General features: G+C 66.9%; 31 protein-coding genes and 1 pseudogene. 20 read left to right on the top strand and 12 right to left on the bottom strand.

Annotated elements, in window-relative coordinates; translation table 11 throughout:
• Positions 1-1,430 (bottom strand): PE family protein (locus tag BST12_RS19270; RefSeq protein ID WP_139801776.1); only part of this gene is annotated, 1,430 nt, incomplete at its 3' end.
• A gap of 288 nt (positions 1,431-1,718) precedes the next feature.
• Here BST12_RS19270 and argC point away from each other — a divergent pair.
• From argC to BST12_RS19195, 15 genes and pseudogenes are all read left to right on the top strand, one after another.
• Positions 1,719-2,762 (top strand): N-acetyl-gamma-glutamyl-phosphate reductase, encoded by a 1,044-nt coding sequence (argC, locus tag BST12_RS19265; RefSeq protein ID WP_083114735.1) that lies wholly within the window; start codon positions 1,719-1,721, stop codon positions 2,760-2,762.
• Complete coding sequence (gene argJ, locus BST12_RS19260) at positions 2,759-3,973, top strand: bifunctional glutamate N-acetyltransferase/amino-acid acetyltransferase ArgJ (RefSeq protein WP_083114734.1); 1,215 nt, start codon at positions 2,759-2,761, stop codon at positions 3,971-3,973. The genes argC and argJ overlap by 4 nt, the downstream gene beginning before the upstream one ends.
• A complete protein-coding gene (gene argB / locus BST12_RS19255; protein ID WP_083114733.1) occupies positions 3,970-4,920 on the top strand; it encodes an acetylglutamate kinase in 951 nt (316 codons plus the stop codon). The genes argJ and argB overlap by 4 nt, the downstream gene beginning before the upstream one ends.
• The gene (locus BST12_RS19250; RefSeq protein ID WP_372510884.1) at positions 4,914-6,110 is read left to right on the top strand and encodes an acetylornithine transaminase; all 1,197 of its coding nucleotides are present in this window, start codon (positions 4,914-4,916) and stop codon (positions 6,108-6,110) included. Before argB ends, BST12_RS19250 begins: the two co-directional genes overlap by 7 nt.
• Positions 6,107-7,030, top strand: coding sequence for an ornithine carbamoyltransferase (gene argF, locus BST12_RS19245; RefSeq protein ID WP_083114732.1), 924 nt, complete (start codon positions 6,107-6,109; stop codon positions 7,028-7,030). Before BST12_RS19250 ends, argF begins: the two co-directional genes overlap by 4 nt.
• Complete coding sequence (locus BST12_RS19240) at positions 7,027-7,542, top strand: arginine repressor (RefSeq protein ID WP_083114731.1); 516 nt, start codon at positions 7,027-7,029, stop codon at positions 7,540-7,542. The genes argF and BST12_RS19240 overlap by 4 nt, the downstream gene beginning before the upstream one ends.
• 12 nt (positions 7,543-7,554) lie before the next feature.
• Complete coding sequence (locus BST12_RS19235; protein WP_083114730.1) at positions 7,555-8,751, top strand: argininosuccinate synthase; 1,197 nt, start codon at positions 7,555-7,557, stop codon at positions 8,749-8,751.
• A 71-nt stretch (positions 8,752-8,822) separates the two neighbouring features.
• On the top strand, positions 8,823-10,235 hold the full coding sequence (gene argH / locus BST12_RS19230; RefSeq protein WP_083114729.1) for an argininosuccinate lyase: 1,413 nt from the start codon (positions 8,823-8,825) through the stop codon (positions 10,233-10,235).
• 103 nt (positions 10,236-10,338) lie between these two features.
• The gene (locus BST12_RS19225; RefSeq protein WP_083114728.1) at positions 10,339-11,400 is read left to right on the top strand and encodes a type III polyketide synthase; all 1,062 of its coding nucleotides are present in this window, start codon (positions 10,339-10,341) and stop codon (positions 11,398-11,400) included.
• 107 nt (positions 11,401-11,507) lie between these two features.
• The gene (locus tag BST12_RS19220) at positions 11,508-17,906 is read left to right on the top strand and encodes a type I polyketide synthase (RefSeq protein WP_083114727.1); all 6,399 of its coding nucleotides are present in this window, start codon (positions 11,508-11,510) and stop codon (positions 17,904-17,906) included.
• A gap of 23 nt (positions 17,907-17,929) precedes the next feature.
• Positions 17,930-24,109, top strand: a pseudogene (locus BST12_RS19215) (SDR family NAD(P)-dependent oxidoreductase); the annotation flags it as partial.
• 191 nt (positions 24,110-24,300) lie between these two features.
• Positions 24,301-25,596, top strand: a complete 1,296-nt coding sequence (locus BST12_RS19210) for a phytoene desaturase family protein (RefSeq protein WP_245850434.1) — start codon at positions 24,301-24,303, stop codon at positions 25,594-25,596.
• An 81-nt stretch (positions 25,597-25,677) separates the two neighbouring features.
• Complete coding sequence (locus BST12_RS19205) at positions 25,678-28,059, top strand: aminotransferase class I/II-fold pyridoxal phosphate-dependent enzyme (RefSeq protein WP_211281309.1); 2,382 nt, start codon at positions 25,678-25,680, stop codon at positions 28,057-28,059.
• A gap of 78 nt (positions 28,060-28,137) precedes the next feature.
• A complete protein-coding gene (locus BST12_RS19200; protein ID WP_139801779.1) occupies positions 28,138-30,789 on the top strand; it encodes a type I polyketide synthase in 2,652 nt (883 codons plus the stop codon).
• 174 nt (positions 30,790-30,963) lie between these two features.
• Positions 30,964-32,025 carry a type III polyketide synthase gene (locus BST12_RS19195; protein ID WP_083114722.1) on the top strand — a complete coding sequence of 354 codons (1,062 nt, stop codon included), beginning with the start codon at positions 30,964-30,966 and terminating at the stop codon, positions 32,023-32,025.
• Here the strand turns inward: BST12_RS19195 and BST12_RS19190 are convergent.
• The 3 genes from BST12_RS19190 to BST12_RS19180 are packed head-to-tail and all read right to left on the bottom strand — an operon-like array spanning position 32,008 to position 35,917.
• A complete protein-coding gene (locus BST12_RS19190) occupies positions 32,008-33,291 on the bottom strand; it encodes a cytochrome P450 (RefSeq protein WP_139801778.1) in 1,284 nt (427 codons plus the stop codon). The two genes, BST12_RS19195 and BST12_RS19190, sit on opposite strands and share 18 nt — an antisense overlap.
• 14 nt (positions 33,292-33,305) lie before the next feature.
• Positions 33,306-35,093, bottom strand: a complete 1,788-nt coding sequence (locus tag BST12_RS19185) for an ABC-F family ATP-binding cassette domain-containing protein (RefSeq protein ID WP_083114720.1) — start codon at positions 35,091-35,093, stop codon at positions 33,306-33,308.
• A gap of 53 nt (positions 35,094-35,146) precedes the next feature.
• Positions 35,147-35,917, bottom strand: a complete 771-nt coding sequence (locus BST12_RS19180) for a phthiotriol/phenolphthiotriol dimycocerosates methyltransferase (RefSeq protein ID WP_139801777.1) — start codon at positions 35,915-35,917, stop codon at positions 35,147-35,149.
• 341 nt (positions 35,918-36,258) lie between these two features.
• Here BST12_RS19180 and BST12_RS19175 point away from each other — a divergent pair, with 341 nt between their 5' ends.
• Positions 36,259-39,312, top strand: a complete 3,054-nt coding sequence (locus tag BST12_RS19175) for an acyl-CoA synthetase (protein WP_139801775.1) — start codon at positions 36,259-36,261, stop codon at positions 39,310-39,312.
• Positions 39,305-39,529: a Trm112 family protein gene (locus tag BST12_RS19170; RefSeq protein ID WP_083114717.1), complete on the top strand. Its 225-nt coding sequence runs from the start codon at positions 39,305-39,307 to the stop codon at positions 39,527-39,529. The genes BST12_RS19175 and BST12_RS19170 overlap by 8 nt, the downstream gene beginning before the upstream one ends.
• Here BST12_RS19170 and BST12_RS19165 read toward each other — a convergent pair.
• The 3 genes from BST12_RS19165 to BST12_RS19155 all read right to left on the bottom strand — a co-directional run bounded on the left by BST12_RS19165 (position 39,498) and on the right by BST12_RS19155 (position 41,804).
• Entirely contained in the window at positions 39,498-40,118 is a 621-nt protein-coding gene (locus BST12_RS19165) for a TetR/AcrR family transcriptional regulator (protein ID WP_083114716.1), read from the bottom strand. The two genes, BST12_RS19170 and BST12_RS19165, sit on opposite strands and share 32 nt — an antisense overlap.
• A 169-nt stretch (positions 40,119-40,287) precedes the next feature.
• On the bottom strand, positions 40,288-41,106 hold the full coding sequence (locus tag BST12_RS19160) for an ABC transporter permease (protein WP_211281308.1): 819 nt from the start codon (positions 41,104-41,106) through the stop codon (positions 40,288-40,290).
• Entirely contained in the window at positions 41,040-41,804 is a 765-nt protein-coding gene (locus tag BST12_RS19155) for an ABC transporter ATP-binding protein (RefSeq protein ID WP_083114714.1), read from the bottom strand. Before BST12_RS19155 ends, BST12_RS19160 begins: the two co-directional genes overlap by 67 nt.
• 55 nt (positions 41,805-41,859) lie before the next feature.
• Between BST12_RS19155 and BST12_RS19150 the strand changes: the two genes are divergently transcribed.
• Both BST12_RS19150 and tyrS read left to right on the top strand, forming a co-directional pair.
• Positions 41,860-42,471 (top strand): DNA-3-methyladenine glycosylase, encoded by a 612-nt coding sequence (locus BST12_RS19150; protein WP_083114713.1) that lies wholly within the window; start codon positions 41,860-41,862, stop codon positions 42,469-42,471.
• An 11-nt stretch (positions 42,472-42,482) separates the two neighbouring features.
• Positions 42,483-43,775 (top strand): tyrosine--tRNA ligase, encoded by a 1,293-nt coding sequence (tyrS, locus tag BST12_RS19145; protein WP_083114712.1) that lies wholly within the window; start codon positions 42,483-42,485, stop codon positions 43,773-43,775.
• A gap of 142 nt (positions 43,776-43,917) precedes the next feature.
• On the opposite strand, the gene BST12_RS32090 is transcribed toward tyrS, so the two are convergent.
• The 4 genes from BST12_RS32090 to BST12_RS19130 all read right to left on the bottom strand — a co-directional run bounded on the left by BST12_RS32090 (position 43,918) and on the right by BST12_RS19130 (position 48,688).
• Positions 43,918-44,073: a hypothetical protein gene (locus tag BST12_RS32090; protein ID WP_170062157.1), complete on the bottom strand. Its 156-nt coding sequence runs from the start codon at positions 44,071-44,073 to the stop codon at positions 43,918-43,920.
• Positions 44,074-44,285: 212 nt separating this feature from the next.
• Positions 44,286-45,536 (bottom strand): YcaO-like family protein, encoded by a 1,251-nt coding sequence (locus tag BST12_RS19140; protein WP_083114711.1) that lies wholly within the window; start codon positions 45,534-45,536, stop codon positions 44,286-44,288.
• Positions 45,537-45,989: 453 nt separating this feature from the next.
• A complete protein-coding gene (locus BST12_RS19135; protein WP_083114710.1) occupies positions 45,990-47,441 on the bottom strand; it encodes a TfuA-like protein in 1,452 nt (483 codons plus the stop codon).
• Positions 47,438-48,688, bottom strand: a complete 1,251-nt coding sequence (locus BST12_RS19130; RefSeq protein WP_083114709.1) for a YcaO-like family protein — start codon at positions 48,686-48,688, stop codon at positions 47,438-47,440. Before BST12_RS19130 ends, BST12_RS19135 begins: the two co-directional genes overlap by 4 nt.
• A gap of 732 nt (positions 48,689-49,420) precedes the next feature.
• Here BST12_RS19130 and BST12_RS19125 point away from each other — a divergent pair.
• Positions 49,421-49,804 carry a DUF732 domain-containing protein gene (locus tag BST12_RS19125; RefSeq protein WP_083114736.1) on the top strand — a complete coding sequence of 128 codons (384 nt, stop codon included), beginning with the start codon at positions 49,421-49,423 and terminating at the stop codon, positions 49,802-49,804.
• 33 nt (positions 49,805-49,837) lie between these two features.
• On the opposite strand, the gene BST12_RS32890 is transcribed toward BST12_RS19125, so the two are convergent.
• Positions 49,838-51,371: PE family protein (locus tag BST12_RS32890; protein ID WP_211281307.1), on the bottom strand; the 1,534-nt coding region annotated here is incomplete at its 5' end.

The raw sequence follows: 51,371 nt of genomic DNA, 5'->3' as shown, positions 1-51,371 counted from the left end.
AGCGCCGGGAAGACCGCGCTCAAGCCCGCCGCGAAGTTCTGCCCCGCCGTCAGCAGTGCGCTCAACGCGCCCTGCAACGCCGGGGCACCCGACAGCGCAGCGCTCAATGCGGCGTTAAACGCCGCGCTCAACCCCGACAGGCTGGCCTGCAAGGCCGGCAGGCTGCCCGACAGCGCGGCGCTCAGGGTGGCGTTGAAGGCCGCCGACAACGCCGGGAAGGTGGCCGAGAAGCTGGCCGACAGCGCCGGGAAGACCGCGCTCAAGCCCGCCGCGAAGTTCTGCCCCGCCGTCAGCAGCGCACTCAACGCGCCCTGCAACGCCGGCGCACCCGACAGCGCAGCGCTCAACGCCGCGGTAAAGGCAGCATTCAACCCGGTGAGGCTGGCCTGGAACGCCGGCAAGCCGCCGTTAATGGCGGCCGTCAGGCTGGCGCTTAACGCTGCCGACAACGCCGGCAAGCCTGCGCCGAACGTCCCCGACAATTGCGCGGCCAGGCTCTGGCCGGCGGTCAACAGCCCGGTCAAGCCAGCCTGCACTGCCGGCAGGCCCCCGGTGAGGGCAGCGCTGAGTTGAGCGCTCAAACCAGGCAGAGTTGCGCTGAGATTCGCGGCCAGGTTTTGGCCGACGTCGATCAGGCCGGTGAACCCGGTGCCGAAGTTGGCCACCAAGCTGCCACCGGTGCTTACCAGTTGCGACAGCCCGGCCGAGACGTTGCCGATCAGCATGCCGCCGGTCTGCGCCAGCTCGGCAAGGGTCGGAAGCTGGGCATTGAGGCTTGCCGTCAGGGCTGCGCTGAGGTTTGCGCCCAGGCCGGCATTTAGGAACGCCGAAAGCGCAGCGTTTGCCTGGGCAGTAAGCGAGGCACCGGCTCCGGTCATAGCGGCGCCGAAGTTTTCCAGGGCGAGCCCGGCGTGCGTGATTGCTTCGCCCGTCTGCACCAACCCAGAGCCGAATCCCGATGTCAGCGCCCCGCCGGTTTGCAGGGCAAGCCCAGCGCCGAGGCTCGGAAGTGCTTGGAGGGCACGCAAAATGAGCGCAACGTCGATGCCGCCGGACAAGGAGCCACCGAGCTGCCCGGTGATGGCTGCGGCGGCATTTTCGGCCGCGGCCGCGAAGAAAGCACCACCGCCGGTAAGCAGCGCAGCGCCATTTGCTGCCTCGGCGGCGGCGTATGAAGATGCGCCACCACTCAATAACTTGACGAACTCGTCATGAAACGCCGACGCTTGCGCGCTGACGGCTTGATATTCCTCACCGACCGTGCCGAATAGCGCCGCGATTGCGGTCGATACCTCGTCTGCCGCTGCCGGCGCCAAGCCCGTCGTCGCGCCTGCTGCCGATGCAGTGACTTCGGCGAGTGCCGTGCGAATGCCTGCCAAATCCCGGGCTGCTTCCTCGAAGAGCTCCGGTACTGCGACTACAAAAGACATGTCCATCTCCCCGCTGACCCAATGAACAAGCTGTAACCCGACGACCCCCGACGCCATCGAGGCAACACGTGCCCAATAGGACCTGCCCAAACGCGAGCACCCTTAAACCACAAAGAGCAAAAAATTTCCGGAGGAACCTCAGCGCTCGGTCGCGCTACCTGTCACCGGCGTGAAATACGCTGTGCGCTAGAGCAAATGCTCCGTGCGCCGCGCGGGGTTCCGCCAAGAGCCCCGCCCGCCTCCGGAATGAATTTGCAAATGCCTGCATAACCATGCAGAATTCTCAGGATGTCCGACGCGATCAGGGTGGCGGTTGCCGGTGCCAGTGGTTATGCGGGCGGTGAAATCCTTCGGCTGCTGCTGAGCCATCCGGCCTACCTCGATGGTCGGCTGAAGATCGGTGCCGTGACGGCTGCGGCGAGCGCCGGTAGCGCCCTGGGTGAGCATCATCCGCACCTGACGCCCTTAGCCCACCGAATGCTCGAACCCACCGAGTTGGCGGCGCTACGCGAGCACGAGGTTGTGTTTCTCGCTCTGCCGCATGGGCATTCGGCCGTGCTGGCCGAGCAGCTCGACAACCAAACTCTGGTTATCGACTGCGGGGCCGACTTTCGGCTCACCGACCCCGCGGCATGGCAGCGCTTCTACGGTTCTGCGCACGCCGGCAGCTGGCCGTACGGACTGCCCGAAATGCCCGGTGCGCGGGAACGGCTGCAAACCGCCCGGCGCATCGCGGTACCCGGTTGCTACCCGACGGCTGCCCTGCTGGCATTGCTGCCGGCAGTGGCCGAAGATCTCATCGAGCCCGCGGTCACCGTGGTCGCCGTCAGCGGCACCTCCGGCGCGGGTCGCGCGGCTAAGACGGATCTGCTTGGTTCAGAGGTCATCGGATCAGCGCGGGCATACAACATCGCCGGAGCTCATCGGCACACGCCCGAGATCGCTCAGGGCCTACGAACGGTGACCGACCGTGACGTCACCGTTTCGTTCACCCCGGTGCTCATTCCGACGTCCCGCGGAATCCTTGCCACCTGCACCGCGCGTACCCGCTCTTCCGTTTCGGAGCTGCGGGAAGCGTACGAAAAAGCCTACCACGACGAACCTTTCATCTACCTGATGCCTGAGGGGCAGCTGCCGCGCACCGGCGCGGTGATCGGCAGCAACGCGGCACACATTGCGGTGGCCGTCGATGAGGACGCCGCGACGTTCGTGGCCATCGCTGCGATCGACAACTTGGTCAAGGGCACCGGCGGCGCGGCCGTGCAGTCGATGAACCTGGCATTGGGGTGGCCGGAGACCGAGGGCTTGTCCGTAGTCGGAGTGGCGCCATGACCGAAACGGATGCGGTGACAAGGCTATTGCGCGCCCAGGGTGTGACCGCCCCGGCCGGCTTCCGCGCCGCCGGCATTGCGGCCGGTATCAAGGCATCCGGTGCTCCGGATCTGGCGTTGGTGTTCAACGAAGGCCCCGACTACGCCGCCGCCGGTGTGCTGACCCGCAACAAAGTTAAAGCGGCACCGGTGCTTTGGACTCAGCAAGTGCTGACCACCGGGCAACTTCGCGCGGTAATCCTCAACTCCGGCGGCGCCAACGCCTGCACTGGGCCGGCCGGCTTTCAGGACACCCACGCCACCGCCGAGGCGGTTGCTGCCGCGTTGTCGGACTGGGGAACTGAAACCGGCGCCATCGAAGTCGCCGTCTGCTCAACCGGATTGATCGGAGACCGGCTGCCGATGGACAAGGTGCTCAACGGCGTTCGTGACATCGTGCACGAGATGCATGGTGGGCTGACCGGAGGCGACGACGCCGCCCACGCCATCATGACCACCGACACCGTACCCAAACAAGTTGCGCTGCATCATCACAACAACTGGACCGTCGGCGGGATGGCCAAAGGCGCCGGTATGCTCGCGCCCTCATTGGCCACCATGCTCTGCGTACTAACCACCGACGCGGTTGCCGAACCGGCGGCGCTCGAGCAGGCGCTGCGTCGCGCCACTGCCCGCACATTTGATCGCCTCGACATCGACGGCAGTTGTTCAACCAATGACACGGTGTTGTTGCTTGCGTCGGGAGCCAGCGAAATCACGCCGGCCCAAGCAGATCTCGATGACGCGGTGCTCAGAGTCTGCGACGACCTGTGCGCACAGCTGCAGGCCGACGCCGAGGGAGTCACCAAGCGGGTAACCGTCACCGTGACCAGGGCCGCCACCGAAGACGACGCACTGACTGCGGCGCGTGTTATCGCGCGCGACAGCCTGGTCAAGACCGCGGTGTTCGGATCCGACCCCAACTGGGGCCGGGTGCTGGCCGCCGTCGGGATGGCGCCGATAGCCCTCGACCCAGACCGGATCAGCGTGTCGTTCAACGGCTCTGCGGTATGCATCGACGGAGTGGGGGCACCCGGAGCACGCGAGGTTGACTTGTCGGCGGCCGACATCGACATCACCGTTGACCTTGCCCTCGGCGACGGGCGGGCAGCCATCCGGACCACCGACCTGTCGCACGCCTACGTTGAAGAGAACTCGGCGTACAGCTCATGAGCGAGCAGACACTAACCACTCAGGGCAAGGCCGAGGTACTGGCGGAAGCTTTGCCCTGGCTCAAGCAATTACACGGCAAGATCGTCGTCGTCAAGTACGGCGGCAACGCGATGACCGATGATGCGCTGCGACAGGCCTTCGCCGCCGACATGGCCTTCCTGCGCAACTGTGGCATCCATCCCGTCGTCGTGCACGGCGGTGGCCCGCAGATCAGCGCCATGTTGCGGAGGCTGGGTATCGAAGGCGACTTCAAGGGCGGATTTCGCGTCACCACACCCGAAGTGCTCGACATCGCGCGAATGGTGCTATTCGGACAGGTGGGCCGCGAACTGGTCAACCTGATCAACGCCCACGGGCCCTATGCCGTGGGAATCACCGGCGAGGATGCGCAGCTTTTCACGGCGGTACGGCGCAGTGTCACCGTCGACGGTGTGGCTACCGATATCGGGCTGGTCGGTGACGTTGACCGGGTCAATACCGACGCTCTGCTGGATCTCATTGCGACACGCCGCATTCCGGTGGTCTCGACGCTGGCTCCGGATGCCGAAGGCGTGGTGCACAACATCAACGCAGATACCGCCGCGGCAGCGCTCGCCGAAGCACTCAAAGCCGAAAAGCTGCTAATGCTCACCGATGTCGAAGGCCTGTATACCAATTGGCCGGATCGAGGTTCCTTGGTTAGCGAAATCGATACTGCCACACTGTCGCAACTGCTACCTACCCTGGAGTCGGGAATGATTCCCAAGATCGAAGCGTGTCTGCGTGCGGTCTCCGGTGGAGTGCCGAGTGCGCACGTGATCGACGGGCGGGTCAAACACTGTGTGCTGGTTGAGCTGTTCACCAATGCAGGTACCGGCACCAAGGTGGTGCGCGCCGGCGACGATGCAGAGCGCAGCGATGAGGTGGGGGCACCTCCCGCTTGCGGGGGAGAGCGGCGCAGATGGTGAGCCGCATGACCAACACCGCGACCGTGCAACGCCGATGGCAGGCCGTGATGATGAACAACTACGGCACCCCGCCGATGGCGCTGGCCAGCGGCGACGGCGCGGTGGTCACCGATGTGGACGGCAAGAGCTACGTCGATCTGCTCGGCGGCATCGCGGTCAATGTCCTCGGGCATCGTCACCCCGCGGTCATCGAGGCTGTGACACAACAGATGTCGACGCTGGGCCATACCTCCAATCTTTACGCGACCGAACCAGGAATTGCTCTGGCCGAGGAACTGGTCGCTCTGCTGGGCGCTGAAACCCAGGCGCGGGTGTTCTTCTGCAACTCCGGCACCGAGGCCAATGAGGTCGCCTTCAAGCTGACCCGGCTTACCGGTAAGACGAAACTCGTTGCCGCACAAGAGGCTTTCCACGGCCGCACGATGGGCTCGTTGGCGCTGACCGGCCAGCCTGCCAAGCAGGCGCCGTTCGAACCGCTGCCGGGCTATGTCACCCACGTCCCCTACGGCGATGTGGATGCACTGGCGGCCGCGGTCGACAATGACACGGCCGCAGTGTTTCTCGAACCGATCATGGGGGAGAGCGGTGTCGTCGTCCCGCCGGAGGGGTATCTGGCGGCGGCTCGCGAGATCACCACGCGACACGGTGCCCTGCTGGTACTCGACGAGGTGCAAACCGGAATGGGCCGCACCGGAGCCTTTTACGCCCATCAGCACGACGGCATCACGCCCGACGTGGTGACGCTGGCCAAGGGTCTGGGCGGTGGTCTGCCGATCGGGGCGTGTCTGGCCGTCGGTACTGCCGCGGACCTGCTGACGCCCGGATTGCACGGCAGCACCTTTGGCGGTAACCCGGTGTGCACCGCGGCGGCGCTGGCGGTGGTCAGGGTGCTGGCCGGCGAGGATCTGGTCCGCCGCGCCGAGGTACTGGGCAAGTCGCTACGGCACGGCATCGAATCGCTCAACCATCCGCTGATCGACCACGTTCGCGGCAGGGGTCTGCTGCAGGGCATCGTGCTGAAAGCCCAACGGGCCAAGGACGCTGAGGCCGCCGCCCGCGACGCCGGATATCTGGTCAATGCCGCCGCGCCAAACGTCATCCGGTTGGCTCCGCCGCTGATCATCACCGAGCCGCAGCTGGACGGATTTGTCGCAGCGTTGCCGGGCATCCTCGAAAAGGCCGGAGCATGAGGCACTTCCTGCGTGACGACGACCTGTCCCCGGCAGAACAGGCCGAGGTCCTCGAGCTGGCCGCGGAGCTGAAGAAGGCCCCCTTCAGCCGCCGGCCCCTCGAGGGCCCGCGCGGGGTTGCGGTCATCTTCGACAAGAACTCGACGCGCACCCGGTTCTCCTTCGAAATGGGCATCGCCCAATTGGGCGGCCACGCCGTTGTCGTCGACGGCCACACCACCCAACTGGGCCGCGAGGAAACCTTGCAGGACACCGCAAAGGTGTTGTCCCGCTATGTCGATGCCATCGTTTGGCGGACGTTTGGCCAGGATCGGCTGACCGCCATGGCCTCGACCGCCACGGTGCCGGTGGTCAACGCGCTGTCCGACGAGTTTCACCCCTGCCAGGTCTTGGCCGATCTACAGACCATCGCCGAACGCAAGGGGACACTGAAAGGCTTACGTCTGTCGTACTTCGGCGATGGCGCCAACAATATGGCGCACTCGCTGATGCTCGGTGGTGTCACCGCCGGCATGCATGTGACAATCGCTGCGCCGGAAGGCTTTACGCCCGCCGCAACGGTTGTCGCCGCGGCCGAGCGTCTCGCAAAGCAAACCGGCGCCTCGATAACGCTCACCGCCGACCCCGACGCGGCAGCCGTCGGCGCCGACGTGCTGGTGACCGACACCTGGACCTCCATGGGCCAGGAGAGTGACGGGCTGGACCGCGTCAAGCCGTTTCGGCCGTTTCAGATCAACGAACGACTGACCGGCAAGGCCGACGCGGAAGCCATTGTGCTGCACTGCCTTCCGGCCCACCGCGGCGACGAGATCACCGACGAGGTGATGGACGGACCGGCCAGCGCGGTATGGGACGAGGCGGAAAACCGGCTGCACGCCCAGAAAGCGCTGCTGGTGTGGCTGCTGGAGCAACGCTCATGAGCCAAAGTGCCAAGGCACAATCCGTGCAGGGCCCCGAAGTCAGCGCCAACCGCGCCGGCCGTCAAGCCCGCATCGTGGCCATCCTGTCGTCGGTCGAGGTGCGCAGCCAAAGCGAACTCGCCACGTTGTTGGCCGAAGAAGGGATCGAGGTCACCCAGGCCACGCTGTCGCGGGACCTGGAGGAACTCGGCGCGGTGAAACTGCGCGGCGCCGACGGCGGCACCGGCGTCTACATCGTGCCCGAGGACGGCAGCCCGGTCCGCGGTGTCCACGGCGGCACCCACCGGATGCAGCGGCTGCTCGGTGACCTGTTGGTGTCCACCGACGCCAGCGGCAACCTCGCGGTACTGCGCACGCCGCCGGGCGCGGCACACTACTTGGCCAGCGCGATCGACCGCGCCGCCCTGCCCCAGGTGGTGGGCACGGTCGCGGGTGATGACACCATCCTTGTGGTCGCCCGCGAGCCGATGACTGGCGCGGAACTCGCCGGCATGTTCGAGAACATTCAGTAAGGAGATTGGTTCATGTCAGAGCGCGTCATCCTGGCGTATTCCGGCGGCCTGGACACCTCGGTGGCGATCAGCTGGATAGGCAAGGAGACCGGCCGCGAGGTCGTAGCGGTGGCGATTGATCTCGGCCAGGGCGGCGAGGACATGGAGGTCGTGCGGCAACGGGCACTGGACTGCGGCGCCGTGGAGGCCGTCGTCGTCGATGCCCGCGACGAATTCGCCGAGGAATACTGCCTGCCCACCATCCTGAACAACGCCTTGTACATGGACCGCTACCCGCTGGTGTCGGCCATCAGCCGGCCACTGATCGCCAAGCACCTCGTTGCCGCTGCGCGCGAGCACGGCGGCAGCATCGTCGCGCACGGCTGCACCGGAAAGGGCAACGACCAGGTCCGTTTCGAAGTCGGATTCGCCTCGCTGGCACCGGATTTGGAGGTGCTTGCCCCGGTGCGCGACTACGCGTGGACGCGGGAGAAGGCGATCGCCTTCGCCGAAGAGAACGCGATTCCGATCAACGTCACCAAACGCTCACCCTTCTCGATCGACCAGAACGTCTGGGGCCGCGCGGTCGAAACCGGCTTCCTCGAGCACCTGTGGAACGCCCCCACCAAGGACATCTACAGCTACACCGAAGACCCCACCGTCAACTGGAACACCCCCGACGAAGTGATCATCGGGTTCAAAAAGGGCGTCCCGGTCTCCATCGACGGCAAGCCGGTGTCCATGCTGCAGGCCATCGAAGAGCTCAACCGCCGCGGCGGTGCGCAGGGCGTCGGGCGCCTCGACGTCGTCGAGGACCGTCTGGTGGGCATTAAAAGCCGGGAGATCTACGAGGCGCCCGGGGCCATGGTGCTCATCACCGCGCACACCGAGCTCGAACACGTCACGCTCGAACGCGACCTGAGCCGGTTCAAGCGGCAGACCGACCAGCGCTGGGCCGAGCTGGTGTACGACGGGCTGTGGTACTCGCCGCTGAAGATCGCCCTGGAAAGCTTCGTCGCCAAGACCCAGGAGCACGTTTCCGGCGAGGTGCGACTCGTTCTGCACGGTGGCCACATCGCTGTCAACGGCCGGCGCAGCGCCGAATCGCTGTATGACTTCAACCTGGCCACCTACGACGAGGGCGACACGTTCGACCAATCCATGTCGAAGGGCTTCGTCTACGTGCACGGGCTGTCGTCCAAGCTCGCGGCCCGCCGGGACCTGCGGTGAGTGTGAACTGTGCGACGCGACACGCCGGGCAGGCGTCGTGAGGTTCACACTCGCGGTGAAAAGCTGACTCAGTGAGCACCAACGAGGGGTCGCTGTGGGGCGGGCGATTCGCCGGGGGCCCGTCGGACGCGCTGGCCGCGCTGAGCAAATCCACCCACTTTGACTGGGTGTTGGCGCCCTACGACGTCACCGCATCGAGGGCGCACACCATCGTGCTGTTCAAAGCCGGCCTGCTCACCGAAGAGCAGCGCGACGGCCTGCTGGCCGGGCTCGACAGCCTGGCCCAAGATGTCGCCGACGGCTGCTTCACACCGCTGGTCACCGACGAGGATGTACACGCCGCCCTGGAACGCGGGCTGATCGACCGCGTCGGCCCCGAACTGGGCGGGCGGCTACGGGCCGGCCGATCACGCAACGACCAGGTGGCCACGCTGTTCCGGATGTGGCTGCGCGACGCGGTGCGCCGGGTGGCCAACGGCGTACTCGACGTCGTCAGGGCGCTCACCGAGCAGGCCGCCGCGTACCCGACGGCCATCATGCCGGGCAAAACCCACCTGCAATCCGCCCAGCCGATCCTGCTGGCCCACCATTTGCTCGCCCACGCCCATCCGTTGCTGCGCGACGTCGACCGCATCGCCGACTTCGACCGGCGCGCCGCCATCTCCCCATACGGCTCCGGCGCGCTGGCCGGCTCCTCGCTGGGTCTGGACCCGGACGCGATCGCCGCTGACCTGGGATTCACCGCCGCCGCCGACAACTCCGTCGACGCGACCGCAGCCCGTGACTTCGCCGCCGAGGCCGCGTTCGTCTTCGCGATGATCGCCGTCGACCTATCCCGGCTCGCCGAGGACATCATCCTGTGGAGTTCGACGGAGTTCGGCTATGTCACCCTGCACGACTCATGGTCGACGGGCAGCTCGATCATGCCGCAGAAGAAGAACCCCGACATCGCCGAGCTGGCCCGCGGTAAGTCCGGCCGGTTGATCGGAAACCTGGCCGGCCTGCTGGCCACGCTGAAAGCTCAGCCGCTGGCTTACAACCGAGATCTGCAGGAAGACAAGGAGCCGGTGTTCGACTCGGTGGCTCAGCTCGAGCTGCTGTTGCCGGCGATGGCCGGCCTGGTCGGCAGCCTGACGTTTCACGTCGAGCGGATGGCGGCGCTGGCGCCGGCCGGCTACACACTGGCCACCGACATCGCCGAATGGCTTGTGCGGCAAGGGGTTCCGTTCAGGTCCGCGCATGAGGCGGCCGGCGCCGCGGTGCGCGCCGCCGAACAGCGCGGGGTGGGACTGCCAGAGCTTACCGACGACGAGCTGGCCGCGATCAGTCCTGAGCTGACCCCGCGGGTTCGCGACGTGCTGACGATCGAAGGGTCGGTTTCCTCCCGAGACTCCCGCGGTGGGACCGCGCCCGATCAAGTCGCAAAACAGCTGAGTGCGGTGCGCGCGAGCGCCGATCGGTTGCGCCGTCAGCTGGCGCGTTGAGCGCTTTTGCCGGTCAGTTCGGCTCCGACTAAACTCGCAGCTCTAAAGCGATCCGGTTGAACTAACCGGCCTTGACGATTCGTGTCAAAGGGGTGGGGTCAAAATGAGCGTCATCGCGGGAGTGTTCGGCGCGTTGCCGCCATACCGTTATTCCCAACGCGAACTCACCGACGCATTTGTCCGGGAGCCGGAATTCGAGGGTTACGAAGACATCGTCCGGCAGTTGCACACCAGCGCCAAGGTCAACAGCCGGCACATGATCCTGCCGATGGAGGCGTATCCAAAGCTCACCGACTTCGGCGAGGCGAACAAGATCTTCATCGACAAGGCCGTCGATCTCGGTGTCGAGGCGCTGCTCGGCGCGCTGGACGAGGCCGGCCTGCAGCCCCAGGACCTCGACGTCCTGATCACCACGACGGTCACCGGTATCGCGGTGCCGTCGCTGGACGCCCGGATCGCGGGCCGGGTGGGCCTGCGCGCCGACGTGCGCCGGGTGCCGCTCTTCGGCCTGGGTTGTGTCGCCGGGGCAGCCGGGGTGGCCCGCCTGCACGACTACTTGCGCGGTACCCCTGACGGCGTCGCGGCACTGGTCTCCGTCGAGCTCTGCTCGCTCACCTTCCCGGGGTACAAGCCCTCCCTGGCCGGCCTGGTCGGCAGCGCCCTGTTTGCCGATGGTGCCGCCGCGGTGGTCGCCGTCGGTGATCGTCGCGCCCAGGAGCTGAACGCCGGCGGCCCCGACATCCTGGACTCGCGCAGCACGCTTTACCCCGATTCGCTGCGCACCATGGGTTACGACATCGGCTCGGCCGGCTTCGAGCTGGTCCTGTCCAAGGATCTGGCTGAGATCGTGCAGCAGTATCTGGCCGACGATGTCACGGCGTTTCTGGCCGCCCATGACCTGACCACTACCGACATCGGCGCCTGGGTAACCCACCCTGGGGGACCCAAGGTCATCGAGGCGATCACCGAATGCCTGCAGTTGAAGCCCGAAGCCCTGGAGCTGACGTGGCGCTCGCTGGGTGAGATCGGCAACCTGTCGTCGGCGTCGGTTCTGCACGTGCTTCGGGACACCCTTGCCAAACCGCCACCCAGTGGCAGCCCTGGGCTGATGATCGCCATGGGTCCGGGTTTCTGCTCCGAATTGGTGCTCTTGCGCTGGCACTGAATCCGGTTCCCCGCGAGCGTAACGACACTGCGACATTCGGAGCGAAATCTCGCAGTGGCGTTACGCTCGGCGCGCCTCACCTTGAGTAGCACGAAAGGTCGCGATCTATGGACAGCACTCAAGAAGAGCTCATCACCGCGCTTCGCCGATCACTCAAGGAAAACGAGCGGCTCAAGCGGGAGAACCGCGACTACCTGGCGCTGAACACCGAGCCGGTCGCGATCGTGGGGATGGGCTGCCGGTATCCCGGTGGGGTGGATTCGCCGCAGGCGCTCTGGGACATGGTGGCGGCCGGCCGCGACGTGGTCTCGGAGTTTCCCGCGGACCGCGGGTGGGACCTGGCCGGCCTGTTCGATCCCGATCCCGACGCGGTCGGCAAGTCTTACACGCGCTGCGGCGGCTTCCTGACGGATGTGGCCGGTTTCGATGCCGAGTTCTTCGGCATCGCGCCCAGCGAGGTGCTGGCGATGGACCCGCAGCAGCGACTGTTGCTGGAGGTGTCCTGGGAGGCGCTGGAGCGTGCGGGCATCGACCCGATGCGCATTCGGGGTTCGTCGGCAGGCGTGTTCGCCGGTATCTTCCACGGAACCTACGGCGGCCAGGGCCGGGTGCCCGGGGACCTGGAGCGCTACGGGCTGCGCGGGTCGACGCTGAGCGTCGCATCCGGCCGGGTCGCCTACGAACTGGGCTTGGAGGGCCCCGCGGTGTCGGTGGACACGGCGTGTTCGTCGTCGCTGGTGGCGCTGCATTTGGCGGTGCAGTCGCTGCGGTCCGGAGAGTGCGATCTGGCGCTGGTCGGCGGGGTCACCGTAATGGCCACCCCGGCGATGTTCATCGAGTTCAGCAGGCAGCGGGCGCTGTCGCCCGACGGCCGGTCCAAGGCGTACGCGGGGGCCGCGGACGGCACTGCGTTCTCCGAGGGCGCCGGCGCCCTGGTGCTCGAGCGACTCACCGATGCCCAGCGGTTGGGGCATCCGGTGCTGGCGGTGGTGCGAGGATCGGCGGTCAACCAGGACGGGGCCTCCAACGGCCTGGCCACGCCCAACGGACCGGCGCAGCAGCGGGTGATCAAGGCTGCCTTGGCCAGTGCGCGATTGAGCGTGACCGACGTGGATTTGGTGGAAGGACATGGGACCGGCACCACCCTGGGGGATCCCATTGAGGCGCAGGCGATTTTGGCGACCTACGGACAAGGCCGAACCGAGCCGCTCTGGCTGGGTTCGATCAAATCGAACATGGGTCATACCTCCGCGGCGGCCGGCGTGGCCGGGGTGATGAAGCTGGTGTTGGCGATGCGGCACGGGGTCATGCCCCAGACACTGCACGTGGATGTGCCTACGCCGCACGTGGATTGGTCCGCTGGTGCGGTGTCGTTGCTGACCGAGGCGCGGGCCTGGGAGGTGTCGGGCCGGCCGCGGCGCGCCGGGATCTCGTCGTTCGGGATCAGTGGGACCAACGCGCATGTGATCGTCGAGCAGGCGCCTGCGGTGGAACCCGTTGTGCTTGAGGGTGATCACCGCGTCGCTGCGATTCCGTGGCTGCTGTCGGCGCGGTCGGCACACGCGTTGGCCTATCAGGCGCAGCGGCTGCTGGAATGGGTCGCGGCCGATGAAGCCTCGAGTGCACTCGATGTGGGATGGTCGCTGGTTTCGACGCGGTCGATGTTCGAACATCGGGCCGTGGTGGTGGGTGGCGATCGCACCGAGTTGATGGAGCGGCTCGCGACCCTGGCGGCCGGCGAGCCGGGTTCGAGCGTGGTGGCCGGGCGTGCGCGATCGGTGGGCAAGACGGCGTTCGTTTTCCCGGGCCAGGGATCTCAGTGGCTGGGCATGGGTGTCCAATTGCTCGATGCTGCACCGGTATTCGCCGACCATCTGCACCTCTGCGAAAAGGCGCTCAGTGAGTATGTGGACTGGTCGTTGATCGACGTCTTGCGTGGCGCGCCGGACGCGCCGGGGCTGGATCGGGTGGACGTGGTGCAGCCCGCCCTGTGGGCGATCATGGTGTCGCTGGCCGAATTGTGGCGTTCCATTGGAGTGGTTCCCGACGCGGTGATCGGGCATTCGCAGGGGGAGATCGCGGCGGCCTATGTGGCCGGCGCATTGTCGCTGGAGGACGCCGCCAAGGTGGTGGCGCTGCGCAGCCGGCTGTTGCTGCAATTGTCCGGGGCCGGCGGCATGGCGTCATTGGCATGCGGACTGTCCAAAGCCAAGGAGCTGGCCGCGCTCTGGGGTGAAAGACTGAATATCGCTGCGGTGAACGGCGTTTCGGCGGTCGCGGTGGCCGGTGAGGTGGGCGCCATCGAGGACCTGCTGCAACGCTGCGCAGCCGACGGCATTCGCGCCCGCAGGATCGACGTCGATTACGCTTCGCACTCGGCCCAGGTGGACGCGATCCACGCAGACCTGATCGGGGCCCTGGACGGGCTGATGCCCCGCTGCTCTACAACGGCGTTCTTCTCAACGGTCACCGGCCAACTCATGGACACCGCCGGTTTGAACGCCGAGTACTGGTTCCGCAGCATCCGCCAGACCGTGCAATTCGAGCAGGCCGTCCGCAGCGCCTCCGACGACGGCTACCAGGTGTTCGTCGAATGCAGCCCGCATCCGGTGCTGATCGCCGGCATCGAAGAGACCCTGGCCGATGCTGCGCAGACCAGTGTCGGTGAACCGATCATCGTCCCGTCGCTGGGTCGAGACGACGGTGGCCTGGACCGGTTCTGGCTGTCAGCCGGCCAGGCGCATGTCGCCGGTGTGGCGGTGCACTGGTCAGCGGCGTTTGAGGGTCTGGCCGCCCGGCAAGTGGAGTTGCCGACGTACGGGTTTGTCCGGCGGCGATTTTGGTTGGGGCCCTTGGGCGTTGACAGCGGCGATGCGACCGGCCTCGGCCTGGCCGGTGTCAGTCATCCGCTGTTGGGTGCCGTGCTGGAGCGGCCCGATTCCGGTGGCGTGGTGTTGACGGGTCAACTTTCGCTGACCGCCCAGCCGTGGTTGGCCGACCACGCGGTGGGCGGTGTGGTGCTGTATCCCGGAGCGGGCTTTGTGGAGCTGGCCATCCGGGCCGGTGATGCGGTCGGCTGCGGCGTGGTCGAGGAGTTGACGTTGTTGGCTCCGCTGGTGTTGCCGCCGGCCGGTGGGATGCGGATGCAGGTGGTGGTGGGTGCCGCTACGGAATCGGGCGGCCGGGCGGTATCGGTGTATTCCCATGGCATGGGGGCTGATTCGGTGTGGGTGCTGCACGCTCAGGGCACGTTGAGCGCGGCGGCGATGCCGGCTGCCACGGACCTGTCGGTGTGGCCACCGGTGGGAGCCCAGGCCGTGGGTGCCGGCGATGCCTATGACGTGCTGGGCGGGCGGGGCTACGGCTATGGCCCGGCGTTCCAGGGATTGCGTTCGTTGTGGCGAAGGGGCCGTGAGGTTTTCGCCGAGGTGGCGCTGCCGGAGGGAGTGCTGGCCGGCGGGTTCGGGATTCATCCGGTGGTGTTGGATGCCGCCTTGCATGCCTGGGGCGTGGTCGATGATGGCGAACAGCCGATGTTGCCGTTTTCCTGGCAGGGCGTTTGCCTGCACGCGTCCGGGGCGTCACGGGTTCGGGCGAGATTGGCGCCGTTAGGTGTGGGTGCGATGTCGGTGGAGTTGGCCGACACCGACGGCCTCCCGGTGCTGTCGGTGCGGGAATTGGTCGTTCGTCGGGTCTCGACGCAGGTGCTGTCGGCGGCGGTCACCGCCGCTGGCGGTGGTGCCGGGTCTGGTGGCGGACGGCTCCTGGAGGTGGGCTGGTCGCCGATTGCATTGGGACACAGTGGGATTGGTGATCATAAATTCGTGGTGCGCGGGTTGGCTGCCCGCACCGACGCCAACGGTGCCGATGTGCTGGACGCGGTGTATGCGGGCGTGCACGCGGTGCTGGCCGAATTGCAGTCCTGGCTGGCCGGTACTGAGGACGGCATGCTGGCGCTGGTAACTCGTGGTGCCGCGGCCCTGCCGGGCGAGGACGTCACCGATTTGGCGGGTGCGGCGATTTGGGGCTTGGTGCGTTCGGCTCAGGCCGAGCACCCGGGGCGGGTGGTGCTGGTCGATTCGGACGGCTCGCTGGATGTCGCCGACGTAGTCGCTTGCGGTGAACCGGCTTTGGTGGTTCGTTCCGGCGTAGCATACGCGGCGCGGGTGGTACCGGTGGGCGCCGGATCGGTATTGGAGCTGCCGTCCGGGTCCGGGGGCTGGCAGCTGGCCGTCGGCGGCGGGGGGACGCTGGAGGATCTGGTGGTGGCCCCGGCCGGCCGGGCCGAACTGGCCGCCGGGCAGGTGCGAGTCGCGGTGGCCGCCGTCGGGGTGAATTTCCGGGATGTATTGGTGGCGCTGGGAATGTATCCCGGCGGTGGGGAATTGGGGGCCGAGGGTGCCGGCGTGGTGGTGGAGGTGGGTCCCGGCGTGGACGGGCTGCTGGTCGGCGACGCGGTGATGGGATTGCTCGGCGTGGTGGGCGCCGAGGCGGTGGTGGATGCGCGACTGGTGACGGCGGTGCCGGCGGGGCAGTCGCTGATAACGGCGGCCGGTGTCCCGGTGGTGTTCTTGACGGCGTTCTACGGCCTGTCGGTATTGGCCGGCGCAAAGGCCGGGGAGAAGGTGCTGGTGCATGCCGGTACCGGCGGAGTCGGCATGGCCGCTGTGCAACTGGCCCGGCATCTGGGTCTCGAGGTGTTCGCCACCGCCAGCCGGGGCAAGTGGGAAACCTTGCGGGCCATGGGCTTTGACGAAGACCACATCTCGGATTCCCGCAGCCTCGACTTCGAGGAGAAGTTCTCGGCGGTCACCGGCGGTCGTGGGGTGGACGTGGTGCTCAACTCGCTGGCCGGGGAGTTCACCGACGCGTCGCTGCGGCTGCTGACTCCCGGCGGCCGTTTCATCGAGATGGGCAAGACCGACCTGCGCGACCCGCACCTGGTGGCCGAGCGGTACAGGGGTGTGCAATATCGCGCCTTCGATCTGATCGAAGCCGGCCCGGAACGTATCGCGGCCATGCTCTCCGAAGTGGTCAGGTTGCTGGCGGCCGGCGCACTGACACCGTTGCCGGTCAAGGCTTTCGATGTGCGGTGTGCTTCGGCGGCCTATCGCTTTGTCAGTCAGGCCCGTCACGTCGGCAAGGTGGTGCTGACGTTGCCGGACGGGCCCGGCGGTGCGCTACTGAGTAAGGCCGGTGGTGAACTGGCCGGGGGCACGGTGGTGATCACCGGCGGCACCGGGATGGCCGGTTCGGCGGTGGCGGCTCATCTGGTAGAGCGGTATGGGGTGGCCAGCGTCGTGCTGGCCAGCCGCAGCGGGGAACAAGCCGGGGGAACTGCACAGCTGGTGGCACGCCTGCGCGAAGCCGGCGCCGAGGTAGCGGTGGTGGCCTGCGATGTGGCCGATCGCGAGGCGGTTGCCACGTTGCTCGCCGGTCTGGATCCGCGCTATCCCCTCAAAGGGGTGTTCCACGCCGCAGGGGTTCTCGATGACGCGACCATCACGGGGTTGACACCAGAGCAAGTGGATAACGTGTTGCGGGCCAAGGTCGATGGAGCTTGGCATTTGCACGAGCTCACCGCGAAGCTGGATTTGTCTGTCTTCGTGATGTTTTCGTCCATGGCGGGGATCGTCGGAACCGCGGGCCAGGGCAATTACGCGGCGGCGAACGCGTTCCTGGACGGGCTGGCGGCCCACCGTCGCGCCGGCGGGTTGCCGGGTTTGTCGGTGGCCTGGGGGCTGTGGGAACAGGCTTCGGCGATGACCCAGCACCTGGGCGAACGTGACCGGGCCCGGATGAATCGCACTGGGCTGGTGCCGATTTCGACCGAAGCGGCATTGGGATTGCTGGATACCGCGCTGCTGGCCGACCGGCCGGTTCTGCTGGCCGCCCGGCTGGATCCCGCCGCCCTGGCCGGAGCATCGGTGCCGCCGTTGTTGAGCGGGCTGGTGGCCCACCCGATCCGGCGGGTCATCGTCGACAGTGCTATCGCGGTGTCGACGTCGGGATTGGCGTCGCGGCTGAACGCATTGAGCCCCGAGCAGCGCCGCCGCGAACTGAGCGAACTGGTCTGCAGTAACGCCGCAACGGTGCTGGGACGCTCCAGCGTGGCAGACATCAACGCCCAGCGCGCTTTTCAAGATCTCGGCTTCGACTCGTTGACGGCGGTGGAGTTGCGTAACCGGCTCAAGAGCGTGACAGGGCTCACCTTGCCGCCCACCCTGATCTTCGACTATCCGACCCCGGCCGCGCTGTCGGAACACCTTATCGCCCAATTCGATACGGTCCGTCCGGTCAGCGACGAACCCGACCTGTTGGCCCGCTTCGACGAAATCACCCGGGAGCTGCAGACGCTGCTCAACCGGCCCGATTGGAGCCCCGAAGACAAGGCGCAGCTGAACAGTCGTTTGCACGGCATCCTGACCCACCTGATCGACGACGACATCACCGACGCCACGGAAAGCCAGCTCTTCGCCATTCTCGACGAAGAACTCGGCTCCTGAGCCCATTCCGACAAGGAGCAACCATGCCGGAAACCGGCAAACACGTCGATTACCTCAAACGCCTCACGGCGGATCTGCGGCACACCCGAAAGCGGTTGTCGGAGCTGGAAGCCAAGCTGTCCGGGCCCGTGGCGGTGGTGGGGATGAGCTGCCGGTACCCCGGCGGGGTGCACTCGCCGGAGGCGTTGTGGGACATGGTCACCGCCGGCCGCGACGCCATCTCGGATTTCCCCGCTGATCGCGGCTGGGACGTCGAGGGGCTGTTCGACCCGGACCCGGATGCCGCCGGGAAGATGTACACCCGCCGCGGCTCGTTCCTGGACGAGGTGGCCGCATTCGACGCCGGATTCTTCGGCATCGGGCCCAACGAGGCTTTGGCGATGGACCCGCAGCAGCGATTGATGCTGGAGCTGTCGTGGGAAGCGTTGGAGCGCACGGGGATTGACCCGACCACGCTGCGAGGCTCGGCCACCGGTGTGTTCGCCGGGGTCATTCATGACAACTATGGCGGTCACGTACAGGGTGAGTTGGAGGGCTACGGGCTGACGGGTTCCACGTTGAGCGTCGCCTCTGGCCGGGTGGCGTATGTGCTGGGGCTGGAAGGTCCGGCGCTGTCGGTGGATACGGCGTGTTCGTCGTCGCTGGTGGCGTTGCACCTGGCGGCCCAGTCGCTGCGGTCGGGGGAGTGCGACCTGGCGTTGTCCGCCGGTGTCACCGTAATGTCCAGCCCGGCCCCATTTGTCGAGTTCAGCCGGCAGCGGGCGCTGGCACCCGATGGCCGGTGCAAGGCGTACGCCGGCAGCGCCGACGGCACCTCCTGGTCGGAAGGCGCCGGCGTGCTGGTGCTGGAACGGCTGGCCGACGCGCAACGGCTGGGGCATCCGGTGCTCGCGGTGATCCGCGGGTCGGCGGTGAATCAGGACGGTGCCTCCAACGGGCTGACGGCACCGAACGGCCCCGCCCAGCAGCGGGTGATTCGGGCGGCGCTGGCCAGCGCCCGGCTCGACGCCGCCGGCGTCGACCTGGTCGAAGGGCACGGAACGGGCACCCGGCTGGGGGATCCCATCGAGGCCCAGGCGCTGCTGGCCACCTACGGCCAGGGCCGGCCCGACGGGGAGCCGTTGTGGTTGGGGTCGATCAAATCCAACATCGGCCACACCTCCGCCGCCGCGGGGGTGGCCGGGGTGATCAAGATGATCCAGGCCATCCGCCACGGCGTGATGCCGAAGACGTTGCATGTGGATGTGCCGACGCCACACGTGGATTGGTCAGCGGGCGCGGTGTCGGTGCTGACCGAGTCGCGGCCTTGGCCGGCGGGCGACCGGCCACGGCGGGCGGGGGTGTCGTCATTCGGGATCAGCGGGACCAACGCCCACGTCATCGTCGAGCAGGCTCCGGCAGCCGCTCCGATCGAAAGCGCCGACGCTGAACCGGACAACGACCTGTCGGTGGTGCCGTGGATTCTCTCGGCGAGGTCCGCAGCGGCGTTGGCCGGGCAGGCCGAGCGGCTGCTGGCGTTCGTGACGGCCGACGCCGCTTTGGACCCGGTTGACGTGGGCCGGTCGTTGGTGAAAACCCGTGCGGTGTTCGAACATCGCGCGGTGCTGGTGGGCGCCGACCGCCAGACTCTGTTGACGGCGCTCTCGGAGGTGGCGGCCGGCGAGCCGGGCGCCAGCGCGGCGGTGGGCCGCGCGCGATCGGGCGGCAAGACGGCCTTCGTGTTCCCCGGGCAGGGCGCGCAATGGCTCGGCATGGGCGAACAGCTGTATGCGGAATTGTCGTTGTTCGCCCGCGAATTCGACGCGGTGGCCGACGCGCTGGATGCACACCTGCGCCTGCCGCTGCGAAAGGTGCTCTGGGGGGCCGACGAGGCACTGCTGACCAGCACCGAATTCGCTCAGCCGGCGCTTTTCGCGATCGGGGTGGCGCTGGCAAAGGTGTTGCAGGGCTGGGGCATTGTCCCGGATTTGATGATCGGTCATTCGGTGGGCGAGATCGCGGCCGCGCACGTTGCCGGGGTGTTGTCATTGGCCGATGCGGCGAGATTGGTAGCCGCCCGCGGCAGGCTGATGTCGGCGTTGCCGGCCGGCGGCGCGATGGTGGCGGTGGCCGCCGGCGAAGAGGAAGTGGCGCCGCTGCTGGTCGACGGCGCAGACCTGGCTGCCGTGAATGCGCCCGACGCAGTGGTGATTTCGGGTAGCGAGGCGGCGGTGAGCGGCATCGCGGATCGATTCGCCCGGCGCGGCCGCCGCGTGCATCGGTTGAACGTGTCGCACGCGTTTCACTCGTCGCTGATGGAACCGATGCTCGAGGAATTCACTCAGATCGCCGACGGCATTGCCGTGTCGAAGCCGCGGATTCCGTTGATTTCCAATGTGACTGGGCAACTCGCCGACGCGGACTACGGATCGGCGAAGTATTGGGTTGAGCACGTACGGCGTCCGGTGCGGTTCGCCGACGGGGTGCGGTCGCTGGAATCGGCCGGTGCCACAGCGTTTATCGAGATGGGCCCGGCCGGCGGGCTGGCCGCGCTCGTGGAGCAGTCGTTGTCGTTGGTTGATGCGGTGACGGTTCCGGCGTTACGCAAGGATCGTCAGGAGACGGCCTCGGTGCTGGACGCTGTGGGCCGGTTATTTACCGCGGGTGCGCCGGTGGACTGGCCGGCGATCTATGGCAGCCGTGGCCGGCTCGTTGATCTGCCCACCTACGCCTTCCAGTGGCAGACCTACTGGTTGCCGCCGGGGTCGACGGGTTCGGGCGACATCCGCGGCATGGGACTGGCCTGGGCTCAGCATGGTTTGTTGGGTGCGGTGGTCGAACAGCCGGACTCCGGCGGTGTGGTGTTGACGGGCCGACTGTCGGTAGAGGATCAGCGGTGGTTGGCCGACCATGTCGTCGGTGGCGTAGTGCTGTTGCCTGGGGCGGCCTTTGTAGAGCTGGCGTTGCGGGCCGGCGACGAGGTGGGCTATGGGACCGTCGAGGAGCTGACGGTGGTCGCACCGCTGGCCCTGCCGATGGTGGGCGGGTTGCAGGTACAGGTCCTGGTGGGCGGTGCCGACGAGTTGGGCGAGCGGTCGGTGTCGGTGTATTCGCGTGCTGATGCCCAGGATTCGCGCTGGGTGCTGAACGCCCAGGGCCTGTTGACGGCCACACCGGTACCGCCGGCATCGAGTTTTTCGCTGTGGCCACCGGCCAGCGCCACCGCGGTCGACATCGACGGCGCGTATGAGCGGCTGGCCGAACGCGGCTACGAGTACGGCGGTGCGTTTCGCGGTCTCGCAGCGATGTGGCAGCGTGGTTCGGAGATATTCGCCGAGGTCGCCGTCCCCGCCGATGCGGGAGTCACCCTGGCCGGCTTCGGAATCCACCCGCTGATCCTGGACGCGGCGTTGCATGCGATGGGGATGAGCGAGCAGAACCAGGCAACCTTACTGCCGTTTTCGTGGCAGGGCGTCTCGCTGCATGCCGCGGGTGCGTCGCGGGTCCGGGTGCGGATCGCGCCGGCCGGCGACGGTGCGGTATCCGTGGACTTGGCCGACACAACCGGGGCACCGGTGTTGTCGGTGCGGGCCCTGGTCATGCGTCCGGTATCGGCTGAGCAGTTGTCGACGGCTATCGCCGGCGTTGATACGACCAATCGCGGGCTGCTCGAGGTGGTCTGGTCGCCGGTGTCGCCACCCGGCGGCGACACCGGCGCAACCCCGGAGATCTTCGAGCTGGAGTCCACGGCCAACGACATCGAGTCGGTACACGCCGTCACGCATCGGGCGCTGGCGGCCGTGCAGTCCGCGCTCGCCGAGGAGCGAGCCGAGCTGTTCGTGGTGCTGACCCACGGGGCCGTCGCGCTGTCGGGTGAGGACGTCACCGATCTGGCCGGTGCGGCGGCGTGGGGGTTGGTGCGCTCGGCCCAGGCCGAACATCCGGGTCGACTGGTGCTGGTCGACACCGACGGTTCGCTGGATGTCTCCGATGTAATCGCCTGCAATGAACCGCAATTGGTGGTCCGCGGCGGAAAGGTGTATGCGGCTCGACTGACGCCGGTGGGTCCGGCGCCGGTATTGCAGGTGCCCGATGCCGAGGGCGGATGGCGTCTGATTGCCGGCGCCGGCGGCACATTCGAGGAGCTGGCCCTGGTGCCGTGCCCGGCTGCGGACCTGGCCCCCGGCCAGGTGCGAGTCGCGGTGCAGGCACTGGGAGTGAACTTCCGCGACGTGCTGGTGGCGCTGGGTATGTACCCCGGGATGGCGGAGGTGGGCGCCGAAGGGGCCGGTGTGGTCACCGAAATCGGTCCGGAAGTCACCGGCTTGTCCGTCGGCGAACCGGTGCTGGGACTGTTGGGACTGGCCGCATCGGATGCGGTGGTAGACGCACGTTTGGTGACCAAGGTCCCTGCGGGCTGGTCCATGACGGAAGCCGCGGCTACCCCCACCGTGTTCTTGACGGCCTACTACGCGCTGCGCGTGTTGGCGAATGTACAGCCGGGGGAATCGGTACTCATCCACGCCGCCGCGGGCGGGGTGGGGATGGCCGCCGTGCAGCTCGCCCGGCTGTGGGGGCTCGAGGTCTTCGTCACTGCCAGTCGCGGTAAGTGGAACACGTTGCGGGCCATGGGATTTGACGACAACCACATCGCCGATTCGCGCACCCTGGCGTTCGAGGACAAGTTCTTTCTGGTGACCGGTGGAAGCGGGGTGGACGTGGTGCTCAACTCGCTGGCCGGTGAGTTCAACGACGCGTCGCTGCGGCTGATGCCGCGGGGTGGCCGCTTCATCGAGATGGGCAAGACCGACATCCGGGACGCACAGGTCGTTGCCCAGGATCATCCCGGGGTGGCGTATCGGGCGTTCGATTTGATGGAGGCCGGTCCGCAACAGATCGAGCAGATGCTGGCCGACGTGATGCATTTATTCGAAGATGGTGCGCTGCAGCGGCTTCCGGTCAATACCTGGGACGTTCGCCTGGCTCCGGAGGCTTACCGGTTCTTGAGTCAGGCCCGCCATATCGGCAAGGTGGTGCTGACCATGCCGGATGCCTGGGCGGCGGGCACGGTATTGATCACCGGTGGCACCGGGATGGCCGGTGCGGCGGTGGCGCGTCATTTGGCGAGCCGGTACGGGGTGCGGCGACTGGTTCTGGTCAGTCGGGCTGGTGAGCGCGCCGAGGGGGCGGCCGATCTGGTGGCCGAACTGGCCGAGGCGGGTGCGCAGGCGCAGGTAGTGGCCTGCGATGTGGCCGAGCGCGACGAGGTGTCCGCCCTGTTGGCGGCGCATCCGGATCTCACTGCGGTGTTCCACGCGGCGGGAATCATCGACGACGCGCTGATCGATTCGTTGACGCCGCAGCGTGTCGATACCGTGCTGCGGGCCAAAGCCGACGGCGCGTGGAACCTGCACGAATACACCAAAGACCTCAATCTGGCTGTGTTCGTGCTGTTTTCCTCGCTTTCGGGACTGGTGGGTGCTCCGGGGCAGGGCAATTACGCTGCCGCGAACGCGTTTCTGGATGCGCTGGCAGTGCATCGACGCTCGCAGGGTTTGGCGGGGGTGTCGGTGGCCTGGGGGCTGTGGGAGGAAGCCTCAGCGATGACGCAACACCTGGGGGAGCGGGACCGGGCCCGGATGAGCCGGGTCGGGCTGGCGCCGTTGAGCACCGAGCGGGCGATGGGATTCCTCGACAACGCGCTGCTGTCCGATCGGGCCGTGCTCGCGGCCACCCCGCTGAACCGTGCCGCGCTCGCCGCCGCAGGGTCGGCGGTGCCCCCGCTGTTCAGTGGGCTGATTACCAGCCCGGTGGCGCGGCGTTCGATCGCTGCCGGCGAGGCGTCGATGTCGATGTCGGGATTGATCTCCCGGCTGCACGGGCTCACGGCCGAGCAGCGTCAGCGCGAACTCACCGAGTTGGTGTGTACCAACGCGATCGCGGTACTGGGACATGCCAGCAGCCCAGATATCGACGCGAACAAAGCATTTCAGGAGCTCGGCTTCGACTCGCTGACCGCGGTGGAACTGCGCAACCGTCTCAAGTCCGCCACGGGACTCACGCTGCCGCCCACCGTGATCTTCGACTATCCCACGCCGGCGGCACTGGCCGAACACCTCGACACCCAGCTCAGCGCGGCCCCCAACCAGGCAGGCCAAGCGTCCGGCGGCGCCGCCAACGAACCAAACCTGTTGGCGCGCTTCAACGATATCGCCCGCGAGCTCGACTCGCTGGTCAGCCAGCCCGAGTGGACTCCCGAAGACAAGTCGCACCTCGGCAAGCGGCTGCAGGCGATCGTGACCGATCTGACCGCCCCGCGTTCGACACCCGAGCCGACCCCGGACGACGAGGACATCACCGCCGCCACCGAGAGCCAACTGTTCGCCATCCTCGACGAGGAGCTCGGCCCCTAGCTGTGGTATCTGTTTCGACTGTGTTCGACGCGGTCGTCATAGGTAGCGGGATTTCGGGACTCACCGCCGCGCTGCAGCTGCAGCGGCAGGGTGTGCAGACGCTGGTGCTCGAGCGGCGCGCGGTACCCGGCGGGCTTTGCGGGACATTCACTCTCGACGGCTATGAGTTCGTCACCGGATGCAACGACTTCGGCGGCGGGATGGCCCGAATTCTGCGCGAGTTCGGTGTAGACATCGGATTTCTGACGCCCAAGGCGCGCTTTCAGCTGGCAGACCACGTCGTCAACCTGCCGCCGGACCTCCCGACGACACTTAAGCTCGTCCGACGCGTGCCGGGCCTCGTACGAGCGCTGTGGCAGGCCCGCAAGAGCCCCGACCAGAGCATCGGGCAGCTGGTCGACGAGCACATCGGTGACCCACTGCTTGCCGACGCCGTCTGCCTGCCGGTCACCGGGATGATGCGGTCTCCCGACGACGTGACTGTCGCCGAGGTACGCGAGAACTTCGCACGCGAGCACGACTACGGCTACGACAAGAGCTGCACACCCGTCGGCGGGCCGGGCGCCATGATCGATGCGATGGTCCGCCGGTTCGCGCAACTCGGCGGCGAACTGCGCCTCGACTGCGAAGTTCTGGAAGTCGCCGGCGGGGCAAACAACATGCGCGTCATGACCCCCGCCGGGCCCGTCTCGGCCCGAACGGTCCTTTCCAGTGCGGGCCGCTGGGCTCACTATCCCGCCGGAACCAAACCCGGCATCGAGGCGGCCGTGCTGCTGCTGGCCGTCGACAAGTCATGGCGCTACCCCAGCGGCTACCACACCCTGGCGTGGTTTCAGCCCGGCGTGGCAGAGCAACTACGCCGCCTCGACGCGGGGCTTGCCGTGCCGCGGCCCAACTTCCACATTTTTCGATCCGACCTGCCCGAGCAGCCGCAGCACTACACGGTCAACGCGTTTCTCCCATTGCCGCGCGGCGAGCGAAATCCGTTGGCGCAGCAACGAAATGAACTCATCGAGCATGTGTTGCAAACAGTGGACGCCAGCCTGCCCGGATTCCGGTCCGCACTGATCTATCAGCGGTTCTTGTCGCCGGTCGAATACGAGGCCCGACTCGGTCTGTGCTGTTCGCCGAGTCCGTTTGTCCCGCCACCCGGCTTCCAGAAGCCACCCAGCTACGACGCCGAGCGCGACATCCATTTCCTCGGTACCTCGGTGGGCCCACCCGGCGAGCACGCCGGTGCCGCTGCGCGCTCCGGCAAGCTGGCCGCCCGCCGGGCAATGCAACGCCTGGCAACCTGATTCAAGCGAAATTCAACGGTTTCTCAAGGAGCCGGAGCAAAGCTCACTGCGCAACGTATCCAATCCTTCAGGGAGATGCTTGTGCCGACACCAGCAGAGCGGCTGGCGATTCTCGACGAATCGGTGACCGAAGGTGTCAGCGACGGGTTGCTGCATCTCGAGCCGCAGGATGCCTCGTTCGGTGGGCGGGTCATCACCCTCGCCGGACGCGAACACGTGAGCTTCGGATCGTGCAGTTACCTTGGCCTAGAACTGGATCCGCGGTTGCGCGAGGCGACGATCGAGGCCGTCGGGCGCTACGGCACGCAATTCTCCTCGTCGCGTGCCTATCTGCAGTCGCCCCAGTATTCCGAACTCGAGGCCTTACTGGACCGGATGTTCGGCGGTCATGTACTGGTTGTGCCGACGACGACGCTGGGCCACCTCGCCACGCTGCCGGTGCTCGTCGGCGAGCACGACGTGGTGCTGCTAGACCACCAGGTCCACGCCAGCGTTCAGATGGCGGCCAACCAGTTGCGGGTGCTCGGTGCCGAGATCGACGTGATCCGCCACAACGACATGGATCGCCTCGAAGCCCTGATCGAGCGCGGCGGCAAAACGCACGACAAGATCTGGTATTTCGCCGACGGCGTGTACTCGATGTTCGCCGACGTCGCACCGTTCGAGCGGCTGCGTGACCTGCTGGACCGCCACGAGCGTTTGCACCTCTACATCGACGACTCGCACGGTGTTGGCTGGGCCGGCAAGCACGGGCGCGGCCCCGCGCTCGACGTGCTCGGCGGCCATCCCCGAGTGGTCGCGGCATGCTCGCTGAACAAGTCGTTCGCAGCGGCAGGCGGCGCGATGGTGTTCCCCGACGCCGAGCTCTACCGCAGGGTGCGGACGGTGGGCGGTCCGATGATCTTCTCGGGCCCGATTCAGCCGCCCATGCTCGGCGCGGCGATCCAATCGGCCAAGATCCACTTGTCGGGCGAGCTGCCGCGCCTGCAGGCCGACCTGCGCAGACGCATCCACTTGTTCAACACCCTTGCCGATGAGTACGAAATCCCGCTTGCTACAAAAGAATTGACTCCAATCCGGTATATTCCCCTGGGCCTGCCCGCGGTCACCCGCGACGTGATCAAGAATGCGATCGCCGACGGAATGTACCTCAATGCGGGAGTGTTCCCGGCCGTCCCGATGAATCACTCCGGAGTACGCGCGACGCTGACGCGGCACCACACCCTAGACGATGTGCGGGCCCTACTGAAATCGCTGGCACGCCACGTGCCGGCCGCCCTGGATCGCGGCGGAGATGCCGCGCAACTGCGCCATGTCGAGGTCATCACCAATCTGCAGTTGCGGCTTGAACATCGACGCTGGGCCGACGAACTCGACGCGACCGAATGGGACGCGCTGCTGGGTGATCGTGGCACGTTCACCGTGGCCGGATTGCGTTTTCTGGAAAGAGTTTTCGGCCGCCCGGGCGGAGGCCCGGAGGACGTCTGGCAGTTCCACTACTACATCGTCCGGGACGGGTCGGGCCGGGCGATCCTGGCCACGTTCTTCACCGCGGCACTGTGGAAAGACGACATGCTCGCCTCGGCTGAGGTCTCCGAGCGGGTGGAGCGGCGTCGCGCCGAGGATCGCTATTACCTGACTTCGCTGCACTTTGCGATGGGATCGCTGCTGACCGAGGGCGACCACCTGTACCTGGACCGCAGCGCGAACTGGCGGGGTGCTCTGGGGCTGTTGCTTGCCGCTGTTGCCGAGCATGCGGGTGCGGCCGGTGCGGGCACGATCGTGTTGCGTGATCTGGACGCCGCCGACCTCGAGCTGGCAGCGGCGATTCGCGCGGCCGGCTATGTGCGGACCTCCCTGCCGGAATCGCTGGTCTGCGAATCGGTCGCGGACAGCGACGAGGCGTGGCTGGCCGGGCTCAAGCAGAAGCAGCGATGGCACCAGCGTCGCCGGGTTCTCCCGTTCGACGACACCTACGAGGTCGAGTTCTTGCGCCGCGGTTCCCGCGAGGTCAGCGATGCAGAACTCGACCATTTTTATGAGCTTTACCGTGCGGTTCAACGGCGTGGCCTCGCCTTGAACGTGTTCCCGCTGCCCAAACGCATCCTGCGGGAAATGCTGTCTCACGACGCTTGGGAGCTGATGGTGCTCCGGCTACCCGAGACCGGTGAGGTGGTGTCGTTCGGTGCGCTGTTCGTGGGCGTGAGCCACTATGCCCCGATTTTGATCGGGCTGGATTACCGGTACGTGACGTCGCACGGGCTGTACCGCCAAATGCTGCGGCACGCGCTGCGGCGGGCACGCGAGCACGGAGCCGCGCGCGTGCTGTTGGGAATGGGCGCCACAATCGAAAAAGAACGCTTCGGCGCTCGATCGCATGCGCGGGTTGCGTTTGCGCAGGCCTCCGACCACTACGCGGCCGAGGTATTGGCTGCTCTGGCCGCAGACAGCCGCGGCGCCTGATCACGTCGGGCCCGTCGTCAACCTCCCGGGCTCGGGGTTCGTACCATGCGAATCAGTGCCTCACGAGTGGAGGGTGGTTTGCAACCGACGGATATCGCCATCATCGGATTGGCATGCAGGTTTCCCGGGGCCGCCAACCCGCGCGACTTCTGGCAGCTGCTGCGCGACGGGCGCGAAGCCACCGGCTCTATCGACAACCTCGCCGACTTCGACGCCGGCTTCTTCAACCTCTCGCCGCGCGAGGCCTGCGCGATGGACCCCCGCCAGCGCCTGGCGCTGGAGCTGACCTGGGAGTTGTTCGAAGACGCATTCGTTGTGCCGCAAGACGTACGCGGCAGGCAGGTCGCGGTGTACCTGGGCGCGATGAACGACGACTACGCCTTCCTGACGCTGCGTGATGCCGCAGACACCCTTGACCATCACTCCTTCGCGGGCAGCAATCGGGCGATGATCGCCAACCGGGTGTCGTATGCCTTCGGTCTGCGCGGGGTCAGCATGGTCGTCGACTCCGCGCAATCGTCATCCCTCGCGGCGGTACACCTCGCCTGCGAAAGCCTGCGGGCCGGCGCAGCGGAGCTGGCGATCGCCGGTGGCATCCAGCTCAACCTGGCGCCCGAAATCGACATGCTGGAAAGCGAATCCGGTGCGCTGTCGGTGCTGGGCCACACCTACGCATTCGATGAACGCGCCGACGGCTACGTGCGCGGCGAAGGCGGTGGCGTTGTTCTCCTCAAGCCCTTACCGGCCGCCGTGGCTGACGGAAACCGAATCCACGCAGTAATTCTGGGCAGCGCGCTGGGCAACGCCGGGCACAGCGCGCCCGGGCTGACCGTGCCCTCGGCCGCCGCGGAGGCCGAGATCATCCGCCAGGCGCTGTCCAGCGCGGGCGTGGACCACAACCAGATCGACTATGTCGAAGCGCACGGAACGGGCACCCAAGTCGGTGACCCGATCGAGGCCGCGGCGCTCGGTGAGATCTTCGCCGAGCGGAGCCAGCGTCCGGCGGCGGTGGGCTCGGTGGCAACCAACATCGGCAACGCCGGCGCGGCCGCGGGCATCGCGGGCTTACTCAAGGCGGTTCTAGCGCTCGAAAACGGTTTGATCCCAGCAAGTCTCAACTATGTCAGTCCCAGCACCGACGTGGAAAGCTTTGGCCTGCGCGTCAACGCGGCGCTAACGCCCTGGCCCGAGGCGCAGCCACGGCGGGCCGGGGTGTCCTCATTCGGGATGGGCGGCACCAATGCCCATGTGATCTTGCAGCAGGCCCCTGGTACGGCTAAAAGCGCTGTGGCGGAATATGATTCGGTCGCCGTGCCGTGGGTATTGTCGGCGCGGTCGAGTGCGGCGCTGGTCAACCAGGCGCAGCGGTTGCTGGCATGGATCGAAGCGGACCACCGGTTGAGCGCACTCGATGTGGGCTGGACTTTGGCGAGCACGCGGTCGGCGTTCGAGCACCGCGCCGTCGTGGTCGGCGCCACGCGTGCTCAGTTGTCGGCCGGCTTGGCCGAATTGGCCGGTGCCGATCACGCCCCCGACCAGCCGAGCCAGCCGAGCCGCAAGATTGCGTTCGTGTTTGCCGGACACGGTTGGCAGTGGCCGGGGGTGGGTCATCAGCTGTATCAACGGTTTCCGGCGTTCGCGGCGGCCTTCGACGAAGTCGCCGACGCGTTGGATGCACAGCTGAGAGTGCCGCTGCGGCAGGTTATCTGGGGTACCGATGCCGAGCTACTACAGAGCGCGGAATTCACCCGGCCCGCGGTGTTCGCGGTGGAGGTGGCATTGGCAACGCTGTTGAGAGAATGGGGCGTCACGCCCGAGGTGGTGCTCGGTCAGTCGGTCGGCGAGGTTGCCGCGGCCTACATAGCCGGCGTGCTGTCGCTGCCCGAAGCCGCGACGGTGCTGACTCAAGGTAAGGACGAGTTTTTGCCGACGCCGGCTCAGCTGCCGGAATCGGAACCGCGAATCGAACTGGTGTCGGACAAGGCGACAGCTGAATCACTGGGCGCCAATGTGTTCGTCGAGGTGGGTCCGGATGCCGGGTTGACCGCCGAGTCCCTGCTCTCCGCGCTGGGTCGGTTGTTCACCGCGGGTGTGAATGTGAATTGGCCCCAGGCATTCGCCGGGATGGGCGCCCACCGGGTCGACCTGCCGACCTACGGATTCGCCCGGCAGCGCTATTGGCTTGGCGGCACGCGCGCGGATCAGGCGGACAGCGCATCCGCAACCCTGGCAACCCTGGCGGACCTGCCAGCGGCAGAACAACGCCGCAAGCTGGTGGAACTGGTGTGTGGGCACGCGGCGATCGTCTTGGGTCACCCGGACAGCCGGAACATCGATCCCGAGCGCGCTTTCGAAGAACTCGGTTTCGGGTCAATGACCGGTGTGGAATTGCGCAACCGTCTGACCACGGCGACGGGGTTGGTGTTATCGCGCACGCTGATCTTTGACTATCCGACCCCCGCGGCTTTAGCCGCCCACCTCGGTTATCAACTTTCCGGCAGTCCGCCTCCGGCATCTGACGACGAGAATATGTGGGCGATGCTGCGAAACATTCCCATCCAGGAGCTTCGGCGCACCGGGCTGCTGGACAAACTATTGCTGCTGGCCGGGCAGTCAGGTGGAGTCGCGCCTGATCCGACCGTCAGCGACGACGTCATCGACTCGTTGAGCCCGGAAGCGTTAATCGAAATGGCGCTTAATCCGGATCCCAATGCAGATGACGAAAATTGACATTAACTGACGAAATACGGGCGGCGCGGCGCAATTACGCTGAGGCGCACCGCTAAATGCGACAGGTGTTGAATAGCCGCGTTCTTTAGCGGGAACCGTCCGAGCCCATCTAAACTGCGGACTTTAAGGGGTACGAATCGGGGGCCGGCCTAAGTGACCGGGAGGGGTAGGGAAATGAGCGTCATTGCGGGTGTGTTCGGAGCATTGCCGTCGCACCGCTACAGCCAGGCCGAGGTGACCGATGCGCTGGTCGAATTCCCTGGCCTCAAAGAGCACGAGGACATCGTCCGGCGCCTGCACGCCGCCGCGCGGGTCAACAGTCGTCACCTCGTTCTGCCGCTGGAGCGATATGCCTCGCTCACCGACTTCGGCGATGCGAACGAAATCTTCATCGACAAGGCGGTCGATCTCGGCATCGAAGCCCTCATGGGCGCATTGGACGAGGCCGGGCTGCAGCCGTCGGATATCGACATGATCATCACCACGACGGTCACCGGTGTCGCCGTGCCGTCGCTTGACGCCCGGATCGCCGGACGGATCGGTCTGCGCCCCGACGTGCGCCGGATGCCGCTGTTCGGCCTGGGCTGCGTCGCCGGGGCAGCCGGAGTGGCCCGGCTGCACGACTACCTGCGTGGCGCGCCGGACGGCGTCGCGGTGCTGGTAGCCGTAGAGCTCTGCTCGCTGACCTACCCGGCGGTCAAGCCCACGGTGTCCGGACTGGTCGGGACCGCGCTGTTCGGCGACGGCGCGGCCGCGGTAGTTGCCGTCGGCGACCAGCGCGCCGAGCGGATGCGCTCAGCTGGGCCCGACATCGTCGATTCGCGCAGCAGCCTGTACCCCGATTCCCTGCACATCATGGGCTGGGATGTGGGCACCCACGGGTTGCGGCTGCGGCTCTCGCCCGATCTCACTACCCTGATCGAGCGGCACCTTGCCGAAGACGTCGACGCATTCCTGGCGACGCACCAGTTGAGCAGGGACGACATCAGCGCCTGGGTGAGCCACCCGGGTGGTCCGAAGGTCATCAACGCGATCGCCACCAGTCTGGAGCTACCGCCGGAAGCACTGGAGCTGACCTGGCGTTCGCTCGGCGAGATCTCCAACCTGTCGTCGGCTTCGGTGCTGCACATCCTGCGCGACACCATCGAAAAGCGGCCGCCCAGTGACAGCCCGGGGCTGATGCTGGCCATGGGGCCCGGATTCTGCGCCGAACTGGTGCTATTGCGCTGGCACTGAGTCACTGACTTCGACAGTCAAACCCGGTCGAGGGCACAGCGCGGCCAGGTGCCCGGCCCGAATCCGCTGAGCGGGCAACCGCAGTGATGTCCTGGCGACCAGCCGGGCGAGCATCACGGTCATTTCGGTGGTGGCCATGGCCGCTCCGATACACCGGTGCAACCCGCCGCTGAACGGGATGAACTCATGCGGCGCCGGTTTGCGGTAATCCGGCGACTCGGGATCCCACCGTTGCGGACGGAATTCGGTTGGCGCGGACCATGTTTCGGGGAGCCGATGGGTGACGTAAGCGCTGAAGACCAGCAGCCGCCCGGCCCGGATGCGGTGCCCGTCGAAGCTGAGATCTCGCATCACCCGGCGTGCCGAGATCACGCCGGGGGAGTACAACCGAAGTGTTTCGTGCACAACGCCATTGAGGTAGCTCAGCTTGTTCAGGTCGCCGGCCGTGGGCGGCCTGCCGCCGAGCAGCCGCGCTACCTCCTCGGCGGCGGCGTCCCAGGCGCCCGGCAGGGTCAGCAGCGTGTAGGCCGCCCAGGCCAGCGCGCCGCTGGTGGTCTCATAACCCGCGGTGATCATCGAAATGATCTGATCGCGAATCTCGTTGTCGCTCAACGCATAACCTTCGTCGCCCCGGCCGTCGAGCAGCATGGTCATCATGTGGTCGTCGGGATTGGGTTGTGCCCGGGCGGCGGCGATCTGGGCGTCGACCAGGCGGTCGATGCGCTCGCGGGCCGCCATCGCCCGGCGCCAGGCGGGGGAGTTGAGTCGCTGCTGTAGCCGCATCACCTGGGGCAGCTGGTGGGTCAAGTTCAGCAGCGGCTGCAGGTTTTCGCCCAGGAAGTCCGAGTGGGCGGCCAGGCGCTGGCCGAACAGCGACTCGGCCGTACTGCGCCGCACCGCGGAGCGGAACTCCTGGTAGATGTCCAGCCGCTGGCCGGGCCGCCAGGCGTCGAGGACGGCGTCGATATTGGCCACCATGGTCTGCACGTAGTCCTGGATCTGGCGGTGACGCAGCCCCGGCGCCACCACGCTGCGCCGGCGCCGGTGGTCGTCGCCGTCACTGACGATCAGCGCGGTCGGGCCGTCGGCGATCGCCAGACTCTCGAATGTTTCCCGCCAACTGAACGCATCGGCGTTGGCGAACACGAACTTGTTCGCCTCGGCTCCGAGCAGATAGGTGTAGCCGTGGCCGCCTAGCCCGGAGTTGATCACCGGACCGCGGCGCCGATACAGCGCCAGCAGCGCTTCGCCGGGCCGGTACGGCACGGTCGCATAACCGCTCATTCCAGTACCTCCGATAGCTCGAGCCAGTTCGCTTCCAGCGTGGCGACCTCGTCTTCCAGGGCGCGCAACTCCTGGCTCAGCCGGGTGATGCCGACATGGTCGGACTGGTCGTGCTTGGCGAGCTCATCGTGTTGGGCCGCGATGCGGTCCGCCAGCCGGGTGAGCTGGCGGTCGATGGCGGCCAGTTCCTTCTCGGCGGCGCGCCGCTGCGCACCCGTCAGCGCCTGCGCAGGGGCTGGGGCCGGCGGTTTGGCCGCGCGCGCGTCAGCCGGCTTGGCGACGGGTTTGGCGGCCAGCCGCAGGTATTCGTCGATGCCGCCGGGCAGATGCCGCAGCCGGCCGTCCAGAATCGCGTACTGCTGATCGGTGACGCGTTCGAGCAGGTAGCGGTCGTGCGAGACGACGATCAGCGTCCCGGCCCAGGAGTCCAGCAGGTCTTCGGTGGCGGTCAGCATGTCGGTGTCTACGTCATTGGTGGGCTCGTCCAGCAGCAGCACATTGGGCTCGGACAACAGCGTCAGCATGAGTTGCAGCCGCCGGCGTTGCCCGCCGGAGAGCTCGCCCACCCGCGCCGACAGCTGGCCGCGGGCGAAGCCGAGTCGCTCCAGCAGCTGGGCCGGGGTGACCTCACGTCCTTCGACCTCATAACCGCCACGCAACCTGCCGAGGACGTCGGCAATCCGGTCGCCAGCCAGCGCCTCGAGCTTGTCGCCGCGCTGATCGAGCACGGCCAGCTGGACGGTCTTGCCGCGCTTGACCCGCCCCGAGTCGGGCGAGATGGTGCCGGCGATCAGCCCGAGCAGGGTGGACTTGCCGGCCCCGTTGGCGCCGACGATGCCGGTGCGTTCGCCGGGGGCGATGCGCCATTCGATTTCGCGCAGCACTGGGCGCCCGCCGAAGGACACCGACACGTCAAGCAGATCGATGACGTCCTTACCGAGCCGGGCGGTGGCCAGTTTGGCGAGCTCGACGGTGTTGCGCAGCGGCGGCACATCGGCGATCAGCTGGTTGGCGGCCTCAATGCGGAATTTGGGCTTGGAGGTCCGCGCCGGCGCGCCGCGGCGCAACCAGGCCAGCTCCTTGCGCATCAGGTTCTGCCGCTTGACCTCGGCGACAGCGGCCAGCCGGTCCCGTTCGACGCGCTGCAGGACGTACGCCGCGTAGCCGCCTTCGAAGGGCTCGACGATTCCGTCATGCACCTCCCAGGTGGTGGTGGCGACCTCGTCGAGGAACCAGCGGTCGTGGGTGACCACCAGCAGGCCACCGGTGTTGCGGGCCCAGCGTTGTTTGAGATGTGCCGCCAGCCAGGTGATGCCTTCGATGTCGAGGTGGTTGGTGGGCTCGTCGAGGGCGATCACATCCCATTCGCCGATCAGCAGCCGGGCCAGCTGCACCCGCCGCCGTTGACCGCCGCTGAGCGTGGAAATCGTTGTGTTCCAAGCAATATCGGCCACGAGGCCGCCGACCACGTCGCGCACCCGCGGATCGCCGGCCCACTGGTGTTCGGGTTGGTCGCCGACCAGAGTCGCACCGACTGTGCGATCGGGGTCGAGGGTATCGGCCTGACTCAATGCGCTCACGCGCAAGCCGGTGCGCTGGGTCACCCGGCCGGAATCGGGTTGCAGCTGGCCGGTCAGCAGCCCCAGCAGGCTGGACTTGCCGTCGCCGTTCCGGCCGACGATGCCCACGCGCGCGCCGTCATTGACGCCAAGCGTGACCGATTCGAATACCACCTGAGTCGGATACGCAAGATGTACCGCCTCGGCTCCGAGCAGGTGCGCCACGGGCTGACGCTATCGTTGCGACACTGCGGCCCGTGCGGCGGGCCGCAGTTGTCTCATTCCTTTTCGAAGCAGTACAGCCGGTAGGAGAGTGCGCCGCTTTCCAGTGCGCTGCAGTTGCTCTCGATGCCCTCATGCAGCCTCTTGCGGACCACCGAACGCAGGAACGGTGGCGTGCGGGAGTCGACGACGTCCTGCAAGTGAAACGCATTCTTGTGGAAGCCGCGGGCTACGTCGTCACTGATGACCCGCTGCGAGATCATCTTCCACGGGGCATCGGCCAGCGCGGCCTCCCATGCCTCGATGCCGATCGGCGGTTGGGAATCGGAGTAGAGGAAGTGTCCGCCCGGAGTGAGCACGCGTACCACTTCGGAGAGGAACCCGCGGAAATTCGGGTAGCAGTGCGACGACTCGATATTGATCACCGCGTCGAAGGACTCGTCCGGGAACGGCAACTGCTCGGCGTGGCCTTGCACGAAATGCAGGTTCGGGATGTTGAGTCGCTCCCGGCAGTACTCGATGCCCGACGGGTTCAGGTCAAGTCCGGTGTAGGACTTCGGTCCCAGCTTGCGCATGATGTAGGACGCCCCACCGCCGTGGCCGCATCCGACCTCCAGGACCCGTTTGCCTTTGAGGTCAACCTGGTTTGCGGTGACGTGGTAGAGCTGGATCTGGTACCGGCTGGACTCGTCCTCCGGGTCAAGCGGCAGACCCATCGGCGGGTCCTCTTCGTAACCGTTGTTGAGCAACAGCAGCTCGCCTGATTTGGCGAAAAGCTTGGTGGCGACGGGGTAAAGGCGCTGCTGAATCGCCGGACCCCAGCGCATGATTGCTTTGAACGACAACTCTCCAACACGGTTCCCCACGGCCATCGCGGCAGTATTACATACGTTGACGGCTCCACGCTAAAAAACGCATTACCCGTCGAACCTCGTTGAACCGGGCGGCCAAAGCGGCCGCTGGTGCCCCGCGTCCGCGTCTTACCTGCAGAAATGTTGCTGCTCAACAGGATCTGGACACCGCAGCCGCCGGCCGCGGTAATGCTTTTCCCCGGCAGGCGAATTCGAGGTACCCCAACCTCTCAGACGCCCAACCTGACACGCGGCAAATAGCGGCCCGCGCGGGCAAACTACGAGGCCAAAGCACGCGGCGCGCGCGATGTGCCATGATGTCGAAGCTGGTTAGGGCTGGTCAAGGGCTAGTCAGGGAGCATTCAGGAGTCTTCGTGGATCTCAATTTGTCGATGGTTACACGCCCGGTCGAGCGACTGGTGGCCACCGCCCAGAACGGTTTGGAAGTCCTGCGATTAGGGGGCCTGGAAACCGGCAGCGTCCCGTCGCCGTCTCAGACCGTGGAGAGCGTGCCGATGTACAAGCTGAGACGGTACTTTCCACCCGACAACCGACCGGGGCAGCCGCCGGTCGGCCCGCCGGTGCTGATGGTGCACCCGATGATGATGTCGGCCGACATGTGGGACGTCACCCGCGAGGACGGCGCCGTCGGGATCCTGCACGCCAACGGGCTGGATCCCTGGGTAATCGACTTCGGCTCACCCGACAAGGTCGAGGGCGGCATGCGACGCAACCTGGCCGACCACATCGTCGCGCTCAGTCAGGCCATCGACACGGTCAAGGACACCACCGGCCAGGACGTGCATCTCGTCGGCTACTCGCAGGGCGGGATGTGGTGCTATCAGGTTGCGGCCTACCGGCGCTCCAAGAACCTCGCCAGCATCGTCGCGTTCGGTTCCCCGGTGGACACCCTGGCCGCGCTGCCCATGGGAATCCCGGCCAACCTCGCCCCCAGCATCGCCGATTTCATGGCCGACCACGTGTTCAACCGGTTGAACATTCCAAGTTGGTTGGCGCGCGCCGGTTTTCAGATGATGGATCCGATCAAGACGGCGCAGGCCCGCATCGACTTCGTGCGCCAGTTGCACGATCGCGAGGCCCTACTGCCGCGCGAACAGCAGCGCAGATTCCTGGAACGCGAAGGGTGGATCGCCTGGTCGGGGCCGGCGATCTCGGAGCTGCTCAAGCAGTTCATCGCGCACAACCGCATGATGACCGGTGGTTTCGCCATCAACGGTCAGATGGTGACGCTCACCGATATCACCTGTCCGGTCCTGGCTTTCGTCGGCGAGGTCGACGACATCGGTCAGCCGGCGTCGGTGCGCGGCATCCGGCGGGCTGCGCCCAACGCCGAGGTCTACGAATACCTCATCCGCACAGGGCATTTCGGCCTGGTCGTGGGATCGCGGGCCGCCAAAGAGAGCTGGCCGACCGTCGCGGAATGGGTGCGTTGGGTCTCGGCCGATGGCGACAAGCCGGGGAACATCGCCCTGATGGTCGAGCAGCCGGCCGAACACACCGACAGCGGTGTCGCGTTCAGCTCCCGCATCGCGCACGGTTTCGGCGAGGTGTCCGAGGCGGCGCTGGCGCTGGCCCGCGGCGCCGCAGATGCCGTCGTCACCGCCAACAAATCCATGCGCACCCTGGCCGTCGAGACGGTCCGCACCCTGCCACGCCTGGCCCGGCTGGGACAACTCAACGACCACACCCGCATCTCACTCGGCCGCATCATCGACGAGCAGGCACACGACGCCCCCCAGGGCGAATTCCTGTTGTTCGACGGCCGCGTGCACACCTATGAGGCCGTCAACCGGCGCATCAACAACGTCGTGCGTGGCCTGATCGACGTGGGCGTGCGCCAGGGCGACAAGGTGGGCGTGCTGATGGAAACGCGGCCCAGTGCGCTGGTCGCCATCGCGGCACTGTCGCGGCTGGGAGCCGTTGCGGTGTTGATGCGCAACGACGTCGACCTGTCCGCCCAGGTCCGCCTCGGCGGTGCGACCGAGATCCTGGCCGACCCCACCAACCTGGCCGCGGTCCTGGCCGGGGCACACCAGCTGACCGGACAGGTGCTGGTGCTGGGTGGTGGTGAGTCGCGCGACCTGGACCTGCCCGAGGACGCCGACGTCGTCGACATGGAACAGATCGACCCCGACGCCGTGGAACTGCCCGCCTGGTACCGGCAAAACCCGGGACTGGCCCGCGACCTGGCCTTCATCGCGTTCAGCGCGGTCGGCGGCGAGCTGGTTGCCAAGCAGATCACCAACTACCGGTGGGCGTTGTCGGCGTTCGGCACCGCCTCGACGGCCGCCTTGGACCGCAGAGACACCGTGTACTGCTTGACGCCGCTGCACCACGAGTCCGCGCTGCTGGTCAGCCTGGGTGGTGCGGTAGTTGGCGGTACCCGGATCGCGCTGTCCCGCGGGCTGCGGCCCGACCGGTTCGTCTCCGAGGTTCGCCAGTACGGCGTCACCGTCGTCAGCTACACCTGGGCGATGCTGCGAGACGTGGTCGACGATCCGGCGTTCGCGCTGCACGGCAACCACCCCGTGCGGCTGTTCATCGGCTCGGGCATGCCGACGGGGCTCTGGGAGCGGGTCGTCGACGCGTTCGCCCCGGCGCACGTCGTCGAATTCTTCGCCACCACCGACGGGCAGGCCGTGCTGGCCAACGTGTCGGGCGCCAAGGTCGGCAGCAAGGGCCGTCCGCTGCCCGGCGCCGGACGCGTCGAACTCGGCGCCTACGACGCCGAACACGACCTGATCCTGGAGAACGACCGCGGCTTCGTCCAGGTCGCCGACGTCAACCAGATCGGGGTGCTGCTCGCGCAGTCCCGGGGCCCGATCGACCCCTCGGCATCGGTCAAACGCGGCGTCTTCGCCCCGGCCGACACCTGGATATCCACCGAATACCTGTTCCACCGCGACGAGGACGGTGACTACTGGCTGGCGGGCCGGCGCGGCTCGGAGGTGCGCACCGCGCGCGGAATGGTCTACGCCGAGCCGGTCAACGATGCGCTCGGCCTGATCAATGGCGTCGACCTGGCGGTCACCTACGGCGTCTCGGTCAAGGGCGAGCAGATGGCGGTTTCCGCGCTGACGTTGTGTCCGGGATCCACGATCACCGCCGCCGACCTGACCGAGGCCATTGCCACCATGCCGGTGGGGCTGGGGCCCGACCTGGTGCACGTGGTGCCGCAACTGACGCTGAGCGCCACCTTCCGGCCCACCGTCAGCGCCCTGCGGGCGGCCGGCATCCCCAAGGCGGGCCGCCACGCGTGGTACTTCGACTCGGCCAGCAAGGAGTTCCGGCGGCTGACGCCGGCGGTGCGCACCGAGCTGAGCGGCAAGCCGAAGTCCGCCGATGCTTGACGAGACACTGCTGGGCATCCTGGTGTGCCCGGCCGACCGGGGTCCGCTCTTGCTGGTCGACGACGGTTCCGGCGGTAGAGCCCTCTACAACCCGCGGCTGCGGCGCCTCTACCGCATCGAAGACGGTATCCCGGTGCTGCTGGTCGATGAGGCGCGCGACGTCGACGACGACGAGCACGCACGGCTCACGGCGACAGGCCCGGCAGATCGCCAGTGAGATAGCGCTGCAAGTTCGGTGCGATGGTCTGCGCGATCTGTTCGGCGGGCAGCGATGCGAACGGCTCGATCTTGACGATGTAGCGCGCCATGACCACACCCATCAACTGCGACGCCACGAACTGCGTCCGGATCATGCCCGACCCCGGTGGGTCGTCGACCCGTGAACCCACTTCCACACTGATCACTTCCTGCAGAAACGAGCGCGCCAAACTGACCTCGGAGCCTGAGATCAGCGATCGCAGCGTGGCGATCAGCCCGGCGCCCAGTTCCGAATCCCATAGCGGCAGCAACAGCGACGGCAGTTTGTAGCCGAGTTCCTCCACGGGCGTTTCCCGCATGGGAACGAGCACGTCCATCGGGTCTAACGGAAGGTGGATCGCGGCGGCGAACAATTGCTGCTTGGTGCCGAAGTAGTGGTGTACCAGGGCGGCATCCACACCGGCCTTGGCCGCGACCGCGCGGATCGAGGTGCGATCAATACCGTTGTGCGCGAAGAGTTCTCGAGCGCTAGCCAGGATGCGTTCCCGGGTGTCGGAGTTTCCGGCGGGGCGGCCGGGCCGCCGGCGCCGCGCATTGGCAGTCGTCACTGGGCCCCCCCGTGGCGACCCGCAGCGCGCGGCTGCGCCGCGCTTGCGATCGCCACTTGTGCTTTCCCGTGGCGACCCGCGGCGCGCGGCTGCGCCGCGCTTGCGATCGCCACTGTTGCCTTTGGGTGGCGACCCGCAGCGCGCGGCTGCGCCGCGCTTGCGATCGCCACTAGGCAGTCCGTCGCCGCAACGTCGCAGCAGCCAACCCCAGTGCCGCGATCGCGAACGCCAGCACGATCACTATGTCGCGTACCGCGACATAGGTCAGCTCGGCGTGTGAACCCACTTGCTGCAGGGCTTCTAGCGCATAGCTGGCCGGCATCACGTTGCTGATCCATTCCAGCCAGTCTGGCATCGCCGGCCGCGGCACGATCACCCCGGCCAACAGCAGCTGCGGCACCATCACCAGCGGGATGAACTGCACCGCCTGAAACTCGGTACGGGCAAACGCGCTGAACAACAAGCCCAGGCCCACCCCCAGGATCGCGTTGGCGATCGCTATCACGAACACCCACATCGGACTGCCCGCGGTGGTGAAGCCCAGCAACCAGAACGAAACCAGACAGGCCACACTGGCTTGCGCCGCCGCCGCCACCGAGAACGCGGTCCCGTAGGCCGCCAGCAAATCGAGGCGCCGCAGCGGAGTGGTCAGGATGCGCTCCAGCGTCCCCGAGGCGCGTTCGCGCTGCATCGTGATCGAGGTGATGATGAACATCACGAACAACGGGAAAAGGCCGAGCAGAATCAGGCACGCATTGTTGAACGGCGTCGGTGTGCCCGGGCGGTGCGGAGCGTTCTCAAACATGAAGTACATCAACGTGATAACCAGCACGGGCACCACGAGAATCATCGCGACGCTGCGGTGATCGACGGCCAGCTGGCGCAGAATTCGCGTCGTGGTGGCCGCATACGGCTTGAGTCCTACCCGGCCCGGCGCTCGGTGCTGCGTCGGATGATGGACAGAAACGCCTCCTCGAGTGACGTGCATGACGTGTCCTCTCGTAGTTGAGTCGGGGTGGTGTGGGCGACCAGGTGGCCTTCGCGCATGAGCAGCAGGTCAGCGCAATGGTCGGCTTCGTCCATCACGTGGCTGGACACCAGCAGCGTGGTGCCGCCGCGGGCGAGTTCGGTGAACTGTCGCCACAGATCGACGCGCAGCACCGGATCCAGGCCCACCGTCGGCTCGTCCAGCACCAGCAGGGCGGGGTGGCAGACCAACGCGCAGGCCAGCGACACCCGGGTGCGCTGACCGCCAGACAGGTTGGCGCAGAACGATATTCGTTGATCGGCCAGCCCCACCCGGTCTACGGCGTCATCGGCGGCGTGGCTGTCGAAGCCATACAGCGACGCGATGTAGCGAACATTGTCGATGACCCGCAGATCGCTGTAGATGGTCGGGTCCTGCGGCACGTAGCCGACCCGCCGCCGCAGGACCGCGGAGCCGGCCCGCTGACCCAGCACGGTGACGCTGCCCGAAGCGATGATCTGAGTGCCGACGATGCTGCGCATCAGCGTCGTCTTGCCGCAGCCCGACGGCCCGAGCAGGCCGGTGATGCTGCCGGTGCCGATTTCCACCGACAAGTCGTGTATCGCCGAGTGTTTGCCCCGAATCACCTTCAGGTGCTTGATGCTGACAGCCGCCTCTGAAGACCGGGCCGATAATTCACCGTTCGATGAACTCATCATGCGATGAATATCCGCCCGGTCGGTGGCTCTGTCAAGAGGAGGCAGAATCTGTCCGGTGGGGGCTGAGGAACTGGTGGTGGACCCGGTTGCGGCGGCGTACCGGCTGCTCGGTGCCACTCTCACCGGGCGGGGCGTGCGCGCCGTCGTGGTCGAGGTCGAAGCGTACGGGGGAGTGCCCGACGGGCCCTGGCCGGACGCGGCCGCACACTCCTACCGAGGTCCCAGCGTGCGCAACGCCGTCATGTTCGGGCCGCCGGGCCGGATGTACACCTACCGCAGCCACGGCATCCACGTGTGCGCCAACGTCGCGTGCGGACCAGACGGCACGGCGGCGGCGGTGCTGCTGCGGGCCTGCGCGATCGAGGACGGTTTCGAGGTGGCGCGCTCGCGCCGCGGTGAGTTGGTGCGAACCGCGGCGCTGGCGCGCGGTCCGGGGAATCTGTGCTCGGCGTTGGGAATCACCATGGCCGACAACGGGATTGATTTGTTCGATCGGAACAGTCCGGTAAGGCTGAGGCTGCAGGATCCACTGACGGCGACGTCGGGTCCGCGCGTCGGGGTCAGCCAGGCCGCCGACCGGCCCTGGCGGTTATGGCTTGCGGGACGGCCCGAGGTGTCGGCCTACCGGCGAAGTCCGCGCGCACCGGCCCCGGGCGCCAGCGACTAGAGTCTTGCGCGATGTCCGCGAACTCTTCTGGAATCCTCGACGAGCTGACCTGGCGCGAGCTCATCGCGCAGTCCACCGACCTCGACGCGCTGGCCGCCGAAGCCCAGCGCGGGGCGATGACGGTGTACGCCGGGTTCGACCCCACCGCGGCGAGCCTGCATGCCGGACATCTGGTGCCGCTGCTGGCTTTGCGGCGCTTTCAGCGCGCCGGCCATCGGCCCATCGTGCTCGCCGGCGGGGCCACCGGCATGATCGGCGACCCGCGTGAGGTCGGCGAGCGCAGCCTCAATGCGGCCGACACCGTCGCCGAATGGACCGAGCGCATTCGCGGTCAGCTGGAGCGCTTCGTCGACTTCTCGGATTCTGGGGACTCGCCGACGGGCGCGATCGTCGAGAACAACCTCGAGTGGACGGCCGCCATGTCGGCCATCGAGTTCCTGCGCGATATCGGTAAGCACTTCTCGGTCAACGTGATGCTGGATCGCGACACCATCCGGCGGCGCCTCGACGGCGACGGGATCTCCTACACAGAATTCAGCTACATGCTGTTGCAGGCCAACGACTACGTCGAACTGCACCGACGGCACGGCTGCGTACTGCAGATCGGCGGCTCCGATCAGTGGGGCAACATCATCGCCGGGGTTCGCCTGGTGCGCCAAAAGCTCGGTGCCGCAGTGCATGCGCTGACCGTCCCATTGGTTACGGCCGCCGATGGCACCAAGTTCGGCAAGTCCACCGGCGGCGGCAGCCTGTGGCTGGACCCACAGATGACCAGTCCCTACGCCTGGTACCAATACTTCGTCAACACCGCCGATGCCGACGTGATCCGCTACCTGCGGTGGTTCACCTTCCTGTCGGCCGAGGAACTCACCGAGCTGGAACAGGCCACCGCAGAGCGGCCGCAGCAACGCGCCGCACAGCGGCGGCTGGCGGCCGAGCTCACCGTGTTGGTGCACGGCGAGGCGGCCACCGAAGCCGTCGAGCACGCCAGTCGGGCGCTCTTCGGGCGCGGCGAGCTGGACCGCCTTGATGAGGCGACGCTGTCCGCGGCATTGCGTGAGACGGCGGTTGCCGAACTCAAACCCGGTGAGCCGGAAGGGATTGTGGATCTGCTGGTGGCCACCGGGCTGTCGGCCGGCCGGGGGGCGGCGCGGCGCACAATTGCCGAGGGTGGGGTATCGGTCAACAACACTCGCGTCGACAACGAAGAATGGACGCCCCAGCCGTCGGACTTCCTGCACGGCCGCTGGCTGGTGTTGCGCCGCGGCAAGCGGAATGTTGCCGGGGTGCAGCGGGTCGGATAGCTCGTCACGCGGCCGCGACGGCCGCAGTATCCGCAGACGAAATACGTTGTCGCAGTCGATATTTCACGCTGGACCAGCAGGGGTCTCGTGGAACGGGCAATCGAGACCCCCGCTGGGATCGTGGTCCAGCGCGCCGGTGCGCTCACTCAGTCATGCTGTCGGCTGACAGCGTGTAGAAGCCAAAGGCGGTTTCCTGCTCGGAGAACAACAGTTCGTGGGCCATCTGATCACCTCCTTCCGGGTCAGTCAGATCCGGCGCAGGATTGGGCCTGAGCCGGTAGTGGGTAGTACGGGGCAAGCAATGATTCTGAGCCAATTTGGTAGTCAAGTGACTACCAATTGGAAACCTAACACACGTAAACACGGGTCGGAAAGGGCCGCGTCGGTGTGTTTAGTGCCACAGTCGAGTTGGAGGCTTTGGCCTCAGCATCTCGAAAACGGTTGCGGTGCTGTGCGTATCGGCCTAATCAGCGGGCCATATTCGGGACCTGCGACCCGTTCCGGGCTGGGCTAGGCCGGCTGATCCAGCGGAACGCGAGTCGGCGATACCGGCGAGGACAGCAGACCCGGTGCGATGACTTTCACGACCGGAATGCAGGCACCGGCGAAGTCGCACACCACGGCGAGCGGTTCGGTACTGGCTTGAGTCGCCACGGCCGTCGCGGCCGAGGCCACCAAGTCTTTGAGCGAGTCGTTGGCTTCCACGTTCCACACGGTGGGCTCCGCAATGGGAAGTTGCGTTGTCGACCGCTGTAACGCGGCGAAGCCGTGCAGCCTGCCCATTCGTTGATAAAGCAGACTCGGGAGGTCTTCGCGGGCCCCGCTGATCGCGGTCAGGCGCGACTGTGCGGCTTCGGTGATCGCGCGCGACAGTGCCACGTTGGGGTCGTGGTGTAAGCCGTTGCCGCTGAACGGGATTTCGATGGTAGGAGAGCTCAGGGTCGCAGAGAAGCAGTAGAAGCCGTCCCAGGCGTCAATCCGGACGACGCGCAGTCGGCTGCCGGCCCGGTGGATCATGTCGACCAGCTCGGCGCAGCCGGAGCCGGCGGCGTCGTCGAGCGGCACCTCGAACAGAGTCGTTCCCGGTTCGGCGACGGCCATGGCATGGCGCTCCATGATTTCGTACAGGGCGTGCAGGGCCGCCTCGTAATAGCTGTTGCCCGAAGCCAACCCCGTTGTGTCCATGGCAAACAGCGGTGGGCCCCACGCGTCGCGCACCGAAACATTGACCAGTACCACCTCCCACGGCACCCAGGTCCGACGGCCGGTGAGCAATGTCGTCGCCAACGTCCAGTGCAGCTTGGTGGTGGGGTGGTAGACGCTCGCGGCCGGACGGCGCAGCTGTTGTGGATCGTAGGTCAGCGCGGGCGCGAGATCGATTGTGGCCGTTGCCATCAAATCGGGCATAACGCTTTCGACGTGCCAGTTTTCCAGCGACTCCATTACCGCGGAGACTTGTGCCGCCCGGTAGGTGATTGCCTTGCCCTGGCTCACCGACAACGTCAGCGAAGCCGGGCGCACCGCCTGTACCGTCGGAATTCCGATGTCGTCCAACCAGGTAAGGTCGGCGACCCGGGTGATACCGGCAGGTTCTAGCAAAGGCAGTACCGCAGACCACGTCTGGTCCGGAGAGATGACACGGTAGGTTCCTTCGCGGTGGCTGATCGTGGTCGGATCCCCGCCGGCCAGTGAGCGCTCGGGCCAGTGCGACCAATCGGGGCCGGGCAACACATTCCCGCGGGGGCCGCAACGTTCCAGCATGAGTTTTGAGTTCCTTGGTTGCGGGACTTGACGATTGGCGAGAACAGGGAGCCGGCGGGGATCTTCACCGAGGTGGATGTGCGCGTCTCGGGGCTACTCGACGAAGCCGTCTGAGCAGTACACCACGGGGACGACGCAGAGCCCGTAGGTTGTCTCGTGCTCGGTGAACAAGAGTTCGTGTGACATGTGTGATCACCTCCTTCCCCTGCCTGTCGGAGCGCACGGTTCATCATTCGCCGCCGCCAGAGGGGCGGCTGTCCCACTAATAGCGGACCTGAGGATGAATTCTCACCTCCCCCAATCGGTGGACACCCGACGGCAGTGGCGATTCGAGATCGATTGTGAGCAGGGAGTTTTCAGTGTGCACCTAGGGCGGGACGCGGCCCGTTGTCGCGCCCTGGATGCACACGCGGAGCCTGGACGCCGAGCGGGCTCAGCCGGTCCAGCCGGGGCCTAACTGGGTGCGCCCAGCACGCCTACGGAGAGCGACGGCAGCTTGTCGTCGGCGGCGGCTACGGCGAACAGCGAAGCCGCGTTGTAGAAGGAGTCTTCGGACATCAGGCCGCGCCGGGCCAGTTCGATGCGGTCCACCGGGGTTTCCCAGCGTTTGCTGAAGAGGATCTTGAGCTGCGCCGGGTCGGGCCGGCGCAGGTTCAAATGTGGCTTCTGACGGGCTAATTCGTCGCGCGCCGCCAAAGCGCGCGCCGCCAGCGCCCGCCATTCGGGCAGCCGCGGGTCCTCGCGCAACAGCTCGAGGAAGTGCTGGATGGCCGGTAGCGATCGGGCGAAGAACAGTGTGCGGGTGGTGAGCAGCGCCGAGACCGCAATCGGGTCGTCGCCCAGAGTTTCCTTCTCCTCGGCGGTGAGCCAGTGCGAACTGACCGACTCGGGAAAGCCGGACTCATCGATGAAGCCGGAGTCCAGTGCGTATCGGTGCGCGATCAACTCCAGTGCACGCTCGTAGCTGTCGGCCGCGACCTCGCTGACGGCACGAGAAGCGCGCTCGCGAACGCTGCCGCCTTCGCCGGGGTGCGTCAGGTTCCAGTACCAGGCAGCGACCTGCTCGAGGGCGGGCAGGTAAGCCCACCGATCGTCTGCGCAAATGCTCAGCAGTGCAAGCACATCGACGTCGAGGATATCCACCACCGACTCGCCGCCGTCGTCGCCGGCCACCGCGACGGGTGTCGGCGGTGCCCACCGCTGCCGCCAGCGCTGCGACCACACGGTCGGCGGTGGGGTGGGCCGAACTGCGATGTCTCGTTGACCCCGCACGATCTCGTTGAGCGCCAGCAGGGCGTCGGCATGCTTGATGTCGACTCGCAGCGACTTCAATTGCTTTGCGACGCTTTTGCCTTCCGGTACGCCGACGGCGTCGAGCAGCCGATCCCAGGTGCGCATCGTAAAGGTGGTGCCGCGGGCGGTTTCGATGAGCCGATCCGCCAAAGCGGCAGACAACACACCGGTTTCAACCGCGCGGGCCGCCGTCTGGCGTATGTTGACCAGCGCATCGACGAATACCGGGTACCCGTCTTCAGGATCACCATGCACCATGCCGACCTCGTCGTCGGCCTCCAGAACTCCGTCTCGGTACCCCTCGAAGACCCAGCCGTAGCCCTCCATGCCGAACGGATGCAGCTCCGCGGCCCGCAATGCCCCCATGCTCGATGAACCGACCACTCGGATGCCGTCGTCCAGCAGAGTCAGCAGCTCCTTATGGCGAACCGAGGCGTGCTGGAAGAAAAGCCCGTCGACAATGAGCAGCGTGTCGCCGCGCCGCAGTCCATAGCCGAAGGCGTCACCGAATGAAATCGGTGGCACCACTTCGGCGTTGGGCAGCACCGCGTGAATATCTCCGGCACCGATCGTCGGTCCTGCCGTGACGACAACGCGCGCGCCGGCGGTCATGCGTGCTCCTGCAACGGGGTGCGCATCGGTGAAATGATCGACGCGGACAGACAGGGGGCGATGACTTTCACCACCGGAACGTTTGCCTGCGGGAAGTCGCACACCACCGCGATCGGTTCGGTCCCTGCCCGGGCGGTCACCGCGGTCGCCGCCGCGGCAGTGAGGTCGGGCAGCGAGTCGCTGTAGTCGGTGTGCCACGGTGTTCGGTCGGCGACGGGCATCTCCTGCATGGATCGGCGGGCGGGGCCGTAGGTGTGGACCCGGGCGAATCGTTGATAGATGGCCGAGGGCAGGTCTTCCCGCGCGCCGCTGATCGCGGTCAGGCGAGACTGTGCGGCTTCGGTAATCGCCCGGGACAGAGCCACATTGGGGTCATGATGCAGGCCGCTGCCGCTGAACGGGATCTGCGTCATCGGCGAGGTGAGTTCCGCGGCAAAACAATAGAAGCCGTCCCAGGCATCGATGCGGGCGATTTGCAGTTCGCTTCCGGCCTGATACACCATATCGGCCAGCTCGCCGCAGTCGGAGCGGCGCACATCGTCGAGGGGTACTGCGAATAGGTTCGATTCGGGGTTGGCGCTGGCCATGGCGTGGCGTTCCATGATCTCGTACAGCGCATGCAGGGCCGCTTCGTGATAGCTGTTCCCCGAGGCCAATCCGGTCGTGTCCATGCCGAACATCGGCGGCCCCCAATGGTCGGCGACCGAAATGTTGACCACCACGGCAAGCCAGGGCACCCACGTTTGGCGTCCGGTCAGCAACGTTGTCGCGATCATCCAGTCCAGCTTGGCGCCGGGGTGGTAGAAGCTTCCGGTCGGACGACTGAGATCGGCCGGGTCGTAGGTGAGTGCCGAGCTGAGATCGGTTGTCGCCGTGGACCATAAGTCGGGAGTGATGTTCTCGACGTGCCAGTTTTCCAGCGATTCCATGACGGCCGATACCTGGGCGGCGCGATAGGTCGTGGCTTTACCCTGACTCACCGACAATGTCAGCGAGGCCGGCCGCACCGCCTGCACGGTCGGGATGCCGAGATCGTCGAGCCAGGTCAGATCGGCGACCCGGGTAATGCCGGCCGGCTCCAGCAGCGGCTGCACGGCCAGCCAGGTCTGTTCGGGGGAGATGATGCGGTGAGTGCCTGCGTGGTGCCCGATTGTCAGCGGGTCGGCATGGCCCAAAACACGTGCGGGCCAATGCGACCAATCTGGACCCACCAGTTGTGTGGTGCCGGGGCCGGCGACGTCGGACATGGGCTTCACGCTACTTAGTCGGAGCCCGGACGGGGAAACCATTACACAAAAGAATTCCAGCGGGATCTCATCGGGAAGGGGGGGAGGGGGGACACCGATGAGACCCCGCTGGAAAGGTTCGGCGAGGATCCCGTTAAGGGGGGGATTGGGAGGTCTGAGACCCCCGCCGAGGTTTTGTTGAGGGCGGTTGTCTCACTCGTGGGCCGGGTCACTCGGTGGAGTACCTGAATGCCCTTGGAATTCGGCGGGGGTCCCAGACTTGGGGGGGAGGTGGTGGGACCCCCGCCGATGCCTACGGGTGAGGGGGCACGTCACTCGGTGGCATCACCGGCGCGGAACGCCGGGGCCGCGAATGGGGCCTCGCTCTCACAGAACAGGAGATCGTGGGACAACTGTCACCTCACTTCCTTTTGGACCGGGTGAGCGGATCCGGGTCTTGCCGTTCTCCGCTTCGAGACCAATTCTTAGGCGGATCGCGACTGCGCTGTATCCCACAACCAGCTTTTGACAGGAGGAAAACGCTGTCCCCCAGTCGGTCTGGACCCCGTGTCCGCCAATCGGGGGACACGGCAGGCGCCGCGATAGTCCAGGCTGCGCGGTTGCTCTGATCGAGAAACGCGTTAGAGCGCAAATCTTTACCGCACTGTGTTGTCGACGTGACTCTCGTTGACCACTGTTGTCCACGGTGAATTTGTGGCCTGAGTGCAACAGCGGACAGATGAGAAACGAGCGATGACGGCACAGGCAGACGGTGAGACACGGAACCGGCAAGCGGGCCGGCAGGCGGGCGCCCTGCTGACGCTGATCGCCGGTGTGTTCGGTCTCTCGGCGACGATGGCGGCCCCCATACACGCCGACATGATGGGTAACGCCTTCCTGAACGCGTTGAACAACGCCGGAATCTCCTACAGCCAGCCGGCGAGCACGATGGCGCTGGGACGTTCGGTCTGTCCGATGGTGGTTCAGCAGGGTTGGACGTTCGAGTCCATCACCGCCAAGATGTCGGAAAACAGCGGCATGTCGCGCGATGTCGCGGCGGCGTTCACCATCGTCGCGATCGCCACGTATTGTCCGGCGGTGATATCTCCACTGATGCCAAACCGGTTGCAGGCCTAGGCCTCTGGCTGCCCTCAATTCGGGGAGACACGGCTAACCATTGAGTCCTTGCGCGCCGTCCCCGCCGTTGGTGCCATTTCTGCCGCCCGTTCCGAGGAGGCCGGCGCCGCCTGCACCACCGGCGCCATAGCCGCCGCCGCTACCACTCGCGCCTCCGGTCCCGCCGCCGGCCGTACCGCCCGCGTTGCCCGTACTTCCGAGGATTCCGCCCTGTCCGCCGGCTCCTCCGTTGGGTCCGCTATGCCCGCCGTTACCGCCATTGCCACCGGCCCCGCCGTTGCCGCCGGTACCGCCATCACCGCCCAAGTCAACGCCCCCGGTGGCATCGCCGCCGTTGCCGCCCGCACCTCCGGCACCCCCGGCAGCGCCGGGCCCGCCGGCGCCGCCCGCTCCGGCGTCGCCGCCGTCACCGCCGATTCCGATGAATTTCGCGCCGTTGCCACCGTTGCCACCCACGCCGCCGTTGCCGCCATTGCCGCTATTACCCCCCGCACCGCCCTGACCGCCGTCGCCCCCGGAGTCGCGGTTGCCGCCGTCGGGGAAGCCCTGGGCGGACAGGCCGCCGTGCGCATTGCCGGCCGCGCCGCCGGAACCGCCGGGTCCGCCCGAGGCGCCGGCCCCCCCGGCTCCGCCCGTTCCACCGGTGCCGCCGTGACCGCCGGTGCCGAAGATCTGTCCGGCATTGCCGCCATTGCCGCCGGCACCGCCATTTCCGCCGTCACCGGCCGCGGCCCCGGTGGCACCGTTTCCGCCATGTCCGCCATTGCCCGAGTAGGCAAAGCCGAAGTCAGGGGCGTTGGCCGAGCCGCCGCCGCCGCCATTGCCGCCGGCACCGCCGCTGGCCACCGCGTTGCCGCCGTTGCCGCCGTTGCCGCCATAGGCTTCGGCGCTCGTGTCAGTCCCCTCTGCATAACCGCCCGCACCGCCGTTGCCGCCGTTGGCGCCACTGGCGCCATTGCCGCCGTTTCCGCCGTGGGGACCGTTCTGGGCCGAGTACACGCTTCCGCCCGCTCCGCCGGCGCCGCCGTTGATGTTGGTTCCGCCGGCGACCCCTGAGGTGCCGTCGCCGCCGCTGTAGGGCGGCTGCGTGACGCCGTTTCCCGGGCCGCCGTAGGAATTGCCGTTGGCACCGGACGCGTTTGTGGCGGTCACGGTCGGGTTGACGCCGTTTGCCCCGGCCCAGCCGGTGCCGCCTTGGCCACCGTTGCCGCCGTTGCCCAACAGGTAGGAGTTGCCGCCGTTGCCGCCTTGGCCCGGGTCAATGCTGTTGATTCCTTGCGCAGGATTGCCGAGTTGGCCGGTTCCGCCCTGGCCGCCGTCGCCGCCGTTGCCGAACAGTTGCCCGCCGTTTCCGCCGGTGCCGCCGGCCATGCCGGGCCCGCCGACGCCCCCGGTGCCGCCGTTGCCGATGAGTCCGGCCGCTCCGCCGTTGCCGCCCGTCCCGCCGGTGCCGTACCCGCCCAGGCCGCTGCCGCCGGCCCCGCCGGCGCCGCCGACGCCGATGAGTCCGGCCGCTCCGCCGTTGCCGCCGGCCTGGCCGGGTGCGCCGGCTGCGCCGGCCCCGCCG

This window comes from Mycobacterium angelicum (assembly GCF_002086155.1).
Taxonomy (GTDB): Bacteria; Actinomycetota; Actinomycetes; order Mycobacteriales; family Mycobacteriaceae; genus Mycobacterium; species Mycobacterium angelicum.
This window is presented reverse-complemented; position numbering and strand designations above follow the sequence as displayed.

Coding starts and splice junctions, on each gene's coding strand:
- BST12_RS19140 (WP_083114711.1), bottom strand. CDS start 45,536: ATGCTGGAACGTTGCGGCCCCCGCGGGAATGTGTTGCCCGGCCCCGAT.
- argF (WP_083114732.1), top strand. CDS start 6,107: ATGAGGCACTTCCTGCGTGACGACGACCTGTCCCCGGCAGAACAGGCC.
- argC (WP_083114735.1), top strand. CDS start 1,719: ATGTCCGACGCGATCAGGGTGGCGGTTGCCGGTGCCAGTGGTTATGCG.
- BST12_RS19125 (WP_083114736.1), top strand. CDS start 49,421: ATGACGGCACAGGCAGACGGTGAGACACGGAACCGGCAAGCGGGCCGG.
- BST12_RS19195 (WP_083114722.1), top strand. CDS start 30,964: ATGAGCGTCATTGCGGGTGTGTTCGGAGCATTGCCGTCGCACCGCTAC.
- BST12_RS19175 (WP_139801775.1), top strand. CDS start 36,259: ATGTCGAAGCTGGTTAGGGCTGGTCAAGGGCTAGTCAGGGAGCATTCA.
- BST12_RS19225 (WP_083114728.1), top strand. CDS start 10,339: ATGAGCGTCATCGCGGGAGTGTTCGGCGCGTTGCCGCCATACCGTTAT.
- BST12_RS19130 (WP_083114709.1), bottom strand. CDS start 48,688: ATGTCCGACGTCGCCGGCCCCGGCACCACACAACTGGTGGGTCCAGAT.
- BST12_RS19250 (WP_372510884.1), top strand. CDS start 4,914: ATGGTGAGCCGCATGACCAACACCGCGACCGTGCAACGCCGATGGCAG.
- BST12_RS19180 (WP_139801777.1), bottom strand. CDS start 35,917: ATGCGCTGGGGTCCGGCGATTCAGCAGCGCCTTTACCCCGTCGCCACC.
- argJ (WP_083114734.1), top strand. CDS start 2,759: ATGACCGAAACGGATGCGGTGACAAGGCTATTGCGCGCCCAGGGTGTG.
- BST12_RS19235 (WP_083114730.1), top strand. CDS start 7,555: ATGTCAGAGCGCGTCATCCTGGCGTATTCCGGCGGCCTGGACACCTCG.
- BST12_RS19155 (WP_083114714.1), bottom strand. CDS start 41,804: ATGATGAGTTCATCGAACGGTGAATTATCGGCCCGGTCTTCAGAGGCG.
- tyrS (WP_083114712.1), top strand. CDS start 42,483: ATGTCCGCGAACTCTTCTGGAATCCTCGACGAGCTGACCTGGCGCGAG.
- BST12_RS19135 (WP_083114710.1), bottom strand. CDS start 47,441: ATGACCGCCGGCGCGCGCGTTGTCGTCACGGCAGGACCGACGATCGGT.
- BST12_RS19160 (WP_211281308.1), bottom strand. CDS start 41,106: ATGCACGTCACTCGAGGAGGCGTTTCTGTCCATCATCCGACGCAGCAC.
- BST12_RS19220 (WP_083114727.1), top strand. CDS start 11,508: ATGGACAGCACTCAAGAAGAGCTCATCACCGCGCTTCGCCGATCACTC.
- argB (WP_083114733.1), top strand. CDS start 3,970: ATGAGCGAGCAGACACTAACCACTCAGGGCAAGGCCGAGGTACTGGCG.
- BST12_RS19240 (WP_083114731.1), top strand. CDS start 7,027: ATGAGCCAAAGTGCCAAGGCACAATCCGTGCAGGGCCCCGAAGTCAGC.
- BST12_RS19170 (WP_083114717.1), top strand. CDS start 39,305: ATGCTTGACGAGACACTGCTGGGCATCCTGGTGTGCCCGGCCGACCGG.